Origin of the sequence: Gillisia sp. Hel_I_86 (genome assembly GCF_007827275.1) — a bacterium.
Taxonomy (GTDB): domain Bacteria; phylum Bacteroidota; class Bacteroidia; order Flavobacteriales; family Flavobacteriaceae; genus Gillisia.
Genome location: NZ_VISE01000001.1, coordinates 3,114,259 through 3,171,929, shown reverse-complemented (window position 1 = coordinate 3,171,929; position 57,671 = coordinate 3,114,259). Strand labels below are relative to the sequence as shown.

At 32.8% G+C, this 57,671-nt stretch carries 45 protein-coding genes (1 of these 45 running past the window's edge); 19 read left to right on the top strand and 26 right to left on the bottom strand.

Features of this window, described 5'->3' with window-relative positions; genetic code table 11:
* Window positions 1–874 precede the first annotated feature (874 nt).
* The 4 genes from JM83_RS14240 to JM83_RS14225 are packed head-to-tail and all read right to left on the bottom strand — an operon-like array spanning window position 875 to window position 2,467.
* Window positions 875–1,213, bottom strand: coding sequence for a hypothetical protein (locus JM83_RS14240; RefSeq protein WP_144962834.1), 339 nt, complete (start codon window positions 1,211–1,213; stop codon window positions 875–877).
* A gap of 13 nt (window positions 1,214–1,226) precedes the next feature.
* The gene (locus JM83_RS14235) at window positions 1,227–1,646 is read right to left on the bottom strand and encodes a hypothetical protein (protein ID WP_144962833.1); all 420 of its coding nucleotides are present in this window, start codon (window positions 1,644–1,646) and stop codon (window positions 1,227–1,229) included.
* 6 nt (window positions 1,647–1,652) lie between these two features.
* Window positions 1,653–2,084 (bottom strand): hypothetical protein, encoded by a 432-nt coding sequence (locus tag JM83_RS14230; RefSeq protein ID WP_144962832.1) that lies wholly within the window; start codon window positions 2,082–2,084, stop codon window positions 1,653–1,655.
* Between the two features lie 38 nt (window positions 2,085–2,122).
* On the bottom strand, window positions 2,123–2,467 hold the full coding sequence (locus JM83_RS14225; RefSeq protein WP_144962831.1) for a hypothetical protein: 345 nt from the start codon (window positions 2,465–2,467) through the stop codon (window positions 2,123–2,125).
* A 145-nt stretch (window positions 2,468–2,612) separates the two neighbouring features.
* Here JM83_RS14225 and JM83_RS14220 point away from each other — a divergent pair, with 145 nt between their 5' ends.
* Both JM83_RS14220 and JM83_RS14215 read left to right on the top strand, forming a co-directional pair.
* Complete coding sequence (locus tag JM83_RS14220; protein ID WP_144962830.1) at window positions 2,613–2,993, top strand: helix-turn-helix domain-containing protein; 381 nt, start codon at window positions 2,613–2,615, stop codon at window positions 2,991–2,993.
* Window positions 2,994–3,561: 568 nt separating this feature from the next.
* Window positions 3,562–4,764 carry a site-specific integrase gene (locus JM83_RS14215; RefSeq protein ID WP_144962829.1) on the top strand — a complete coding sequence of 401 codons (1,203 nt, stop codon included), beginning with the start codon at window positions 3,562–3,564 and terminating at the stop codon, window positions 4,762–4,764.
* Here JM83_RS14215 and JM83_RS19790 read toward each other — a convergent pair.
* Complete coding sequence (locus tag JM83_RS19790; RefSeq protein WP_409994707.1) at window positions 4,756–5,037, bottom strand: RteC domain-containing protein; 282 nt, start codon at window positions 5,035–5,037, stop codon at window positions 4,756–4,758. The two genes, JM83_RS14215 and JM83_RS19790, sit on opposite strands and share 9 nt — an antisense overlap.
* Entirely contained in the window at window positions 4,997–5,224 is a 228-nt protein-coding gene (locus JM83_RS19535) for a hypothetical protein (protein WP_261376478.1), read from the bottom strand. Before JM83_RS19535 ends, JM83_RS19790 begins: the two co-directional genes overlap by 41 nt.
* Window positions 5,225–5,411: 187 nt before the next feature.
* On the opposite strand from JM83_RS19535, the gene JM83_RS14205 reads away from it, so the two are divergent.
* The 8 genes from JM83_RS14205 (at window position 5,412) to JM83_RS14175 (ending at window position 14,400) form a co-directional block, all read left to right on the top strand.
* A complete protein-coding gene (locus JM83_RS14205) occupies window positions 5,412–6,137 on the top strand; it encodes a LytR/AlgR family response regulator transcription factor (protein WP_144962827.1) in 726 nt (241 codons plus the stop codon).
* 213 nt (window positions 6,138–6,350) lie between these two features.
* Window positions 6,351–6,512 carry a hypothetical protein gene (locus JM83_RS19190; RefSeq protein WP_186435005.1) on the top strand — a complete coding sequence of 54 codons (162 nt, stop codon included), beginning with the start codon at window positions 6,351–6,353 and terminating at the stop codon, window positions 6,510–6,512.
* A 125-nt stretch (window positions 6,513–6,637) separates the two neighbouring features.
* Entirely contained in the window at window positions 6,638–8,617 is a 1,980-nt protein-coding gene (locus JM83_RS14200) for a tetratricopeptide repeat-containing sensor histidine kinase (protein WP_144962826.1), read from the top strand.
* A gap of 6 nt (window positions 8,618–8,623) precedes the next feature.
* Window positions 8,624–9,307, top strand: coding sequence for a response regulator (locus tag JM83_RS14195; protein ID WP_144962825.1), 684 nt, complete (start codon window positions 8,624–8,626; stop codon window positions 9,305–9,307).
* Window positions 9,308–9,505: 198 nt separating this feature from the next.
* Window positions 9,506–10,273 (top strand): IS5 family transposase, encoded by a 768-nt coding sequence (locus JM83_RS14190; protein ID WP_144959460.1) that lies wholly within the window; start codon window positions 9,506–9,508, stop codon window positions 10,271–10,273.
* Between the two features lie 351 nt (window positions 10,274–10,624).
* Window positions 10,625–10,825, top strand: a complete 201-nt coding sequence (locus tag JM83_RS14185) for a hypothetical protein (protein WP_144962824.1) — start codon at window positions 10,625–10,627, stop codon at window positions 10,823–10,825.
* Window positions 10,826–10,907: 82 nt separating this feature from the next.
* Entirely contained in the window at window positions 10,908–11,699 is a 792-nt protein-coding gene (locus JM83_RS14180; protein ID WP_144962823.1) for a GLPGLI family protein, read from the top strand.
* A gap of 25 nt (window positions 11,700–11,724) precedes the next feature.
* Window positions 11,725–14,400, top strand: a complete 2,676-nt coding sequence (locus JM83_RS14175; protein WP_144962822.1) for a hypothetical protein — start codon at window positions 11,725–11,727, stop codon at window positions 14,398–14,400.
* Window positions 14,401–14,821: 421 nt separating this feature from the next.
* Here JM83_RS14175 and JM83_RS14170 read toward each other — a convergent pair whose 3' ends face one another.
* Window positions 14,822–15,199 (bottom strand): TraM recognition domain-containing protein, encoded by a 378-nt coding sequence (locus JM83_RS14170; protein WP_409994698.1) that lies wholly within the window; start codon window positions 15,197–15,199, stop codon window positions 14,822–14,824.
* Window positions 15,200–15,229: 30 nt separating this feature from the next.
* On the opposite strand from JM83_RS14170, the gene JM83_RS14165 reads away from it, so the two are divergent.
* Both JM83_RS14165 and JM83_RS14160 read left to right on the top strand, forming a co-directional pair.
* A complete protein-coding gene (locus JM83_RS14165) occupies window positions 15,230–15,934 on the top strand; it encodes a hypothetical protein (protein WP_186435004.1) in 705 nt (234 codons plus the stop codon).
* A gap of 67 nt (window positions 15,935–16,001) precedes the next feature.
* Window positions 16,002–16,247, top strand: a complete 246-nt coding sequence (locus JM83_RS14160; protein WP_144962820.1) for a hypothetical protein — start codon at window positions 16,002–16,004, stop codon at window positions 16,245–16,247.
* Between the two features lie 956 nt (window positions 16,248–17,203).
* Here the strand turns inward: JM83_RS14160 and JM83_RS14155 are convergent.
* From JM83_RS14155 to JM83_RS14110, 10 genes are all read right to left on the bottom strand, one after another.
* Complete coding sequence (locus JM83_RS14155; protein ID WP_144962819.1) at window positions 17,204–17,848, bottom strand: class I SAM-dependent methyltransferase; 645 nt, start codon at window positions 17,846–17,848, stop codon at window positions 17,204–17,206.
* A 159-nt stretch (window positions 17,849–18,007) separates the two neighbouring features.
* Window positions 18,008–18,730, bottom strand: a complete 723-nt coding sequence (locus JM83_RS14150) for a hypothetical protein (RefSeq protein WP_144962818.1) — start codon at window positions 18,728–18,730, stop codon at window positions 18,008–18,010.
* Window positions 18,731–20,496: 1,766 nt separating this feature from the next.
* Window positions 20,497–20,763, bottom strand: a complete 267-nt coding sequence (locus JM83_RS14145) for a hypothetical protein (RefSeq protein ID WP_144962817.1) — start codon at window positions 20,761–20,763, stop codon at window positions 20,497–20,499.
* A gap of 2 nt (window positions 20,764–20,765) precedes the next feature.
* On the bottom strand, window positions 20,766–24,446 hold the full coding sequence (locus tag JM83_RS14140) for a DUF6443 domain-containing protein (protein ID WP_186435003.1): 3,681 nt from the start codon (window positions 24,444–24,446) through the stop codon (window positions 20,766–20,768).
* Window positions 24,447–24,545: 99 nt separating this feature from the next.
* Window positions 24,546–26,792, bottom strand: a complete 2,247-nt coding sequence (locus tag JM83_RS14135) for an RHS repeat domain-containing protein (protein WP_144962815.1) — start codon at window positions 26,790–26,792, stop codon at window positions 24,546–24,548.
* 50 nt (window positions 26,793–26,842) lie between these two features.
* Entirely contained in the window at window positions 26,843–27,538 is a 696-nt protein-coding gene (locus JM83_RS14130; protein ID WP_144962814.1) for a hypothetical protein, read from the bottom strand.
* A 195-nt stretch (window positions 27,539–27,733) separates the two neighbouring features.
* Window positions 27,734–28,165, bottom strand: coding sequence for a hypothetical protein (locus JM83_RS14125; RefSeq protein WP_144962813.1), 432 nt, complete (start codon window positions 28,163–28,165; stop codon window positions 27,734–27,736).
* Between the two features lie 231 nt (window positions 28,166–28,396).
* Complete coding sequence (locus tag JM83_RS14120; RefSeq protein WP_144962812.1) at window positions 28,397–28,777, bottom strand: hypothetical protein; 381 nt, start codon at window positions 28,775–28,777, stop codon at window positions 28,397–28,399.
* Entirely contained in the window at window positions 28,777–32,304 is a 3,528-nt protein-coding gene (locus JM83_RS14115) for a DUF6443 domain-containing protein (protein WP_144962811.1), read from the bottom strand. The genes JM83_RS14120 and JM83_RS14115 overlap by 1 nt, the downstream gene beginning before the upstream one ends.
* Before the next feature lie 3 nt (window positions 32,305–32,307).
* Window positions 32,308–35,757 carry a hypothetical protein gene (locus JM83_RS14110; protein ID WP_144962810.1) on the bottom strand — a complete coding sequence of 1,150 codons (3,450 nt, stop codon included), beginning with the start codon at window positions 35,755–35,757 and terminating at the stop codon, window positions 32,308–32,310.
* 704 nt (window positions 35,758–36,461) lie between these two features.
* Between JM83_RS14110 and JM83_RS19530 the strand changes: the two genes are divergently transcribed.
* From JM83_RS19530 to JM83_RS14085, 6 genes are all read left to right on the top strand, one after another.
* A complete protein-coding gene (locus JM83_RS19530; RefSeq protein WP_261376901.1) occupies window positions 36,462–36,713 on the top strand; it encodes a phage integrase SAM-like domain-containing protein in 252 nt (83 codons plus the stop codon).
* A 21-nt stretch (window positions 36,714–36,734) separates the two neighbouring features.
* The gene (locus JM83_RS19525) at window positions 36,735–37,157 is read left to right on the top strand and encodes a site-specific integrase (RefSeq protein ID WP_261376477.1); all 423 of its coding nucleotides are present in this window, start codon (window positions 36,735–36,737) and stop codon (window positions 37,155–37,157) included.
* Window positions 37,158–38,405: 1,248 nt separating this feature from the next.
* On the top strand, window positions 38,406–38,714 hold the full coding sequence (locus tag JM83_RS14100; protein WP_144962809.1) for a helix-turn-helix domain-containing protein: 309 nt from the start codon (window positions 38,406–38,408) through the stop codon (window positions 38,712–38,714).
* 95 nt (window positions 38,715–38,809) lie between these two features.
* Window positions 38,810–40,660, top strand: a complete 1,851-nt coding sequence (locus JM83_RS14095; RefSeq protein ID WP_144962808.1) for a KTSC domain-containing protein — start codon at window positions 38,810–38,812, stop codon at window positions 40,658–40,660.
* Between the two features lie 61 nt (window positions 40,661–40,721).
* The gene (locus tag JM83_RS14090; RefSeq protein WP_144962807.1) at window positions 40,722–41,039 is read left to right on the top strand and encodes a hypothetical protein; all 318 of its coding nucleotides are present in this window, start codon (window positions 40,722–40,724) and stop codon (window positions 41,037–41,039) included.
* A gap of 14 nt (window positions 41,040–41,053) precedes the next feature.
* Window positions 41,054–44,035, top strand: a complete 2,982-nt coding sequence (locus tag JM83_RS14085; RefSeq protein ID WP_144962806.1) for a DEAD/DEAH box helicase — start codon at window positions 41,054–41,056, stop codon at window positions 44,033–44,035.
* A gap of 1,331 nt (window positions 44,036–45,366) precedes the next feature.
* Here the strand turns inward: JM83_RS14085 and JM83_RS14080 are convergent.
* Together JM83_RS14080 and JM83_RS14075 are read right to left on the bottom strand one after the other, a co-directional pair.
* Window positions 45,367–46,434, bottom strand: coding sequence for a PepSY-associated TM helix domain-containing protein (locus tag JM83_RS14080; RefSeq protein ID WP_144962805.1), 1,068 nt, complete (start codon window positions 46,432–46,434; stop codon window positions 45,367–45,369).
* Window positions 46,435–46,508: 74 nt separating this feature from the next.
* Complete coding sequence (locus JM83_RS14075; protein WP_144962804.1) at window positions 46,509–48,899, bottom strand: TonB-dependent receptor; 2,391 nt, start codon at window positions 48,897–48,899, stop codon at window positions 46,509–46,511.
* Window positions 48,900–49,418: 519 nt separating this feature from the next.
* On the opposite strand from JM83_RS14075, the gene JM83_RS14070 reads away from it, so the two are divergent.
* Entirely contained in the window at window positions 49,419–49,811 is a 393-nt protein-coding gene (locus tag JM83_RS14070) for a response regulator (RefSeq protein WP_144962803.1), read from the top strand.
* 340 nt (window positions 49,812–50,151) lie between these two features.
* Here JM83_RS14070 and JM83_RS14065 read toward each other — a convergent pair whose 3' ends face one another.
* The 7 genes from JM83_RS14065 to JM83_RS14035 all read right to left on the bottom strand — a co-directional run.
* Complete coding sequence (locus JM83_RS14065; protein ID WP_144962802.1) at window positions 50,152–50,733, bottom strand: hypothetical protein; 582 nt, start codon at window positions 50,731–50,733, stop codon at window positions 50,152–50,154.
* A gap of 11 nt (window positions 50,734–50,744) precedes the next feature.
* Window positions 50,745–51,323, bottom strand: coding sequence for a hypothetical protein (locus tag JM83_RS14060; protein ID WP_144962801.1), 579 nt, complete (start codon window positions 51,321–51,323; stop codon window positions 50,745–50,747).
* A 2-nt stretch (window positions 51,324–51,325) separates the two neighbouring features.
* Window positions 51,326–54,397, bottom strand: coding sequence for a hypothetical protein (locus tag JM83_RS14055; protein ID WP_144962800.1), 3,072 nt, complete (start codon window positions 54,395–54,397; stop codon window positions 51,326–51,328).
* A 32-nt stretch (window positions 54,398–54,429) separates the two neighbouring features.
* Window positions 54,430–55,221: a DUF3324 domain-containing protein gene (locus JM83_RS14050; protein WP_144962799.1), complete on the bottom strand. Its 792-nt coding sequence runs from the start codon at window positions 55,219–55,221 to the stop codon at window positions 54,430–54,432.
* 224 nt (window positions 55,222–55,445) lie between these two features.
* On the bottom strand, window positions 55,446–56,090 hold the full coding sequence (locus JM83_RS14045; protein ID WP_144962798.1) for a hypothetical protein: 645 nt from the start codon (window positions 56,088–56,090) through the stop codon (window positions 55,446–55,448).
* Between the two features lie 261 nt (window positions 56,091–56,351).
* The gene (locus tag JM83_RS14040; protein ID WP_144962797.1) at window positions 56,352–56,648 is read right to left on the bottom strand and encodes an STAS domain-containing protein; all 297 of its coding nucleotides are present in this window, start codon (window positions 56,646–56,648) and stop codon (window positions 56,352–56,354) included.
* 418 nt (window positions 56,649–57,066) lie between these two features.
* Window positions 57,067–57,671, bottom strand: the 3' portion of a protein-coding gene (locus JM83_RS14035) for a LytR/AlgR family response regulator transcription factor (protein WP_144962796.1). It continues 103 nt past the right edge of the window; the window shows 605 of its 708 coding nt (coding positions 104–708); its start codon lies beyond the right edge, outside the window — the gene reads right to left on this strand; its stop codon occupies window positions 57,067–57,069.

Below are 57,671 nucleotides of genomic sequence, written 5' to 3'. Positions count from 1 at the left end.
GAAGCTTCTACTGCTTATCTATCCTCATTTCACACTTACTCTTCTGAAAGAAGTAAAAGAGAAAGCACAGAAAGTATTTTAAATAATCTAACCTAGGAAAGCACTAAAAGAAAATGTTCCAGATAAAAAAGTAAATCCTTATGATAGAATTGAGGTTGTTTTTTATTTATGTATTCCACTTTTAGTTTTGTGAAAAAGTAAAATTAGGAATAGCAAGAGGGTAACGGGCAGAGCCGCGTTACATATTCCTTATTATTTGATTATCAGTGTTTTACATTGTATTAATCTTTGCTTTTTTACTAAATTTGCGTCAAATGCTCTGGAAAACCCTATAAACAGGCTTATTTTTGCGTCAAACATTACTAAAAAGGGAATTTTGGATTCAATTTCATGTGAGTCCTCATCATATTCCCTTGCATTTCATTTCAGGGAAAAAGATTCGTCCAAAGGTCTTGGACACGAACCAAAAATATTTGATATTTTATTACTTGATGGTATAAATCTTTTTGACTCAAGTCCGCTATTTTAGAACTTTAAACTATACTCTGATAAAAGAACCCGATCTTCAATTCTTACAATTTATAATGCTTTCAAAGAATTACCTTTTGATACCAAAAAAAAAGGATTTGAAATTAGCGGCCTGCATAAAGCCGCTTTGCTTTTTATAAGGCCTTTCCTAATTTCAGATCCTGAAAAGATACAGTATCAAAAGGTAATGCATACAGCTCTGAAAGAAGTAAATGAGAAAGCACAGAAAGCATATTATTTGATCTATACTGGGAAAACACAAAAGGAAAATGCGCCAGGTAAAAAAAGTAGATGGGTTATACTATGGAATAAGCGCAGGGGTTTCTAATAGCAAAGAATATTCTAATTAACCATCATTGTCTCCGTTTAGGTTATCTAGTAAGTCTACGACCTGATCAATAAATTGGTGCTCCTCAAAGGGAATAAGTTGCAATGTGTGGCGCAATACTTCATTAACATTATATTTCGGTTGGGGTATTTGTTTATCGTTTAAACATTCATTTTCCTCTAACGCGAGGATACACACTTTGATAAGATTAGTAATCAAATACATTAGTTCTAAATGATTCTGAACCTGAAAAGTTCCCGAATAATACTTGCCTTTCTTGTTCTTTCGTGGAGTCAAATGGATAAGATGTTCTTGTTTGATCTTATTTAGTTTTTTGAGTATTCTTTTCCTTTTCATTTTAAAGTTGTTTTTATTGAACTTTGAATTCTCTGTGGAGGGATTCTAATTCTTGAAGTTTCTTTTCTCCTTCATTAGCCACTTTTTCAAGAAACCTACGGCATAATCGCTGTGCATAATTACTGTCCTCTATAGAAACGTCGTCAACTGATTTAAAATTAACATTGTACTGGGCATGGCATAGCGCATGAAATACTCGCTTTGATCGAAAAGACTTTTTAGGGAATAGTATCTTAGGGCTATTGCAGAAATTACCGCAAAGATTTATTAGAACCCGTAGATCATAGTAACTAGGTTTATACTCCCAAAAGACATATAATAATGCGGCACAAGATTGCGCTAGTGATTGAGAGATTAAAAGCACCCTTGCTGTTTCATCATAGATATCGTCGCACACATCTACTTTATCTTTAAAGTAATAAGCCCGGTTCATACGAAATTACCATTCTTTTTTAATCATGGAATACATTTTTGGATGATAGCAATATCCACAAGGCAACAAGCGTTCAGAACAATATATTTCATTTTCAGAAGAAAGAATACGACTGATAAAATTGTCGCCATGCCTCAATCGGTACTTTATATCATTTAACGTATAATGAATAGTAAACACTTCACTTTTCTCCCCTGTTTTATTGAAAACATCATTCATGAAAGTTTTTGGGTCAGAAACAAACTCGTGGGTGATAACCAAAAGTGAATAGGAGAATTCACCTTTTTTAATATTTCCCAATTCTGGATCAAGGATATATTTCTTAGAAATAGTCTTTTTACTCGATCCTATTAGATAAATAGAGTGCAACTGAACTTTGCACTTAATAATGGCTACTACCTGAGCTAGGTTTTTATCTAAAGTGGCATAACTTTTCATGACTTCAAATTTTTAAAATATTTCTTTTTGCGTTTGTTTTAAAAATTGTTTGAAGATTTGATTAATTCTTCAATGTGATCTAAACATTGCATCTGACCATATGGCAATAATTCAAGGGCGAATTCAAGAACAATCGTGGCACTTACTTTAGCGTCAACATTAATCTTGTGGAGAGGTGTAAAAGAATTTTCACCCTCTAAGGCAACTACGCAAACTTCAATCATTGCTGAAACTTTCATCAGTAATTCTTGATTATCTTTAACTTGAATTACTTGCTGTTTTAGCTTGTCTTTCTTTGGATCAATTTTTAATAACTCTTTATGATTATCCAGTAATTTCTTAATTCCTAAAAGCTTTTCGGTTTCAATATTTTGCTTTTCCATAATTTGCTCCTTTTATTATTATCAAGTTAAGATTAGGGAATGCCGTACCGAACCAAAAGACTTGGTAATTTACCCGTGAGGGTTTGTTTTATACCCGAGAGGGTCATCCATTTATTTTTTGAAAAAGAATACTTATATTTGAGTTATGACAACAACAAAACCAAATCATATAGGCCGTAAGATTGCCCGCATCAGGGAGCTTCGTGGCATGAAACAAGAAACCCTTGCAGAACAATTAGGTATTAGCCAACAAAGTGTTTCTCATATAGAACAGAGTGAAACTTTAGATGATGCTAAGCTTAAGGAAGTAGCCAAAGTTCTTGGTGTTACAAAAGAGGCTATTGAAGCATTTTCGGAGGAAGCAGCAATAAATTTCTTTAATAATTTTCAAGATAGTAGTGAAGGAACTTTTAATAACCACTGCACTTTCAATCCATTAGATAAAGTAGTTGAACTATATGAAAGACTTGTCCAAGCTGAAAAGGATAAGGTGGTTTATTTGGAAGAGCTTTTGAAGAAAAAATAATTTTAGTTTTCATAATAGTTGACCCTGTATAGAATGTTTTTTATGCAGGGTTTTTTTATTGTGGAAACTACCCCCTTAAAAAAGTTGACAGAATCAGGTTTATATATTGTACCTGATCCAACTTCACAATATTACTTCGATAAATGGTGTTATGCTAAAAAGATTGATCATTCTAAACTGATAAATTAACCCAGTTAGTTAATTCTATTTTTGTTTTGTGTTCTATTTTTATTTAATTTACACATAAATAAACCTATTTCATATCATTTTAAAAGTTACCTAATCGGTCACCTGAAGAAATAGAAATTAAGAGAAGTATTGAATTTAAAGGGATACGGGGAATCACGATCAAGTCTGCCACCCCGACCAAGACCATTACCAAATGGTATCAAAACCTTGTTAATCTTATGATTATCAAGGTTTTGTGATTTTTGGTCATTCATAGTATTTGATGCTAAATCATATAAAATGAGTCCGATTCGGTGACCTCTTATTATTTTGGGATATTGCCCAGATTGTTGATTTGACTTTCGTTTTCACGCATTTGTTTAACCTGAAAACGATTATTATGAGAAATTCGGTGACCTTTGGGATCGTCTTTATCCCAAAATCCAGTAAAGCCAAAAATGGCAAAGCTCCCCTTTATGCTAGAATTACCTTAAACGGTGAGCGAATTGAACTGAGCTTGCAACGTAGAATTACCCTAAACCTATGGGATGAGCGCAAAAGCCGCCTCAGGGGGAGCAGCTCAGAAAGTATCCAAGTGAATGGTTCTTTGGATAGAATCTACAATAAGATCTACGAGTCCTTCCGGCAGCTTCAAAACGAGAACAAGCTTTTAAATGTTAGCGCTATAAAGGAACGTTATTTAGGAGCAGATGATTCTTTTAAGAAACTCTCAGAGCTTTTAAACTATCATACTGAAAATATGAAGTCCATATTAAAGTATGGTACAATGAAGAATTACTATACTACCGAACAGTATTTATATAAATTCTTGATCAAACAGTTTAAGTCCGAAGATATTTACCTCAAACAGATAAATTACCAGTTCATCACAGACTTCGAACATTTCTTACGAACCTATAAGCCAAAAAGGACTAGAAAAGCTCCAACGAACAATGGAGTGATGAAACATTTGGAGCGTTTAAAAAAACTTATAAACCTTGCTCAGAAATTGGAATGGGTAGAAAAAGACCCCTTTGCAAAATTCACACTGAAATTCAAAACATCTGAGAGAGCATTTCTAAACGAGGCTGAATTAAAAAGCATAGAAAACCAACCTTTTAATAAACTAAACCATCAGCAAACCCGGGATGTCTTTATATTCTCCTGCTACACAGGTTTATCTTGGATAGATGCAAAGAATTTAAAACCGGAGCATATTGTAATTGGAATTGATGGCAGAGAATGGATATTTACGGCAAGGGAGAAAACTGCAAAACCAGTAAAAATTCCAATTCTTCCCAAGGCTATGGAAATAATAAAAAAATATGTAATACATGCCGAATGTTCAGGATGTTTGCTGCCAGTTTATTCCAACCAGAAAACAAATGAATATTTAAAGGAGATTGCTAAAAGTGTGAAATTAAAAAAGAAATTGACTTTTCATGTAGCTCGACATACATTTGCCACTACTGTAACTCTTTCAAAAGGTATCCCTATAGAATCTGTTTCGAAATTATTAGGGCATTCTAAGCTTTCAACTACACAGATTTATGCCAGGGTATTAGAAAGTAAATTAAGTGAGGATATGTCAAAATTATTTTAAAGATCGGTTACGATTATTGTAAATTAAATAGATGCATCCTTTAATTAATATTTTATTCAATTCAAGTACCAGAAACGTGTCTGGATATAAACGTAAGTCTGTCTTACCCCTTAAAAAATAATGTTCATCAAATGTGTTCGTACCACGGCGGTTATAATGGTAAAAGTTCAGGTCATCGTTAAGATAGGTCCGTAATTTATAAATATGGTTTTTCAGATATTTTATTTGTGATTTACTGCTCCTCCTGGGACGTTTTCCTTCTATATTGAACAATTTGACATAATAAATGAGCTTGCCTATATATCTTAGGTTTGATGTTCTTGAAGAAATAGATTTCTTCCTGTTTCTTTTCAAACTCATATTCAGCAATAATAATCCTAATTTCCTTTAAAGCTTGCTTTGTGAGTTTGATTCCTTTTTCTGCTTTTGGCAAGGTGTCTTCTATTTTTAATATGTCCAATTCATCATCTAGTTTTTTACTAAAGCTTTATAAATTTTCATTTTGTATTGTGTTTAATATGAAATAGAAAATTCCTTAAAATTTAATGACAACTGGTATCTGCAACCCATACTATTTTTACTGCTCACCCATACCACAGTTACATTATCTTTAAATATATTTTGAGGCATATTTATGTATCCCGATTTTGAAAAATTATATCATCATAGAAAAAGATGTTAAGGCAACAAAATGTCTAAGAACTATAGTGGATAGTTTTGATGAGATTAAATTTTTGGGAAGTTTTAAAAATCTAGAAGAAGCACTTATCTTGATACTCAAAAACACTCCAGACATTGTCTTTTTAGATATTGATGATACCATTGATAACTTACCTGAATTTCTTTTGGATATAAATCAGCATAGCAAAAATCTGCCAGTTTTTATTGGGTTATCATCTTCAGAGGAATATGCTTATAAAGCTTATAGATATGATTTTTTCGATTACTTGTTAAAACCTTTAACGGAACTCGCAGTAAGTAGAAGCGTTTTAAAATATATAAAAAGAAAGCCATCAGAAACGTGTGAAACGATATGCCTTAAATCGAATAAAGACTATCAATATTTAAATATTGATGATATACTGTTTTTAAAGGCAGATAATAATACGACTGATTTCCATATGCGGGATGGTTCTGTAATTGGAGCTTACAAAACATTAAAGACTTTTGAGGATACTCTGCCACAAAATTTTTTAAGAATCCATAAAAGTTATATTATAAACAGTAAATTCATTTCAAGAATTCATTACGGCAAGGCAGTTTGCATCATTAAAAACCATTCTTTTAAAATCCCGTTTACAAAAACCTTTATACATAACATCGATTTTATTAATGCTTCACTGTCAAATAAGGCATTTATTACCTTGAATTGATTTCCCTATATAAAATGGCGGTTTCCCTCATAGGTGTGAGGGTTTTGCTAAACATCTCTTTTTAGGGAGGTTGCCTTCTCTTTTAGATATTATTTTAGTTTTGAAGCTTCACTAGCGTTACAAAAACAACAACGCTTTTCATTGTGCGCAATTTTATAAAACTGCTGTGTGTACGGCATGGCAGACTATTGTTCAATCTTAAAATTATGTATTATGAAAATCTTAAAAAGTTTCTTTATTTTAATCTTATTCTTCAATCTTATTGTTTCTTGTACGGCCGATGATATTACAGAGAAAACTGAAACAAACGCAACAAAAAACGTACAAGCAACAGGGGAAACTGACGATCATGTTGACCAAACGGAAAAAGGATAACAGAATTTTAAAAAACAACAGCCTTTAGCACAATTGTTAAGGGCTTTTTTTAGTTTTGTTCTTTTAAATATTATATAATTAAAACACGAAACAAAATAAATCTCATATTGTTATGTCTCATTTTAATGAATTGTGGTCATGATAACGAAAACAAGTTTGAACTGCCTACCAGTTTTAAAAATGATAGCATCTCCTTGTGGATTACATTTTCAAAAAATACAACACTTCCTTTAGAAAAACGACGACTTTATTTAGAAAAGGCACATACAGCCTTAAAATCCGGGGAATTAGATACTTTTTATATGCGAACCTTGAGCGCAGTTGCCTATCAATATTTAAAATTGAAGGACACCCTACGTTTTAAGGAATTAAATAAAGAAACTTTTCAATCAGCACTAAAATTAAAAGACACTTTCGCTTTAGCTGATATCCATTGGAATGAAGCAAATTACTATAAAAAAATCGAGGTATATGATACTGCCTACTATCATTATGATCAGGCATATAAATATTTTGAAAGTATAGACGAACAAAATTATTCGGCGAAAATGCTGTATGGCATGTCATTTATCAAAGGGAGATTCAGAGACTATTCTGGGAGTGAAATTTTAATTGTTAAAGCGATTTCAAAATATAAATTATTAAAAGAGAATGAAGCACTATATGCCTCATACAATCATTTGGCATTGTTACAAAATGACATTAAGGAATATAACAGAGCATTATTCTATCATAACAGAGCGTTAGAATATTTAGATAAGTTAGAAAACAAAATTGATTTGTATAAAATAAGCTTGAACAACATTGGCAATGTATATGTTGAAAAAGGAGAGTACGGAAAAGCATTGTCGTACTATGATAAAGTTTTAGAAGATGATAGCTTGAAAATAAAAGATATAGAACGTTATGCCAGAGTTTTGGACAATATAACGTATTGCAAACTTCTAAAAGGGGACACGACCAATTTAAAACAAGATTTTTATAGAGCCCTAAAAATTAGGGATAGTACTAATAACAAAGCAGGAATTGTCACCAGTAAGATTCATTTGTCAGAATATTTCGCTATAATCAAAGATTCTTTAAAAGCTATTAATTACGCCAAAGAAGCAAATGTGTTATCATGGGAAATAAAAAACAGTAAAGATTATTTAAAGTCACTTAATTTATTATCTAAACTAGATTCTAAAAATGCTGAAGACTATTTGGGTAAGTATATCACATATAGTGATAGCTTGCAAAATATCGATCGTAAGACCCAAAATAAATTCACCCGAATAGCCTATGAAACAGATGAGTATATTGAGGAGACCAAGCGTCTGTCGCTACAAAAGACATTAATATTGATAAGTGCTTTAGTACTCATAATAATTATCTCACTTGTCTATTACATAATGGTTCAAAAGTCAAGGACCGAAAAGTTATTGTTAGAAACCGAACAGCAAAAAGCCAACGAGCAAGTTTATATTTTAACCCTGAAACAGCAGGTTAAATTAGAAGAAGAGAAAACAAAGGAGCGCAATAGGATTTCCCAGGACTTGCACGACGGCATTCTTGGAAAACTGTTCGGGGTACGGATCGATCTGGGATTTTTGGAGATTAAGGGAGATAGCGATACCTTAAAAAAGCATGAGTCGTTCTTGGAAGAGCTACAGGGTATAGAGGCAGAGATTAGGGAAGTTTCCCATAGGTTAAATACTGACTTCAATAGCTCTGAAATTGATTTTAGCTCTATATTAGGGCAGCTTCTTGAAAATAAAAGCCGGTTGGGTAACTTTACATATCAATTAGATATTGACGAAAATATTGGATGGAGTGGAATAAATGAAATTATTAAAGTAAATCTATATAGAATATTACAGGAGGCATTACAGAATGTCGTTAAATATTCAAGAGCACAAAATGTCAGTTTAAGTTTTTCATTTCAAAAAAACAATTTAACCGTAAAATTAAACGATAATGGGGCGGGCTTCAATATAAAAAAACAAAGAAAAGGAATCGGGATTAAAAACATGAAATCCCGAATAGAAAAATTGAATGGTAGATTTAACGTTCAATCTGAAATAGATAAAGGGACTACAGTACATTTCACAATTCCGATACATTAGAAAATTATGGAAAAGAAATTATACACTGTACTATTGATTGATGACCACCCCTTGATAACCAATTCCTATAAAAGTGCGTTCCATTATATCAAGAAAAATAACGATACTCTTTCATTCAATATCGATGAGGCCAATAATTGCGAAGATGCTTATAAAAAAATAATGAATTTCTCGTCAAGCAATAAAAACCTTGATATTGTTTTTTTGGACATAAGTTTACCACCATCAAAAGATAGGAGTATACTTTCGGGTGAGGATTTAGGTTTGAAAATCAATAAATTGATGCCCACTACAAAAATTATAGTATCAACAACTTTCAATGATAATTATAGAGTTCATAGCCTTTTTAAAAATCTTAACCCTGATGGGTTTTTAGTTAAAAATGATATCAATCCCAAAGAATTGGTTAGGGCGATTAAAACAGTAATTATGGACCCACCGTATTATAGTAAAACGATTATCAAATTGCTGAGAAACGAAGTTTCTTCTGATTTGATTTTGGATGCTATTGATAGAAAGCTATTACATGAGCTTTCTATTGGTACCATGATGAAAGACCTTCCGGAAATTTTATTACTTTCTCTTCCTGCAATAGAAAAACGCAAAAGCCGTATGAAACAAGTTTTTGATGTTGTAAGCCCTTATGATAAAGAATTACTACAAAAAGCTAAAGAAAAAGGGTTTATATAACATAGCATTCAGACATATATTTAATGTTAAAAAAGTAGGGGCGATCCATACTTTTTTTATGGATTGCCCATACCTGTATTTTACAAGTAAGCTATAGCTTTACAAGTATAAGAGCATGTTTAAAAACAAATTTGGGTGAAAGTTTGTAAAAAAAGTTGGGCAGTATAAACTTTGTAGTTCACAAATAAAACAGAGTTTATGAAATCGAGATACACCCGATCGACTGCCCAACAGTGGGAAATTATGAAAAAATTCCTTCCCGTTAAAATCAAGGGCCACTATAAGTTGCGCGACATTGCCGACGCCATCCTTTGGATATTGCGCACCGGCTGCCAATGGCGGAACCTACCGGAATGCTTTCCCAAATGGGAGAGCGTCTACTACCATTTCAGGAAGTGGGGCCGGGACGGCACCCTTTCAAGGCTGAACGCAGGGCTGAACATGATGGAGAGGAAGCGGCAGGGAAAGGGGGCAACGCCCAGTATGCTGTCGATCGACAGCCAGTCCGTCAAGGCGGGGCCGATGACCTCCGAGTCGAAGGGCATCGACGGGAACAAGAAGATAAACGGACGGAAACGGCACGCGATCACCGATACCCTCGGCCTGGTATGGGGCGTTGTGGTAGGCGCGGCGAACCAGGCCGACGGGGCGGTGGCCGAGAGGGTGGTGGAGCCCCTGTTGGGCTATCTGGACCGGATGGAAAAGATACTGGCCGACCATGCCTACAAGAAGGTGTTCATGGAGTGGGTCGAGAGGACGGTAATAGGGCTGGAAGTGGAGATCTCGTCATGCCCGCCATCCTCGAAAGGCTTTGTCCCGGTAAAGTGGAGATGGGTCACCGAAAGGACCTTCGGGATCTTCAATTTCTTCAGGCGACTGGACAAGGATTATGAAAAAACACCGGAAAGTCAGGAATATTGGGTATTGTGGCAGAATTGTCAGATTATCCTCAATAGAATCGAATGATTCTTGTGAATCGTTTTTAAACATGCTCTAAATCACTTATTCAGTGAGATTTATATGAATATACGGTTTATAAGATAGGTAGAATAACGAATCTTTGATAATGAGTTGTCTGAAAAGTAAACAGTAGAGTCCGCTCATATTATGCAAATAAATATACCCTGATGTTGGTAGTCATTAGAACCGAATAAACAGAGTAAATTTAAGAACATTCGATTTACGGAATTAGTACAAAAAAAAATTAACTCTCTGGAAAAATGAAAATCTTAAAAAGTCGAAAATGTGGAGAATCTACAACGAAGAATAACGGCTAATTAAATTATTCTCAAACTAATTTTTAATATTTTTAATATTATGAAAAATTTATTTTTTGCTTTAGCATTTATGCTAACTGGAACCTTTTCTTTTGCTTCAAATGAAGTAAAAGAGAGTAACGCTGTGGTAGAACAGGATACAGAAATTACAACAATTTCTACACAAGTAAAATGCTACGCTAGAGTAGTAGGCGTTTCAGGAACAATCTATATAATAGAGATTGCGTGTCCTAATGATTGATAGTAATTAAACTATTTTTAAACTAAAAATCAAACCCTAACTTTTATTAGACTAGGGTTTGATTTATTTTAATAATCCAATTATGAAAAAAATATTTTTAGTATTATTGATACCTTGTTATTGCTTATCACAAAATAATATTTCTACCTTAAACTATGACCTTATTAGAACTAAAGGACAATTTACTTTTAATGCCGATGGGATATTAGAGATAGATTCTAAAAATAATATCTCAAAATTTAAATTATCACAATATGTAAATTTGTTGAAACCAGATGACTTTGTTAAAGATATTACTACCGAAAACGATTCTATTAAAGTTGTAGGAGCAAAGAAAATATGTCAAGATGATAAGATTTATTATAATGATTTTAAAAAAGATAGTACATACAGCATATTATATGACACTCGCTGTAAAAGTAAAGTGTTAATTAAAGACATCATCAATTATCCAAAATGGGAAATTAAAAATGAATTTAAGAAAATAGGAGACTATAATGTTCAAAAAGCAACTGCTTTTATTAATGACAGAACTTGGACAGCATTTTTTACAAATGAGTTAGGAATAAACGGAGGTCCTTGGAAGTTAATTGGCTTGCCAGGTCTTGTTCTTGAAGCAACAGCAACTGAAAACACTTCTACTTATGAATTTAGGTTAACTAAAATTAATAAAAACATTGAATGTTTTGAAATAACAAAACCATATTATAAAAATCAAACAACTTTTAATGAATTTGAAAAAAAATCTATAGAACGATATAAAGAACAGATGTTCTTTATATTTTCACAAGTACCGGGAGCATTAGTTGATGAGATTGATAAAAATAGTTTTAAACTCTATGAAACTTTAGATTTTATTGAAAAAAGAGATTAGAGATTTTAAATGAGGTTGCAGATGTATGTATATAAAAAATATTTTTCTTATTCCACTTATTTTGAGCTCAACTATTATTGGTTATTCTCAAACTATTTTAGGCACAATAACAGATGTTGAACAAAATAGTTTGGATTACTCGTATGTTTTAATTAAAGACTATGATAGTATTAACGTTAAAGAATATACGATAGCGAGAAATGGAAAGTATGAAATAAACTTAAAAAAAGAGTATTTAAAAATAATAGTTGAAATACAGTCAAGTGGTTATATAACAGCAACTAAAACTATAAAAAATCCTAATAAAAATAAAACCTATAATTTTAATTTTTTGTTAGATAAAGATACGATAGGAAATCAACTTGATGAAGTTATAATAACTGCAAAGAGAAAACCGTTTAAAATAAAAAAAGATACTGTGAGTTACAACGTTAACTCCTATCGTGACGGCTCAGAAAGAAAGATTGAAGATATAATAAAGAAACTGCCAGGAATTGAGGTTGATAAAAATACAGGAGCAATAAAATACAATGGTAAGTTAGTAGAAAATGTAACTTTGGATGGCGACAATTTATTTGGTCATAATTATACGCTCGGCACAAAAAACATTAATGTAGATATGGTTGAGCAAATAGAAGCAATAGAAAACTATTCGGAAAATGCGTTACTAAAAGGAATTGAAAAAGGAGATAAAGTTTCAATAAATTTAAAATTGAAAAAAGGGAAAATCAACTTTTCAGGAAATATCGATTTTGGTAGTGGTGTTTCAGAAAATCTCAAAGAATTTTTTGATATAAATACAAATTTACTTGGTATTACAAAAACCTATAAATCTTTTGCCACATTATCATATAATAATATTGGTATTAACCGTTCTCCTTTCAATTATTTTGGATTTAATCAAAACAGAGAACAGATTATAGAAAAAAAGTTTTTAACAAAAAAAATAATCCCAGAAACTCGTTTTTTAAACACCTTAGATGAAGAAAGAGTAAATATAAATAATCAATATTTTGGGAATTATAATGCTCTTTTTAAAATAAATAGACGCCTAAAGGTTAAAACAAACTTATATTATGTGAACGATGGAATTACAAGTGAGCAATTATTTGAAAATCAATTTACTATTAACGGTCAGTCATTTACGACAATTGATAATGTTTCAACTGAAAAAAAACCAAAACAATATCGTGGCGATTTAGACGTAAAATACAACACTTCAAAAATTTCGTTGCTTGAGTTTAATTTAACAATACGACAAGAAAATATACAAACGCCATCATCTGTTGTTTCAAATAACAATAATAGTTTTACAACTATCCTCAATTCAGAAAGTTTTTATTTAAGACAAAAATTGCTTTACACAAAAAAGATTTCAGATAAAAAAGCGTTTCAATTTTTTGTTTTTCAATCTACTAATAATATTCCACAGAATTTTCAGATAAATCCTTCAATTATTGACCCAATTAATTATGAAAACGACATTCAAAAAAGTGAATATTCAAAAAATTATTTGGAAGTACAATCAATTCTTTTAGGCTCCACTATAAAGAAGAATAAATATACATTTTCTTTTGGAGGAATTATAGACAACAATAAACTTCAATCCGAATTATTTAGTCAAAATTTAACAGGGAATAGTACAGTAGAAAATGGTATAAATAATTTAAGATATTCAAAAAAAACTATTTATCAGTTGGGTTCTTACCAATTTAAAACTGGCAAATGGAAATTATCTTCTGCTTATAGATTTACATATTTAGACCAAGAAATTGACGACAAAGAAAGTGATATAAAAAACACCCAAGCAAATTTTTTATTTGAACCTTCAATAAATATAGAGTATAAATTAAACGGGATTTCTTCCTTTCTTGGAACTGTAAATTATAAAAAATCATCAATAGTTGATGATTTTTTATTTCAGAACCAAATTTTAATAAACAATAGAACATCTGTTAGTAACATTCCAAATTTAGAATTACAAGAGGCTTTAAGTTATGGTTTTTCCTATCTTCATAATGATTTATATAATTTAGTAGAAGTTACTATAGGAATGAATTACCAAAATAGGAATGGTAATTTTTTTACAAATTCTACCATTAATCCAAATACAACACAGGTTAATTATTTCTTTTTACCACAAGATAATAACAATTTAAAATTTAACTTTTCGGCAACAAAATATATTCGTTTTTTAGAATCTACTGTAAAATTAAATTCAGATTACTCCATTTCACAATATAAGAATATTGTAAATAATTCGGAATTAAGAAATAATGAAAGTCGGTTTTTTAATACCGAATTATACTTTAGAACAGCGTTTAGACTTTTTGTTAATTTTGAGAATACAATCAATTTCTCGCAATCAATTTCTCAAAGTGATAATAGTAATGAGTTTTTAAATGAATCTTTAAATAACACTTTTAAAATTATATTAAAACCTGTAAAAAATTGGTTAGTATTACTTTCATCAGATTATTTTTTACCAAATAGAAATCAGAAGTCAGAAAATTATATGTTTCTTGATGCTACAATAAGATACAGACCAAAAAATAAAAAATTAGAGTTTAATTTTACTGCAAAAAACTTAATGAATGAAGATAATTTTGAACAAATACAAACTTCTGACTTTTCCACAAATATATACAGAACTAATATTTTGCCAAGATATTATCTATTGAATATGACATACGATTTTTAGATTATGAATAATAATCAACAACGACTACCAACACTGTATAAAAATATATTGGTTTTAGTGCTAAATTCAAAGGTCGTGTTTTTGTACAAAGTTTAGCGATGAATTGAAAGGTCAGTGCCTTGAAAATCTGCTATTATTCTTATACTAAACGTTATGCCAGATAAAACCAAAATAATGGTCGAAAAAGGACTGACCATCCAAAATCGGAAATGTGAAAATTGAAACCGAAATAAAACAAAAAGTAAAACGAAGATGTTGAAATTATAACATCTCATCTATCAGAGAATCGAATGTCTTTGCTATAAAATGTACATAATCAAAGAAAGACCTAAAACAAAAAACAGCTTTTTGAAAGCAAAAGTCGTTTAGGTGGTTTTTCTCCCAAACACCAGACTAACGTCCTTATAAATCTTTTCAAAATTCAGTCGTAAATCTTCATTAGAATACGGGGTATTTTTTTGGGCAATTCCTTTTGAATATGCTGTAGTTTAAACTGCTCCCTTTCACCCCTGCCGTCTGTAAAAGTTATAAACTTGCCTTGTTTTAGACGAAAGAAAACATCTGCTCTATGTTTCGAAACTTCTTTTTCGCCCTTGGTAATTCGGGTGTCAAAATTAAGGTTATGACCACGGTTGATACTTGTGGTTTCTTTTCGGACAATCTCAAAAAAACGTTCATAGTATTTTGCAGTATCAGGGTCATTGACCTTCCCGAAGAACTGATAGGGAAAATTGCTTAAAATGACTTTACTCGCTTTGTCTCCATATAGCATATCATTTTGGATTTTGTCTTGCATCATAACCCCAATCCTAAAAAGGAAAGTTCAACAGTGAATTCTTATAAACTAATTTTATTGATTATTGACGAGGAACACATTGGACAGCCAAAGGAATTTATGAGTGAGGTGTTTTCTAAAATGAACGAAAGTGTAAGAATTGATCCCATTCATTATACTTTAAATGATGTAAAGTATCGGTTAAAGCATGGTGACAATTTTCTGAGCCGAATTCTTACCCCTGAGAAAGCAATATACGCTACTGAATGCTTATTTTCTAGTGGTTATTGTTATCATCCAAAAATGTATGCCACAATTAAAAAAGAATGGGAATTCCGTATGAACCGGGCCTATTACTTTAAAGATAAAGTAGATGTTTGCGACGATATCTATGATGAATCTGCAAGGGTACTTTTAATCTCTCAATCACTGCAGCAAGCTTGTGCCGGGTTGTTGAATGTTTTTTGGGAGTATAAACCTAGTTACTATGATCTTAGTCATCTTTTAAATCTTTGTGGTAATTTCTGCAATAGCCCTAAGTTATTATTACCTAAAAAGTCTTTTCGCTCCAAGCGGGTATTTCATGCGCTATGCCATGCTCAGTACAATGTCAATTTTAAATCAGTTGACGACGTTTCTATAGAGGACAGTAATTATGCACAGCGCTTATGCCGTAGGTTTCTTGAAAAAGTGGCTAATGAAGGAGAAAAGAAACTTCAAGAATTAGAATCCCTCCACAGAGAATTTAGAGTCCAATAAAGACAACTTTAAAAGGAAAAGAATACTCAAAAAATTAACTGAGATTAAAGAAGAAAATCTTAATCATTTGACTCCACGAAAGAATAAGAAAGGCAAGTATTATACGGGAACTTTTCAGGTTCAGAGTCATTTAGAACTAATGTATTTTATTACAAATCTTATTAAAGTGTGCATCCTCGCATTAGAGGAAAATGAATGTTTAAACGATAAACAAATACCCCAACCGAAATATAATGTTAATGAGGTATTGCGACATACCTTACAACTTATTCCCTTTGAAGAGTACCAATTTATTGATCAGGTAGTAGACTAACTAGATAACCTAAATGGTGACAATGATGGTTAATTAGGACATCCTCTGCTATTAGAAACCCCTGCGCTCATTCTATAGTATAACCCATTTACTTTTTTTATCTGGAGCATTTTCCTTTTGTGTTTTCCCAGTATAGATCAAATAATATGTTTTCTGTGCTTTTCTCATTTACTTCTTTCAGAGCTGTATGCATTACCTTTTGATACTGCTTCTTCTTAGGATCTGAAATTAGGAAAGGCCTTATAAAAAGCAAAGCGGCTTTATGCAGGCCGCTAATTTCAAATCCTTTTTTTTGGTATCAAAAGGTAATTCTTTGAAAGCATTATAAATTGTAAGAAGTGAAGATCGGGTTCTTTACACAAAGTATAGTTTTAAGTCCTAAAATAGCGGACTTGAGCCAAAAAAATTTATTCCATAAATCTATAAGATATCAAATCTTTTTGGCTCGTGTCCAAGACTATTGTTAGTGAACCTCTTTTTCTGAAATGAAGCTTTTGCGAAATGAAAGGAAATGGGGTGAGTTGCAAATGACATTTAATAAAATAAATAAACTATTTATTCGTAGAAACAAGTATTTCACAAAATTTTAAACCCTGAAATGGAGGTTATAAAAGTGTTTGAGATAATTTTTTTAAAAAAAAACAAGATATTCAATCAGATATAGAAAATTCCCTTATCAATTATGTTGATTGACTTTAAATATTAAAATAAAATTAGTTTTATAATAAGTCTATTTTTTTATCCTTCTTATTTTATAGAATATACTGTAATACATAGAATTTATTGTTTTAAGATCTAATACTTTTAAAAAAAAAGAATATTTTTAATGTAATGTGATTGGAAAAAATTAATTAAGCGGGTGTTTAAAAATTGATCTAATCAAAAAAGTTCGGCAAATGTTTCCGTAGAAAAGTTATTATTAAATATTATTGCCTTAAATCTATCTCACATATATCTTAACTAACTTTTACTACTGTGGCAAACTGTAAATAAAAAATATCCATTGCAGAGAATAATAGTGGAATATTATAAAGATACGGTTTTATGGACTTTGTTTTTTGAATTCCCTTATGAGTAACTATCTCAAAACCAAGATTTAAATACATTTCTTGAATACTTTTAGTGGTAAAAAATCTTAAATGAGTAAAATCCATAGTTCCACTATCTGTGTATGTCCATTTTTTATCTATTACTAAATTCTTAAAAGTTTTATAATGTCGCATGTTTGGGATAGAACTAATGATAACCCCATTTGGAGATAATTTTGATTTAATAAATTTTAAAACTTCATAAGGATTTACCATATGTTCCAATACATCATTGAAATAAATAGCGTCGAAATAATCATTAGGTAGTTCATGCATCAATGTTTCGCAATTACCTGCTAACACTTTATCAAGTTTTTTTGATGCTTTCATGGCTTCCTCTTGCATTAATTCAATTCCCCACACTTCAACATTCGCATTCTTTTTCAAAGTGCTCCCAAAAGCTCCATCTCCACAGCCTATATCAATAATTTTATTAGCAAATGATGGTAAATATGCAGACATTTCTGTCCGTTGATTATTATAATATTTCTTTGATTTATTTTTATAATCCATATAGGAATTTTAATGCTTTAATGAATCTATTATTCACATAGATTATCGGTAAAATTAGTCAAATTTTGAAAATAATAATTCATTTAAATCAACTATTCTAAAATTAGAATAGTTGATTTTTAATCACTTTGGACTACATTAATTCATCCAAACCATAAATTAGTAAAAATAAAATCTAACCTTAAAACCTTCTAATCTTAAATCTTGATTTGTAGTGCCTGATATTGCACCATTAGTACTCCAAGAGCTTTCCCATCCTCGATTTTCAATATAAGATTTATAATAAGCAATTCCACTTCCATCATTGAAATATACTCTAATTGCTTCAATTTGTCGTTGTTGTCCAGTCGTACCTGCTGTACTTCCCTTACATTTAGTTCCTTGCCATCCAACAAGGGTTAAATGAGCTTCGTAGCATATATCCAAACCATTCAAATTTAAATAAAACGCTTCTAATCTTTTACTTTCAGCAATTGTCCCTAAAAAATATTCATTCGGTGAAGAATCTGCTACAGGGTCACTAAATGAAGACCAACCATATTCCTCTACATGATAACCATAATAAAAATCTGTGATTTTTTGAGGCCCTTGCTCTGGTTTACTTTTAGGTTTTTTCGGTATTAAAAATCCCTGTTTGTCATACGTATTTAAAAATGCTTTCGCATCTTCAATTCTGTTATGAGATTTTAGATCTTCAAAAGTTAAATTTCTCATTTCTGGTTCAATATTTATAACTACTGAACCGTCAGCATTTTTCAAGTAAAAATACTCTTTGGTTTGCTGCTTTTCTAATTCCAAATTCTCTTCTTGCTCTGTACTGCATGAAATAAAAATGATTGAATAAAAAAAAGTGGATAAAAGAATTGTAAATAATTTTCTCATAATTTTAATTTTAAACAAACTTATAAATATTTAATAAGGATGTTACCTTATTAACCGTACAAATAGTAAGGTTGTTTTCTGGCTTTTATATTTAATTTTTTTGAAATTTTAAATAATGGAATTATTTCTATATTTAGTTGGATTTAAATCGAAAGTAAATAGGTAAGTTTTTTTTGAGTTCCCATTACAGATGAAAAAATCTGAGAAATCCAAATTATTCAGTTCTTACATTTATTTTCCAGGTGTTTCCATGTTTGTAAGAATATATACGATAAAGCCTCCATTTTTGCCATAAACGAATATGATGTTAGCAGAAGGATAGATTTAGCAATTCTATCGACCATTGCCACTGACTACGTCCTCTTAAAATTTTCACTTCCCTCTTTTAGTTACTCCTAATATTATATCCCTTTTCAGAAATGCGATTTATTTATATTCTAGAATTAAATAAGGAAACTAAATCTTAAAAATTTAAGACTTCATTTACTTTTTTTACCTGGAGCATTTTCCTTTTGTGTTTTCCAAGTACAGATCTAATAATATGCTTTCTGTGCTTTTTCATTTACTTCTTTCAGAGTTGTATGCATTACCTTTTGATGCTGCATCTTCTTAGGATCTGAAATTAGGAAAGGCCTTATAAAAAAGCAAAGCGGCTTTATGCAGGCCGCTAATTTTAGATCCTTTTTTTTTGGTATCAAAAGGTAATTCTTTGAAAGCATTATAAAGTTTAAGAAGTGAAGATCGGGTTCTTTACACAAAGTATAGTTTACAGTTCGAAACAAGCGGACTTGAGCTAAAAGTTTATTCCATCAATCCATACAATATTAAATTATTTTGGCTCGTGTCCAAGACCTTTGGACGAATTTTTTTCCCGAAATTAAATGCAAGGGAATATGATGAGGACTGTTTTGAAATTTAGCCCAAAATTCTTTTTTAGGAATGTTTGACGCAAAAATAAGCCTGTTTATAGGGTTTTCCAGAGCATTTGACGCAAATTCAGTGAAAAAAGAAAATTTAAAACAATGTAAAATACTGATAATCAATGATTTATGAATATGTAACAGCGCTCTGCGTGTTACCCTCTTGCTTCTCAAATCCGTCCCGCCCTGCGGGGCAAATTTTCTTACCATTTCCATTACTCTTGTTCTATTAAAAATTCTAGTATGTGCAGTGTTTGGTGACACTGTATCTACGAAAATTAATTTTATCGCTATATTCTAAAAAATCACCTTTTTAGGTTTTTAAATTTATATAATCTGTCAGAAATTCAAGAATTTCCAAGAAACAAATTTCGGAAAACAATTAAATGAATCAGTTAAAAATAAAATATAATACCATTTCAACGTATTTATATCTTGGCAAGCTAAACTACTTATATCATTTGAAGTAAATAAATACTTGATTATTTGGGTACAAATAATTATTATGGTTTCCTACGGACAGAAGAAATCTGAACTATCCCATGAAACATTCTTGAAGTTTTGACCTTTTATGAAATCTTTTTCTTTTAGTCTTAATATATTATTTGATTTCCAGTTACTTGGAACCCTAAATGCTCTTTAAAAGAATCCTTAATTTTATAGACATTTCTGCCTTAAATATTCTCATTTTATAAAATATTGTATAATCTCCTTTATAACTCAAAATTAAAGACATCTTGAAACCTAATTATACAAAAATATCATTTGCCTTCGCCACGTTTCACTTTGAATGGTTCTTACTATGAATTGAGTCAAATTGATAAGGCTGACTTATACTTTTTAAAATCAAGTATAAAATTTATCAATGATTTCTTGAAGCATTTCTCCCTCATTGGTTAGTTCATAATCTTCATCAAAACCAACAATTTGTTGTTTGTCCATTGCCCAATCCCGAATCACATCAGCCAAATCTTCTTCAATTTTAAAGTTGTATCCAGCAGAATCCAAAATACTTTTTTCATTCAACTTAAGTTGTAAGAAAATATCTTCATTCTCCCTATTTAATGCATTGAGAAGATAATCTATTGTGTTTTTCTTTAATCTAACTTCCATTCTCATTTTCTTTTAAGTAAGCGAGCTGCTTTTTTTGATGCTGTTGGATTACCTGAAATAATTTTACCTGTCTTGGGATTAACTACAATTTCACCAAATTGACCAATAAATCTTTGACTCTGTCTGCCTAATTTATCTATAACAACTTCACCAACTTTCAATGGGTTTTTTAAAGCATCTAAAATACTTCCTGGACTTACTCCTCGTTGTATAATACGATTTAAACCATGTTTTACAAAACCATTTATTTCAAGACCATTTGCAGCCTTTATTATTTTACCAGTACCTTTAGCTACATTTTTTCCACCTCCTGAAAGTAAGCCATAATCTTCAATTATCGCAACATCTTGATAAGGATTTTTTAAACCTGAATCTAATAATTGTTCAACTAACCCATCTTTAAGATAATCTAAAATATTAGAAATTCTATCTTTCGAAGTTTCTCCGTAAAGCTGATTATTATAGAAACTTTCATATTCAGAAAATTCTTCAGGAGTATAGTTTTCTTTATTTACTTCTCCTTTTTTAGAGTATTTCTTTGCTTTTTCAAAACCTTTTTCATCTACAACAATTGTTTTATCAACTCCATCATCGACTTCTACAGTTGCACCAGTAATGCTATTTTCATAAATAGTTTCTGGTGCTAAACCAGTTGGATCAGTAAAAAATATAGGGTTGTCATTCGTAAAAGTGTAAGGAGACCAGTTCGGAAATTCATCTGAAAGCGGGTCAGGATTCATCCATCTACCCAAAGCAGGGTCATAGTTTCTGGCTGAGAAGTCATACCAGTCCAGGCTGTTACCAGAAATATTATCGTCCTGTAATTCTTTCCCACCAAATTTATATTTTTTAGCTGCCGCATTCCCTAGGCCATTGGTTCCACCGTTATAGCCTGAGTGGGTCAATCCAAAGGGATAATAGTTATTCTCTTTACTAATTTGAACATTCGGAGAACTGGAAGTCCCAGTATTTATATAGCTTAACCTAATGTTGCCTAAGTGGTCTGTATAGTTATAAATATAATTAAAACTACCTCCATCATATTCCACATAGCCTTCTGGATGGTTAAAGAACTGTAAGCTACCATTTTGGTAAATGTAATTCCCTGCATAGTCTGTAGTTGTTCCTGCTGCCACTTTTCGTTGTTTTACTCCCGTTGCATCGTAAATATACGAAATTGTTCCACCCGGTAGCGTGACACTTGTGGGAAGGTTGAGATGGTTGTAAATGATCCCGTTGGTTGGTATCCCTTTATTGGCATCGGATGTTAAGTTGCCATTGGTATCGTAGGTGTAGTCGTTTCCAGATTTATTGCCGTCCTTAAAACCACCATCGCCAGGTATCGAAAGAATTGCATCGGTTACATTTATTAACTTATTACTATTAGTTTCGTAGTTATAGGACAATACGTCCATAGTGCCAAAATCTGTGCTATTAGTTGAAACCGGATTGGCTACAATATGTCCTTTTCTGGTTAAGTTAGTGATATTACCATTTTTATCATATGCCATACCACTTAAATTGTAACGGCTGATATTATCTGTTGCAGTGGTAATTCTATTCAAAGCATCATAGGTATAGTCATAGGTTTTTAAACTACTGTCTGTATTAGCTGTTTTCCATTGAGTTAATGCAATGTTTCCATTATATAATGGATTAATTCCTTCATTATATCCTATCTTAAAGCCAAACAAGTTCGTTCCCAAACTGGCCGGGTTGTTTATTTGTTTTAACCAACCTCTTATATTATAGCTATAGGCAATGTCCTGAAGCCTGTTAACACTGGTCTCGACATTCCCAACTCCTTTTTCTACCAATTGTCCCAACTCATCATAGGTATTGGAAGCGATCACTTCTATAGCTCCTTCATTAATTTGTTGGGTATGTTTAGTTAAACGTTTGGCATGATCGTACTCAAAATAATCGGTGGTTGCAATGGATGGATCTGAACTGCGCCTATGATAGGTTTGTGTTCCTATTACATCTCCCGGAAAATCCAACTCATTTTTCACAGTTTCTTTTACTAGCAACAAATCGTTGTAGCTGCCAGTATAAATTGCACGACCTTTATCATCATAATGTATAACAGTGGTAACCCACTCACTTGTGCTTTGATCTAAAATTTTTATACGACTACCGGTAGGAAGCCCCTTAACATCATAGCTTACCGCCTTTCCAAAGATCAGGGTTCCAGATGGTAATTTCAAACCATTCCCTGTAGCATCGAAGGTGTAGTTGTCGTAATAATTTAAAGTGAGTACTTCTGCTCCAGTAGTTGGGTAACTATTGTTAGTATAATAATTATAGGTAGCGCTGGTAGTTTTTTCCTCCCAAGCTTTGGTATAATTGTTTGCGTAAAAATTATCCACAACGAGTTGAAGGGAAGGTCGAGAAGATGAATTTGTAAAAATTCCAGTAATAATAGGTCTGCCAAAGCCATCATATTTTGTAAACAACCATTTATTCTGTGCATCTAAATTTGCATCCTGAATTAAAATAGGTTGATCTAAAGTATTATACACTATGAACTCCCAATATTTGCCGGGTATTTTTTTTTCAATCAATCTATTTCGACTATCGTATTTATACTGATAAACCAATTCCTTTAATTCCGTTAAATTGGGAATTCCATTTTGAGAATCTGTTTTGGGAGGCAATACAAAACTTAAATTTCCAAAACGATCATAAATAAAATAGGTGTCATGAATGGAATTTGTTTCTCCTGCATCTAAAGTATCTCCATCCATATTAACATCAGAACTACCGTAAGTACGTTTGAGTACAACCTGTCCCATTTTATTTTTAAATTCTTCCATAGTATGTAATGTTCCTGAAGAGTGGTTTTCATCCTTTATAATAGTTTTATATAAGGTGCCCGCCGGATGGTAAGTGGAAGTCCCTACCGCAAGTATTGGCAACTCTGTATTACCGTTAGAAAAATTTACCCGGTACATTCGAACCTCATTTGCTTCATTTACCTGATACTTATATTCAATCTCTTGACCGCTTCCCATTTTCCAAGTTTCACCTGGTGCCGATTGTTTAATTGGTTTATTAAGTGGAGAGGCTTCAAAGTCGGTTTCACTAAAAATGTTAATTCCAGCAGAAGATGTTGCCGATGGAAAATCTTGAGAATAGTTATTATAATAATAATTTTCAATTTCGTTTGAGGCATTTTCCCTATAATTACCTACTAAAGAGTCAGCTGGATAGGACAGGTAACTATATTTTTTATAACCTCTACCATCATATTCAACAGGTCGCACAATATCTGCTCCTCCAGGAGATTGCTCAATATCAATATACTGTTCCGGTCTTCCCAAACCATCATAATATACAACTTGAGAAATCATATCTTCTTTTGATTCACTGGACGATTGCAATGCCCTTTGATAGTTTTTAACTAATGTATAATTTCGATTACTAAATATCGGCCCCTGATGACTGGCACAAACATCTAAATTTGTTACTGAGCCTTTGTATAAATTTAAACTTGTATTATCACTGGCTGAAGAATAACTTATTTGATAATATGAGATACTTCCTGAAAATGTGGTTGTTTCTATAATGGTCCCTACGGGTATGGCATTAGGAACATCCAGTCTGGATTCTACTTCCAGACCGCTTATGGTTTGATTGCAATATTGCAATGCATCTGTTTGATTCGAACCTATGTAAATCATCCTGTGATATTTTAAGCTATACGACTGTGCATAATCTTTAAAGCATATAAGAAGGAATGTTAAGAATAAAGCAGTTTTTACACACTTTGAAAACATAATCTAATCTTTTAAATTATAAATAAATTCAGAAATTATATAACTCATTTCGTCTACAATCTTACTCAGACGGTTATGATTATCATACTGATAAGATGTGGTTTGACCTCTGGGATTCGTCAATGAAAGTAATCCTACCCTCGATTTTTGTTCATAGGTATTTATATATGATTTAGAAAGATTAGTTCTTAATCCATTAATTGAATTTAAATCATTCTCGTCGAGGTTTTCCAACTGATTGACAGTAATTCCTAATTGAGCAGCTACCTCAGAAGAGGTTGCATTTTTTATTGATGCTATAGGATAGATATAATCATCATCCCAGAAAAAAAGGGAAGAAGGGCCATTGTTCTGATAGCTTTCCCTTAACCTGCCGTTATTATAATACTCCAGAAAAATTCTTTCTTCAAAATTTCCTGATTTAGACAGAGATATCTTATAAGGTAGGATTGGACCACCTGCAAATAATTCCTTAAAATCATATTGTTTTTTGAACACCAATTCATTTGATGAATAAGTAACAGGGTTATAAAATTTTTCAGTCTTTACTATTTTTGACAAACAGTTGTTATTAACAAGCTCTTGGGAAGCACCTACCATGTTATCTTTTGGGTAATAATAAAATTCCTCTTCGATATTTTGATTGTCATAAGTGTTTTTAATTTTCCTTAATAGGTAGTCTACCGAACTGTCATATGAAAATTCTTTGGTGGACTGGGACTGAAGCCCGTTTGTGAAAAATTCAGTTTTGGTTATTGCACCAATATTCCCGATACTACCTGTTGCCTTAACTGATCTGGAGAATAAAGGACCATATTTTCTATCCATATGGCCAGCATAATAATTTTGCCAATTGGTTACATAATTGGGTAACGCACAACGCACTGTGGGGTTATCGCAATAAATAGGATGCCTTTCTATAGAGAAATACGTTCCATTATCTTTTATAAAGATTTCGTTATTGTTATAATTTTCATTTAAATAAAGAACTAATCCTTCGGTATAAACACCTTGATAATTCTTAAAATAACTGTAAGTATCCTCCGAAACCATAGAATTATCCTCAGAATACCTATCATTTGATAGTGGTTTGCCACTTTCTACGTCGGAATTGATATAGTTCTCATAAGGACTAACAATCCAGGATTGCATACCAGAACTTGCAGGATAAAATTTATAAAAAGTATATCCGTTGCTTTCCCCGTTCTCATTGTAAATTATTTCTTTTACTGATTTGTAATAAATATTAGGAAGTTCACCTTTGGGAATTCCAGAATTTCTAATTAGTCTTTGATAGGAGTTATTGTCTCGACCGTTAAAAGTTACAGTAGAAACCAAGCTTGGTAAAGAATTGGTTCGACCGCTTTTGAGACCCTGTTCGTTAACGTAACTATAAGTTCTTTTGCTAAATAAATCACCTGTTTCTTTGTAGTCTTCAATTTTATAAATTCTAAGACCTGGCTCTAAATTGTTGTTATCGTCTCGATTGCCTTCATAATAATATTGAGTGAAGCCTCTAGTAGGATAAGTGATTTTTGTCAATATTCCATTATCTGCACTAGATGAAACAGGATCTCTGTTTGCACCTTGAAAAACACAACTACCTAATATTGCTTTTGGATATAAAACATTATTAGATTTTCCATTATATAACCCAATTAAATCTTGACTTTTAGATAACCTTGATGGTACAAAGTCCGGAGTATTATATACAAATGAATAACTCTGAAAATCTACATCTGAACTACTATAAATATCTATACTATTTAACTTTAATCTAATATCAAATGGAGACTTTGTAGTTTTATCCCCCCCATCTAAATTGAAATAATCATCATTGTTAAATACTATTTTGTTTAATCTTTCTCCTTTAGTATTATAAACTAATAGTTGATCTAATCTCCCATTTACTGCTGCTGTATGAACATCATGGCGAATGCCTTTTGTAAGGCTAAAGATTAAATTCCCATTGTATAATACTTGTGTTGGGAACTGATGTTCAATATAGTACCCGCCTGAAGGATATTGGGGATTTATTTCAGGATAAGTTGTATTCGTGCAATTATCAATTAAATCTATAATTACCCGCGAGGCATTTGATTGAACAACATCGGTATCCCAATATCCCGGTGTCGAATAATTAAAATCGTATTGATCCATTCCATTAGGAGAAATAATTTTTGTTAGAACCCAGGATGAATTATAAATTACATTAGTTGCTCCATTCGTTACAGCATCATCCCCATCCATTTTTGTTTTTTCTCCCTTATTGAAATAATACTTGGTCCCATCTTCATAAGTTACCAACCATTCGTAGAACTTTCCAAAGAATTAGAATATCTTTCAATTTTTATTCTTGGATTTCCAATAACATGAGCCTCTTTGTTCGGACTACTGATATCAATTACAAATTTTTCAGAAATTCCTGGCAGACTTATTTGATAGTAATCAGGCTGGGAATCTATAAAGTTCATACTTATGTCATACAGGAAATTTAAATATTGTTGTGCCTGGAGTACACTTTCAAATTTTTGATTTAAACTCTTGTATTCTATTATATCTTCGGAAACATTAGGATTATATATACTATTATAGGAACCTCCGGAAATATAATCATCTGGTAATCCATTAACGATTCTAACGATTCGTCCACCTAAGTTTAGATTCCATTTTAGCCCTACCCAACTTGAAAGTTCTTCTACTTTTACTCCTGATGCATCGTAATTTAAATTTACCGGTAGACTAGCTTCTAATCCTTTAAATTCATATAATGGAATAGTTACATTTGGTGTTCCAGTTATATAATTAACGGGGGTATTGCCATAGGTTTGGAATGCCGCAGCCTCAGGAGAAATTGGGTCTTTACCTATTTTTTGTAATTCCTGAATATAGTAATCCTCTCCTTGCTGCTCCTGAGCTATAATTAATTTAGTAGATATAAAACTTAACGCTAAGACTGTTAGGAAAATTTTTTTTAAATGCATTCTTCCAGACATATCGGTAGATTTAAATTAAGTAAACTATTTCTTTCAAAAGAAACTAAAATTCAAATCATTATGGATTAAATAACCGTACAATAATTACGGTTTAAACTTTAATTTAATTAGTCCAAAAAAAGAGAATGAGGCCAGTAATTTATTTTTAAACTAAAATGGGAGGAGGATGTAATTTGGGAACGAAAAATTAGTTAGTTAAAGTATCCGGAAATTTTTAATGATCTCTTTTTTATACGCGAGGGTTAAGCCACTAGAGCTATCTTTAAAACCATAGGTGGTATTTCCGGTATCATTTACATTCAGCAACTTATTACTATAATTGGAATAGCCATAGGTAAGGACATCCATATTGGTATAGGTAGATGGGGTTTGCCAAGCATTACGAGTAAGGGTTTTAATATTCCTATTCTTGTCATAGGTGACGCCACTTACATTGTAGTTGCTGCTGTACGCCGTGGCGGCTGTTATCCTATTTAAATTGTTGTAGCCATACCTGTACCAACGCAGGACATTGTCGTTCTGTGTCTTCCATTCTGTCTCTGCAATGTCCCCATTATACAATGGTGTTGCTCCATGACCTGCCGTTTTGTAATTTATTTTAAAGCCAAACAAATCTACAGTACCCAAACTTGCCGGGTTGTTGATTTGTTTTAACCAACCCCTTACTTTAAAAGCACAATTCGTAATCCTATAATTTCTGAAATTGATAAAGATGATAGATCCATTATCTTTAAGATGATTGATAAAATGCTCACTTCTAAAAAGTTCAAGGATTTCTTTTCCAAAAATGTTGGTTTACTTTAGGGCATACAAAAAAACCACTCCTAAGAGTGGCTGTTACTTCTTTTTTTTTAAACTTTAAAATTTCAATGTTTTTAAATTCTTATTATTAATATCATTATAATAAGAGATAATTCTTTCTCTACTTACTGATTTTAGTAATATCAAATCTTCCTTTTTATTAAGCACTACACATTCTTTAGTACTTAAATCTATGATTGCAATTTTAAATTTAGTAAAAAAAAAACTTCTATATAATACAGGGACAATTACTTTATTCAAATTTTCTTGAAAAATTAAGGGTCCACTAAAATATTCATCTTTTAATATCATTTCATTATTTAAAAATAATTTACCAATTTCTGGACCTCCTTGAGACATTTCCTTGAGGTCTCTATATTCTAATAGATTGTCTTTAAAATTATATTTGGATGGATAATTTACTGCGGTTAACATCATTATTGATTTATAAGTTTAGATTCCTGATTTAATACATTTTTTGGATTAGCTAATATTTGAATATTTCCTCCAGGATATTTTAAACTTTGCGGCCCAACAATTCCAAATTTAATAGGCGTTCCTTTAGGTATTATTCCTTTCGTAAATAAATCTAATGAATTAAATTCAGGTTTTATGGCATTAAAAGTTCTATTAAGAAGTTTGCTAGAGCCTATTTGAGGACTAAAATGATTTACTCCATCCACTTTCATTAATCCAAATCTCTGTACAGGAATATTAAATGGTGCTTTTATATTTACACCTCCTAACAAAAACCCTTCAGCTGTAGTGAGTTTATTTAAAGTAGAAAGTCCTTTAAGTGCCGTTGTGGTTCCTTTAGTGACAGCAACAGCTCCTAATACTTCTCCAATTACTGTACCTCTTTCAAAACCGTTACCATTTACTACATCATTTACTGCTCCATCTAGAGCTTGGCTCATTGCTGCACTTGTTCCGAAACTATCAGAACCAAGAGCATTATCTAATGCTAACATACTTGAAGGATTACCTTGTGATGCTCCTACAATCATCATATTAGCCATTCCTTTTAAAGTTTGCCCAGGGTTTGTAACAGCATTCCAAGTTCCAGTAACTGTATTTGCTAATCCATTACTAATTCCAAAAGCGTGAGCACTTACGCCATTTGGGTTTGCTGCTGCATCTGCAACCATCCAAGGATGCGGTAATAATTCCGCTCCTTCAAGCTCTGTACCCATTCCCATTTTGTTCTCTTGAAATGCATACGTTGAATTATAGGTGTAATCCTCCGCCAATGGGTCTATTTGCCAAAACCTACCTATGGACGGATCACTCATGCGGTATTTCCATTCGTGGGTATTCAGTCCTAAATCTTCCGTAAATTCCTGTCCTTGGTATGTTTTCAGGTTATTCTTAACCCCGTAAGAAGAACCATTATAGCCTTTATGCTCCAATCCATAGGGATAGTAGTTTTGCTCCCTCCTTATCTCTGAACTGTTCACGCTCCCATTGTTGTTGTCGTCCGCATAGGTTATCCTCGTGTTCCCCCAAATATCTTGATATTGGTACACATATTGGTAAGAGCCGTTCCCGTCAGGTTCGACATAGCCCTCTGGTTGGTAGAACTGCTTCAGGACGTTGTTTTCGTAAATGAAATTGCCCGCATAGTCCATTGTGGTTACATTTGCTCCAACTGTCTTTTTCTTCTGCAATTTTATTCCATCGGCAGAATAGGTGTAATCCAACACACCTGCATCAGCACCCGTAACAGTAATCTTGGTCGGCATGTTCAGGTGGTTGTACAACACACTGGTAATCCCCTTATTGGCATCGGATGTTAAGTTGCCATTGATGTCATAGGTGTATTGTGTCGTTGCTCCAGAACTATCTTTAAAACCATAGGTTGTATTTCCTGTATCATTTACATTTAGCAACTTATTACTATAACTAGAATAGCCATAGGTAAGTACATCCATGTTCCCAAAAGTCGAAGCAGAAGCATTGGTTTGACCTCTTCTGGTTAAAGTTAGAATATTCCCATTCTTGTCATAAGTGATCCCGCTTACATTATAGTTAGTACTATTGGCAGTTCCGGCGGTAAGTCTGTTCAAATTATCATAACTATAATTATACCATCGCAGCACATTGTCATTCTGTGTTTTCCATTCTGTCTCTGCAATGTTCCCGTTATACAATGGCGTTGCTCCGTGACCTGCTGTATTGTAGTTTAGTTTAAAGCCAAAGAGATCGCTTCCCAAACTCGCTGGATTATTAATTTGCTTTAACCAACCTCGAACGTTATAGGTGTAATCCACCGTTTGCAGTCGGCTGCTGCTGGTAGCGATATTTCCTACCTTTTTACTTTTTAATTCTCCCGTTTCACTATAAGCATTTTCTGCAATCAGCTCTGTTCTCCCGTTTAGGGTTTGGGTATGCTTTAGCAGTCTATTTACATGATCATAGGTGTAGTTATCCAATGTAACAACATTCATACTTCCCTTGGTATGGGTGGCTTCTGTAGCAAGTACATTCCCAATAAAATCCAGGTCTTGTTTTACTTTATCTGTGCTTCCTAAAAAAGCATTGTTACTAGCACTGTAGATTACTCGCCCTTTGTCGTCATAATGCATCACACTGGTGATCCAGCTTGTTTGTCCCAAAACTTTTACCCGGCTTCCCGTTGGAAGTCCTTTGGTGGTATATTCCACATTGTCATCAAAAACAAGGGTACCTGCATTTAGTTTTAACCCTGCGGTATTAAAAGTGTAGTTATCATAATAATTTAAAGTGAGCACTTCAATACTAGAAGTTGGGTAACTTTGGTTGGTATAATAATTATTAGTGCTGGTGGTAGTCTTTTCCTCCCAGGCTTTATTAGCCGTTCCATTGTAATGATTATCTAAGGCGGCTTGCATAATGGCTTGTGAGCCACTGCTATTAGTAAATAATCCCGTGGAGACCACCCTTCCAAAAGCATCGTATTTGGTATACAACCATTTGTTTTGAGCCTTTAAATTAGCATCTTGGGTCAATACGGGTTGATCCAGTTTATTATAAACAATAAATTCCACATTCTTTCCCGGGATCTTTTTCTCCACCAATCTATTACGCTTGTCATACTTGTATTGGTAGCATAGTTCTGATAATTCCGTAGCATCTGGTTTGGCAGATTGAGGCTCCGATTTTGGGGGCAGCACATAGGTCAGGTTTCCATAAGCGTCATATACGTAATAAGTGTCATGTGGAACACTTGCATTATAAGTTCGTTTTAGAACTACTCGTCCTTGCTTGTCCTTGAATTCTTCAGTCGTATTGTTCACTCCACTGGTCCAATTCTCATTCTTTACGATTGATTTATACAATTCACCAGCCGTGTAATACCCTTGAAGATTTAACGTAGGAGTGTAAACAGTGTTCAGACTCACATTATATAAACGAACGTTATCATTTGCTGAACTAGTTGGAGAGGCTGGGTTATGGGTATTGGCCTTGTATTCAAATTTAACACTATGATCTGTATCGCTTGTGGGATTTATTTCCCAAGCGTCTCCCGGGGCTCCTTGCTCTATCGCACGGTTCAAGGGCGAGTCCTCAAATCGGGTTTCGGAATAGGGATTGGAGGTTGCCGCAGTACCTAAAAAATCTGATCCATAGTTTGATTTATAATAGGTTTTTGCCTTTAATGCAATATCCCCTGTTTTAAAGCTTCCTGCAGTCCCTGTAGCATCTGGAACTGGCAAATATTGCTTGTCCTGCCTGCCATAGGCATCATAGCCAATAAAAGTGACAATATCTTGAAGGCTCGGAGATTGATCTACTCCGATGGTTTGCTTTGTTCTTCCCAATCCATCGAGATAAGTGATCTCCTCGATTACATTGGTGTTGCCAGATAGGGCGGTAGAAGACTCCTTCTTATAGGTTTTTTTCTGTACATAGTTCTCTGTACCGGTTTGAGCAGATACAAGGCTACCAAAAAAAATGAAGGATCCAAATAGTAGTAATGATTTCATAATTTAATTGGATTTATAGTTGTATTTGTACTCATTTAAGATTTTTCCATTGGCGTCCTTAATGAATTGTAAGCGATTGAAAGTGTCATAACTATAATAACTGATATAACCCTTGGTATCGGTAACACTAGTAACTCCAACCAAAGGATCATAGGTATAAGTAGTGATCATGGCATCGCTTAACGCTGTTGTATTTCTAAGGGTTGTTAAAGCTGAGCGTAGTGCTCCTTCGGTACCCGAAGTTCCTATGGTTCGATCTGTATCCAAATTAGATTTGGTTTGTAGATTTCCTACTTGAGAGGACACCTCTGAATAAGTGGCATTTTCAATTTTAGCGATCGGAAATTGCTGATTGTAACCCCAGATATAAACAGTCGTTGGGCCATTTACCATCGATACCTCTAGAGGATTACCCTTGTTATCATATTGTTTGTATACCATTCGAGATTCAAGAGGATCTGATAACTTTGAGGATTCCATAGAACCCGGTAAAACCAATGTTCCATCATCCTTAAAAATTGTTCTTTGAGCAGTTTTAGAAAGGACAGTTCCTGAGGAGTTTTTTAATTCAGTTAAGGTTTGAATAGGAATTGCTATACGATGTTCGTTAGCAACTTTTAACTTTGAGATTGCAGCATATTCCGCAGTTGTCAAATTATCATATCCCAGACTATTTACTGAGTTCACATCATCTGCATAAAACATCGTAGTAATTGATGTATTGCCATCGCTAGTAGTTAGTAGTTGTCTGGTTAATTGCAGGTTCTTAGGATTCTCATAGAAATTCTCTATTACCTTGGAGTTTATTTCCGTTCCATTTTCATCATAATTACGCTCAACTGTTTTATCCAACGTATATCGTTCAACGATATAATTGTATTTAATCGCTTCTACATGATTGATGTTAAATGCATCAATAGCCACAGTTTGCCCAGCAGATTTGTTTTGTCTATTACATGGATGTTCTTTTATTATATTTTGATTATTGGCACCACTAGCGATGCATGAGATATTTGGGAGCTGTTTCCAAAAATGCACATGATTGGTTGCACAATAGCTATAAGTATAAGTTTTATTAATATCAGAAGAGGTACACGTATAAGGCTGTGGGGTAGTGAAAATGTTTTCCTCGTATGCTTTCTTTACTATATAGCTCGGAATCTCTTTACTGAATAATGGATCACTAGAAAAAGTGAACTCCTTTTGATATGCCTTTTTTAAGACCCCATTAATTTTCCTATAATATGCCACAGTTTTTTCAAAACCATTATTCAATGCATTTTGATTGAACAAAGGCAATTCTAAATATATTCCTCCTCCATGAATGATCTCTGCAGTACTAAGCCTATTTATTATAAACTCATGTTCCTCTGCGCCGTTTTCAAAATTATTACCCCCAATACTCACGGTTACATTTGAATAATTGACAATGCTACCGCGTTGATTAAGTAATGATTGTGAACTGCTTGAGGACAGTATTTCTTGAAAACAATCGATAGATGCTCCTAAAGGGAATGGACCACTTCCTTCACAAATTTTCCTTTGAATAGCTTCCGATAAATAGTCCGGCTTAACCCCTTCGATACCGGTTGACTGTTGCAGGTTATTTAATTTTGCATAATAATAGCGCTTGATCATATTCTGTCCATCATTAAGATAATCCTCTGTTTTTTTTATGCGCATCCCAGAGCCAATTTGGTTTTGCTGCACATTCTGTTCATCATAGAATTCCAGTTTTCCCATCCAATGAAGCGATCCTGATAAAGCACTAACTCTCAATTCATAATCCCTGCTAGGAGAAAGACTAAATTCTACATCAAGTAAATTTCCTTTTGAAAAATCATATCTATTTTTGAGCTGTGGGGATCCTGTGACATCCCAAAGTTCAAGTCTCCCACTACCACTACAGCCAAAACACCCGAAATTATCAATATCTTCATAGCCTAGAAGGCGTGTGGGGTAGTTACTAGTATTGCTGTAATTTGAACTTGTCGAAAATGATGCAATTGCATTATAAGGAGAATATGGATTGCTGTTCACAAAAATCGTGTTATTCACATATTCTCGTTTATAGCCAAAATACATATTAGGCTCATAATAAAATTTAGTTTTACCACCAGTTGGAAAAGTAACCTCACTTAACAATCCATAGATAGCATAGGTAGCATTGGGTTCTCGGTCTGCCCCAATATTTTGAGGATTCTGCCATAAAGTGGTATTAGGTCTGGGCAATAAAGAGGGGTTGTTTGTTTGTCCATTATAAAATCCCCAATGATCGAGGCCTTTACTATCTCTCTTAGGAAAATTTGAGGAATTGTTATATGAAAATGTATGCTTTTTGGTTAAATCCTTATAAGTGATATTATCTAGAAATACTCTTTTATTGGAGTTGAAAAAGTAATTCAATCCTACCTTTTCTAAAATTGAGCCGGTTGAATTTAGAATTTTTATCTCCTCAACTAATTCATAGGACAAAATATCTGGATGTACAAGATCAGATTTAATAACCACCTGGCCATCTAAAGGGTTGTTAGTACTTATAGTTGCCAATTTCACTCCAACTACTCTATAATGAAGTTCACAGTAAGAGTACCCCCAATCATCGCACGAAATATCTCCACAAGATTTATAAGTTTTTGATCTCCCATAAGTTTCAGACTTACCTTGATAATAGGTATATGTATTGGATACATAACCGAGATTGATCTGATCTCCAAGAGGATGTGTGATTTGAGAAAGATACCATGCAGTAATCGGTCTAGGCGCATTTGCTGCATCATTGCAAATAGAGATGGTTTCTGATTCCTCTACAACTGAAAAAGTGTATTTTATTCCAGATTCATCTGTGATCTGAAATGTTGTAGAATCGAGACTGCCTGAACTTGTAATCTTAAGAGCCTTATCATTATTCAATAATACAATACGGTCATACCCATCGATCACAAATTGACCTTGAAAACCCATAAAATTAAAATTATAAAGATCATGCTCTGCATCCTTACCATTAATAGAGTTTTGATATAGAAATTTATGAACATCTGGATTTAACTTAGAATTATTAACCCCCTCAGTAATCTCTAGGTCTGGAAAATCCCTATTAGATGAATTACTACCTACAGTATTATCCGCATGTCCTTTAACCGTTCGCGTTATTACTCCACCAATATTCAAGTTCCAACCTAAACCTACCCAGCTTGATACTTGATTCACCCTAATTCCACTGTTATTATAGCTAAGAGAAATTGGGAAAGAAAGGTTTTTGCTCTTAAAATTATAAAGAGGAATATTAACATTGGCAGTTCCAGTAAACATCCCTACAGGGATATCACCATATTTACCTAATTCAAATGCAGTTGGTGAAGGGGGTGTTACTTCTGGTAAGGTTTGTTGAGAGAATAAACTCAAACAAGAGAATAAAACAAGTAAGAAACAAACATTAGTTTTTAAATCCATATCAATTTTATTGAAAATTTTTCAGATAAAACAATGATAATGGATTAACAACTGGAAACTATCAATTGAAACCGTAGGATTTTTACGGTTTTAGTGATAATCCAATAAAAGAGTTATTAAACAGTCGTGTGATTTTTATTTTAAAAAATCAAATCATATCTTTAAGATGAAGTCAAAATAATTAACTTTATTTAAGTTTAGTTTTAGTCTGTAAATAACAATTTGTAACTTAAGATAAGGTATTTACAGATTTCAAAATATATGCAGATCAAAATCTTAGATCAGTGAAATGAATGAATTTATGGATGCGAAAAGATGATAACTAAATCCAATGATTATGAAATAAATGGAACCGATTCGGTGACCTTTTAAATCAGAAATATTGAAAAGTCTCTATTAACAAGGGATAACAAATAAGAGGTGCGTTCTGCCACCCCGACTTTTAATGTTTTAAATGACATTAAATAATACCTAAACAAATGATTTTCAATACTTTAATAGAATTTAGGATCATTTGTTTTTATTTAAAACCATCTTTAAAGTGACCTAATCGGTCACCTCTTCGGTCACCTTTTTTTCTTAACTTCAACCTACCGGACCTTATAAAGTGATTTGATTTTCGTTTATCTCAATTTATTAACTTTTAAAAGAGAAGGTAATGGAAACAAAAATCACATTCAGTATCCTGTTTTGGAAAGCTACAACTGACCAATAATGGGATCATGAAACATATGGAACGGTTCAAGAAATTACTGAACCTCGCCATAAAATTAGAATGGATGTTCAAGAACCCATTCCGGGACTATAAGATGAAATTCAAAAAGTTTGACCGGGCTTTTTTAAGCAGGTTGGAGCTTCAAAAACTGGAAGAAACTATATTTCCAGTACCACATTGGAAAAAACCAAGAACATCTTTCTATTTGCTTACTATACCGGTTTATCTTGCACAGATGTAAAGAAACTTTCAAAAAAACCATTTGGTAAAAGGTATTGATGGACGGGACTGGATACACTGTTTCCGGGAAAAGAGCCAGACTCCTATGAAAATACCTCTATTGGAAAAAGCTAAGACTATATTGAATAAATATTCTGCCTCTAATAATTCAGAGTTTTTGCTGCCTATATTTTCCAACCAGAAAACCAATAAGTACCTTAAGGATATCGCCAGCCAGTGTGGTATCCATAAAAAGCTGAGTTTCCATGTGGCTAGGCATACCTTTGCAATGACGGTAACGCTCTCCAATGGCGTACCTATTGAAACTGTATCGAAATTATTGGGGCATACCAAACTTACCACTACACAAATCTATGCTAGGGTAATTGATACCAAGATTTCATCTGATATAGATATACTTCGGAAAAAGTTGAAGCCTTCTCTTCGTAAAAGGGAATCCCAATGATAAAAAATAGTTGTTTTAAGCTTTAGAAGACGGCAAAGTCCTCACCCCATTTCCCTACATTGCGTAAAAACTCCATTTCAGGAGAAGCGGTTCGTCTAAAAAATCTTGGACACAAGCCAAAAAATAGAAGGTGCTTTTATATTACATTTCTTAAAGTACATTCCGGATAAGAGTAATGTAAAGCTGCTTTAAAATATTTTTTGGCTCAAGTCCGCTGGCATTCGTAGTTATATGAAAATATAGGAGATAACTTTCGTGCTGTATTTCAAGGTTGGCCCTCCAACTTCCCACCTACCATTACCTTTTGATGGAAAAATTACAGGATTTAAAATTGGACGGCAGCATAACCGGTCGCTGCGCTTTCCCTTTTATAAGCCTTTGCCAATTACAAATCCCGTGTAAAAAATCACCAAAAGGTAACGGATGGCGCTATGGGAAGTAAATGGAATTGAAAAGAACATCCATTTTCAATTTGCACTTTTTTTTAACTTTTTTACTAAAACAAAAGGAAAACGTTCAAGATATAATAAGTATATGGTTTTTATTAGGAAGCGTTTTAATGCCCATTACAGAAGCTACCATTTTTAGTAGCGAAGCGGATAAAAATGAGTAGCAAGAGGGTAACACGCAGAGCGATGTTACATATTTTTAAATTATTGATTTTCAAATACTTGTATCTGTTTTTAATTTTGTATTTCCAGAAATTTGCGACAAATGCGCTCGGAATTGCTATAAACAGGCTCATTTTTGCGACAAATTCAAAAGTTGAAGTGAAATTTATGCGTGTACTAATCATATTTCCCTACATCCTGTTCTAGGAAAAAAGGTTCGTCCAAAAAGTCTTGAACCCAAAGCCAAAAATTCAATTTTATATCCATTTGAAATGGGAATTTATTTTGGCATACGTTCACTAAAAAATAAAGACAGTATCCAAAATTTTGTGTAAATAGAATTTCTATGGATATAGCTTTTAAAGTTTAATCCAATTTTAAAATATAGTCCAAGAAAAGGATTTAAAATTATCTAGTTCATAAGGTGATAAGCTTCACTTTCCTTTTTAAAATATGATTATTTTACAAATTCTTGCAATTCATCTAGTATTTCCATTTCTTCATAAGGCACATACCCCAAGCTTTGCTAAAAAGACAATTTGTTAAGGCTCGACAGGAATGTTGAAATTAATTTCAAATCAGTAAAGATAAATCAAAAATCTCTCCCTATTTTAGACACATTATGTCAATATAGATTATGTCAACAGAAACAATAGGCGAAAAGTTAAGGCACATACGAGAAGTAAAGGAACTCCCCTTGCGGAAAGTGGCTGCGTTGCTCGACATTGATGTAGCTATTTTGAGCAAAATGGAGCGTGGAGAGCGGAAAATTACAAAAGAAGTTGTTTTGAAACTTGCCGACATATACAATTACAACACAGAGGAACTTTTGATTTTGTTCCTAAGCGACAAGATTTTGAATGAAATTAAAGACGAAGATTTAGGAATAGAAGCATTGAAAGTAGCCGAGGAAAGGTTGAAATATATAAAAGCTAATAAAAAGTAAAAGAGTCAAAGAAAAAATTGGTTAGCGTTTTTGGATATCCCCATCAATATATGATGAAATTATAGTGAAAAATTTTAATATGATTTAAATAAATAATGGCATTACCCATAAATATAGATGAATTACTACACGGCAATACGGTTGAATGGGATCGGATTGAGTTAAAAAAAGGATGGAATCCAGAGGATGTCATTCACTCTTTATGTGCCTATGCTAATGATATTAACAACTGGGATGGAGGTTATGTCATTATTGGAGTAGAAGAAGAAAATGGCAAAGCTAAATTACCGCCAATTGGTTTAGAGGTTCAAGAATTGGATGCTATCCAGAAAAAACTGATTGAACTGTCTCATAAATTAAGCCCTGTATATATTCCTGTTTTTCAGCCTTATTTAATGGATGAGAGGCATATCCTGGTTGTTTTTGCCCCCGCGGGAGATAACAGACCCTACAAAGCCCCCATTGGTTTAAGCAAAAAAAGAACTGAAAGAGCAATGTACATCAAGCGAGGTTCAAAAACGTTAAAAATAAAAGATGGTTCTGATGACGAGAGAAGGTTGATTGAACTCACGGCACGCATCCCATTTGATGACCGAATAAACCAAACCGCTTTGTTAGATGATTTGAATTTGCGTTTGATTCAAAACTATTTGAAAGAAGTGATGAGCTCCTTGTATGAGGAGAGTACAAAAATGCCATTCCCTGAATTGTGCAGACATCTAATGATTGCCAAAGGTTCAGACGAACTATTACGACCTACAAATGCTGGTTTGCTCTTGTTTAATGAACATCCCGAAAAATATTTTTCCGGAGCGACTATTGAATTGGTGATTCATAAAAATGAAGTTGGGAAAGATTATACCGAAAAAATATTTACAGGTTCTATTATTCAGCAGATTAGAGATGTTTTGCAGTATTTTAAATCAACTATTGTCGAAGAATTGGTGGTTAAATCAGCTAAGCAAGCAGAATCCATACGCTTCTTTAACTATCCCTTTCAAGCTATAGAAGAAGCGGTGGTCAATGCCGTTTATCATAAAAGCTATGAGCATGAAAACCCTGTTGAGATTCAAATACATAAAGATAAAATTGAAATATTGAGTTTCCCTGGTCCTATGCCACCTATTAACCAAGCGATGTTAAAAAAACAAAGAGTAGTGGCACGTGATTACAGAAACCGTAAAATAGGTGGATATTTAAAAGAGCTGAAACTCATGAAAGGCAGAGGAACCGGATTGCCTATTATTCACAAAAGTTTAGCCGAAAATGGTTCACCTCCACCCATTTTTGAGACGGACGAAAACAATGCTTATTTTTTGTGTATTCTATCCGTACACCCACTCACAAATTCCATCCTAGGTCAGGAAGACGACCTAAGAAAGGACAAAGATAAAACATTGATTTTAAGATCATTAGTCGAAATAGACAAACATCTTAGGTCGCAAAAAACACCAAAAAGAGATCAAGTAGAGCCTAAGTTACTTGAACTTTTAGAATCTATTTATCTAAAGGTATTAAACTATTGTGAAAAGCCACAAAACCGTTTATCTATTTTGGAAAACTTGGATTTGTATAATAACAGCAGAAATTTCGATAACTACATAAAACCTCTCTTGGAGGTTGACTGGTTAAAACAAACGTTGCCTGATAAGCCAACAAGTAAAAATCAAAAATATTATACTACTGATTTAGGTAAAAAAGTGCTCGCTATCATTTCAGAAGACAGTATTACAGGAATAAAAAGAATTCCAGTAGACTCTTCCAACATTGCGGCTGTTGGTTATGACAAAGAAGCACGCATTTTAGAAATAGAATTTCACCACGGAGCTGTTTACCAGTATTTTGATGTTCCAGAAAATGTGTATAAAGAATTAATGAGTTCCGCAGCAAAGGGAAGTTACTTTATGAATGAACTAAAAGATGAATTTAATTATCAAAAGAAATAAAACTTGCGGATAGTATTTGGCAGAAGTTGTCAGCGAGAAGATTAAATAGAAATAAGAAATAATGGATACAGACGATTTATCAATACCGGCTTATAAGGGAATCATCGCAGGGGCAGAAAAATTCAATCACGACTTGACTTTGCAATTCGGGGTATTGGCGTCTAGTTGTTTAGATGATGACCACTATTTGAATCAAGCAGAAGCCAAAATAAAAGATTGGCTTCAGTTGGATGATTTCGAAAAAATAATAGATGATATTTTCTATGGTGAATCTGTAATCGAAAAAGAGTTTAGAAAGACATTAGACAAAATATTATCCAATATTGATGAAATAAGAAAAACTCCTATGGAACAACGTGATTATGACGATTGGGGTTGAGTAATTTTAATGATATGGTTTCAATTTCTGAAAATATCAATCTTTTTCGCTACCTTTTCAAAGGGCGTGAAGATGTGTTTGCAGTCCGTTGGGAAAAACCTGCCCGTCCGGCAGGCGGGGGGAGTAAATCGGGCTATATGCCAGCCGTTTTTTACGACCCATATCGTTTTCGTACACATAAAATGAACGGTGGTACTTTTCATAATTTTAAAGAGAAATCCTATCTAAAATTTACTGATGAACAAATTCAAAAGCACTTAGATGGATTTCATCAGATTGGAATTTATCCACTATTACAAGACAATACCACTTGGTTTTTAGTAGCAGATTTTGATAAAGCCAATTGGCAAAAGGAAGCTATTACTTTTCTAAACGCCTGTAATGATAAAGACATTCCAGCTTATTTGGAGCGTTCCCGTTCTGGTAATGGCGGACACGTTTGGATATTTTTTGACAAACCATATCCTGCCATAAGAAGTCGCAAAATATTCATTTCTATTTTAGAACAATCTGGGGCATTTTCAATGTTCGACAAAAGTTCAAGTTTTGATAGATTATTTCCCAATCAGGATTTTCTCTCAGGTAAAGGCTTCGGAAACCTCATTGCTTTACCGCTTTATAAGCCAACCTTTGAAAAGGGAAACAGCTGCTTTGTTGATCCCGAATCATTTGAACAATTTACTGATCAATGGAATTTTTTGAAAAATGTTCAAAAGGTTTCCATAGACTATTTGGACGAACTTTATAATAGATTAGCGCCTGATGCTGGGAAAATAAAACCGCAAACAACAAATGGAAAACTTAGTATTTATTTAAGCAATACTATAAGAATTAGCAGAATTGGATTAACGCCAACGCTTACGCATTTTCTGAAAGAAGAATTGAATTTTGCCAATTCCGAGTTTTTCATCAAAAAGAAATCAGGAAGGAACACCTTTGAAACAGCTCGTTATTTTAAAATGATTGAGGAATCGGAAAGTGAAATCTTTGTTCCTCGGGGATTTATAGGCAAGCTTTTGAGGTTTTGTAAAGAATCACAAATCGAATTTGAATTTGTTGATGGAAGAAAACTTAAGCCATCAATTCCTTTTGCGTTTAATGCTGCGTTGCGAAATCATCAACTAGGTGTAATAAATACGAGTTCTAAAAAGGATTACGGGGTAATTGTAGCCCCACCAAATTCTGGAAAAACAGTGATTGGACTAAAAATAATTGCCGATAAAAGACAACCGGCACTTATTATTCTTCACCGAAAACATTTATTGAAACAATGGATAGAACGGATTGAAGTATTTCTGGGTATTCCGAAAAGAGATATTGGCGTTATCGGTCAAGGGAAGTCAAAAATTGGTAAACAAATTACTGTTGCAACAATTCAAAGTTTACCAAAACAAATAGAATCTGTTCAAAATCAATTTGGAACCATCATTGTGGATGAATGCCATCACGTTCCTGCCAAAACTTTCAGAAATACGATTGAGAAATTAGAAGCCTATTATTTATATGGATTAACCGCTACTCCTTTCAGAAAATATAACGATGGTAAAATGATTTTTACACATTTGGGAGAGATTATTGCGAATATTCAACCCACCGAAATTGAAAATTATAAAGAGGCAAAAATCATTATTCGAAATACAGAATTAGATGTTCCCTACAACTCTAAAACTGACATTTTTGAAGTGTTCTCAAAAATATTGGTTCACGATACCACCCGAAATAAACTGATATTGGAAGATGTAAAAACGGAACTGAACCAAGGTAAAAAAACAGTAATCATTACCGAACGAAAAGAGCATATTGATACGTTGTATTTGTTTTTAAAACAATCGTATGAAGCCATTACGCTGAGCGGAGAAGATTCAGAAACTTACAAAAAAACTAAATGGAAAACATTACAAGAAGGGAACTTTCAGGTTTTAATTACAACAGGACAATATTTTGGGGAAGGAACAGATTTACAAAATATTAGCTGTTTGTTTTTGGTCTATCCCTTTTCTTTTGAAGGCAAACTAATCCAATATATAGGCAGGGTACAACGCTCTGAAATAAACCCAATCATTTATGATTATCGAGATTATAAAATTGATTATGTCAACAGACTTTTCTTAAAGCGAAATACTTATTATCGAAAAATTGACCAGCAGGCAACTTTGTTTGATGAACTAAAGGATGAAATCCCAACTTCAAATCACGTTATAACTATAGAAAAGAAAATTAAAGTTGCAATTGAGGAATTAGAGTTTCATTATGGAAGTGTGGCGTTCAAATATGCAGTTGTCGAGATGAATACGGAACTTCAATTTCAGGTTGAAAACAACGAAATTAGACCAGAATTTGAGGTGCTTAAACCCTATTTTATCAAAACTCTAAAGTCAAAAAGTGTTGCTGTAGAATTGTTTGCTGAATTTGAAAACGGGAAATTGGTTTCTCAATTGGCACTATCAACTGATATGGACCGAATCAATAAAGAAGTGGTTGAGGGCGTGAAATTTCAGTTTCTAAATAAAGGATTGCTCAAGAAGTTCAGTCCAAAAAATCAAAACATCCTGACTTCTGATGAATTACAAGAACAGGAGAAAATTTATGCTCACGCAGAAGATTTGTTGAATGAAATTCTGAAAAACAAGCAATACAAACATTCACAGAACATTCGATACTTGGCTAACAAACACGAAAGTCCGATAATGAAAATTCGTTTTGTATTAAATCCATTTTCATTTGTTTTTCTGCTTGCCGGAGAGAATAATTATTTTATTATTTTGGAAACTTTGGACACTGAAGAAGCCACTTATATTTGGTATGTCCCTAAAAACAAAGCATCTTTAATTGAGGAAGTAAGACAAATTGATAACCAATTAAGTATTATTAGAGAAAAAGGAAGACAGACATTTTTAGAAAAAAGCCCTGAAAACTTTACGAGAATTATACACGATTATTCAGATGACAAAAAGGGATTTATAATATGGAAATCTGCATTAGAAGAAGTAGTTTAGTACAACCCACAGATGTAAGCAAATTTGCAATTACTCATAAATTTTCTATTGAGTTTGTAAATCATCACAATGACACATCTTGCTTTGCTACTCAAAAATGAATTCCTCCCGGAGAGAATTTACCGGTGTAATTTATATTCCTCATTTGAAATTAATTTTTCTTCGAATGGAAACCAGCTTTTTTTAGATCTTTCTTTTCTTTTAAAACAGCTGAAAATTTGACTTGACCTATCATAAAAATTCACTTTTTTTACCTGGCGCATTTTCCTTTTGTGCTTAATTACGCAGCGTATTGAGATCAAAATGAAAATAGTTTTTTTCCATATTCATTTACTTATTTCAGAGCCGTATGCATTACCTTTTGATGCAATCTCACTTCAAGTAAAGGCCTTATAAAAAGCAAAGCAGTTTTATGCAGGCCGTTAATTTCAAATCCTGTTTCTTATGCAATAAAAGTTAAAGCTATGAAAGCTGAATAAAAATATTGAAGGAATGATCATTCTTTTGAAGCCAGAAGTTAGTTATGAAAATGGAACAAGCGCACTTAAGTCAAAAAAGTTTTCCTCCTAGGACTTATAGAATGATGCAAATACTTTTTTGACTTGTGTCCAAGAGCTTGTGAATGAACCTCTTTTTCTGGAACGGAGCTTTTGCGAAGTGATGAAAGGAGATGTGGTAAACGTTCTTTGTTGTTAACTAAAATCTACTAACATTTTCAATAAGTTCTTAGATATTATATCCCATACAATTTGTAAGAATTCCCTTCTAAAAATGGTGTTTTTTAGTAAAAAGTTCACCAATTTTACTGGGCTGTGAGCATTTTTTAGTAAAAAAGTTTGAAGGGATTTTTTTATTTCATACGATTCATCACTATTCACTATTAAATGAAAGCAAAACTAAGGGGAAATGGATTGTAACGCGGCTCTGCCCGTTACCCTCTTGCTATTCCCCATTTGTTTTTATGTTCATTAAATTTAGACATTGATCATAATTTTTATATACCTTAATAATTTAAATCGTTTGTCCGTAAAGTATCCTAAACTGAAAAATGACGTCATTCTGAACTTGTTTCAGAATCTCATTTCAATGTACATCAATGCAATATGGAGACCCTGAAATAAATTCAGGGTGACGAAAGAACTATTAGGACAAAAAACGGATATACAAATAATTTAATTTTGGGAATACATTTATTTTGATTTAATAAAATTTATGTCCCTAAAGATTTTTCGAGAGCCTAATTTGGGGCTAAAATAATTATTTACATATGTTTATAAATTTATAGATGAATATAAAAGAAGGAATAAATTAATCAATTTAACATGGCAAATTCATCTTTGCATTCTAAAATAGTAAGATCGAAGACCTGTAATAAATAGAATTATTGGAACAAACCCTGAGATAAAAACCAAAATCCTACCTAGTAAGCCTGCGATTTCTCCAATATGAATTGGGTACATTTGTGCTGCTATTTGTTCACTAATCGGATGGCTGTCAAAGGAGGTCGCATTAATAACTTTACCATTTTGATTTAATTTTAATTCCTTGGTTTTTCTAAGGCCGGGAACAATAAATCGGTCTTTTATATACCTAAATTGATATACTTCATTTGGATCTTTAGGAAAGTAAATTGCACGAAGTGAATATTTTTTGTCTGGATTCTCTAATAAGTCTAGTATGTCTAACGTAGTGCCCACCTTCTTCTTTTTTTTAGGTTTGGTATTTATGGTAGAACCATCTGCAAACTTAAAACCTTCTTTATAGTAGGTGTTATAAGTGAAATATCCACCAGAAAAGGCCATGACGAGCAACGGCAAGAAAAAGAGGATACCAAGTGTTTTATGAACGTCGTAGTTAAACCTTTTTTTATTTCGTTTCCATTTAATTTTAATCCCTTTTTTAAAATTCGATTTATACTTTTTCAACCATAAAAATAATCCAGATGTTAGAAGAAAAAAGAAAAATAATATGGCACTCCCACCCACAATGTACTTACCAACTTTAGGAATGCCTAAAGTTCGATGGATATTTAACAAATCCTCGAAAAATGATATAGAAGCTGATTTTTTTCCTAGAACCATTCCATTTTTTGGATGATAATAAAGAGTTTGGCCATTATTATAGACAATAGAAATCGTCTGCTGTTCTCGATAAGGGAGGAATATCTTTGCTACAGTATCTTTTTGGGATTCATAAAGCGTCAGGGAAGTTTTTAAAAGTGCTTCTTCTGAAATATTATTGACAGTATTTACCTTGAGTAATTTTGGATTTAAAGCGGTCGTTATCTCTGGCTGCCATACATACATAGAACCAGTAAGCCCTGATATGGAAGCTAAAATTCCACAGGACAATCCTAAATAAAGATGTATTTTCTTAACTATTTTTGAGAAAGGTTTCAAGAAATAAATTTGATTATGAAGAAGTGCCGTTATTTATGAATTGCCTTGCATAAATAACGGCGACCACTATATATTTAAAAATTATAAGTTACACCAAGACGTGCATTAGTTCCTTCTCCTACCACAGTAAAAGATCTTAACGGAGCAGCCCACTGTGATCTTGCAGGTAAATAATACTCATTCAAAAGGTTATTTATTCCTAAGGAAACATCAATATTGCTCTTTATTTGGTAAGTCGCCGATAGATTGACTAACGTATACCCATTTACAGGAAATTCAGTATGCCTGAAGGCATAATTTCCTTCCGTGTCCTGAAATGGATCAAATCTTTTTCGATCTCCCAAATTTATCACGTTCAATGTAGTACTTATCTTCTCAGTTGGCTTCCAAGTAATATATGCTGTTAATTTGGGAGCAGAAATAACATCTCCACCTACGTAACTTAAGTTATTTTCATCTCCTTTAGGATTTTTAAGTCCTTCTACATAGGAATAAGAAGCTCCCAGAATTAATTTATTATTTGGAAAAGCATAGTCTATAGCAAGTTCCCCGCCGAATATTTTTTGCGGTTGTTCAGAAGGTATAAACGAATTCAGCTCATCACTAAATACAACTCCGGTGCCTAAATTTGAGGTACTATAATATCCTACTGCCTCTAAACGGAGATTATTAAATTTTGAAATAAATCCGAATTCATAATTATTAGTAACAGCTGGTTCCAATTGGATATTATCTATACTTTCAGCACTCGCCGATCTCAAAATGGAACCTAAATCGGCTATGGAAAAGCCTTGGGAATAACTGATGTAAGGAATGAATTCCTGATGCTCAATATATCGGATTCCCATATTAAAAGCAAGATTATCGAAAGCTAGCTCTCCCCCTTGCACTGATACCGAAGGGTTAAAGTTGCCATCTCCCTTAGGCGAATAGGGAAGGGTATTATAATCGGCAATATCCATTTTCAAATCATCATAGCGCAATCCAACTTTAAACGCCCACTTTTTGTCTAGTTTCAAAGTAGTTTGTAAATAAGGAGCGACACCCATAAGTTCAATATTTGGCACCCAGAGCCTTCCATCTAACAAGCCTTGATTAGTTTTATCCCTTAATAAATCCAAACCATAGATAAATGAGAGATCTATGCCGTTATACGAATTGATTCGAGTATTGAAATTAGGCCTTACACCATATTTTTCCGAATTGATTACGGATTGGCCTCCATTTTCAAATTTATCGGAATAAAAGAAAATACTTTTGGCTTTCGAATAATAGATGTCGGTTTCAAAATCGGTAGTACTTGAAAAAATAGCGTTCAAATTATATTTTAACCTTCCATTTATCAATTCGGAACCCGTAGGTTGCTCTCCCGGAATGGAACCCTCGATACCATAGCCTGGCTCCAAGGTGTAATCTCCTTCCTCATTAAATACCTGTACATCTGCAAAAACTGGAATAAAAGGGGAGTCTTGGAGCGATTTGTAAAAGTTTCCATTAAGTGTTAATTTTTGATTTTCAGAAAGCAAATATTCCAGTTTACCGTATGTACTATAAATATCTGTATTATCAAACCCATATGTAGGAAGAAGCGGAACCCCATCTGCATCATATTTATTTCCGGTTCGTTCTACACTACCACTAACGTAATAATTGAATTTATCTAACTGGCCTGTAAAAGATTGATAAGCCCCATACCCTAGTGCATCTTCCGTATTCGAAAGTTGGGAGGTTCCCCAAATATTGGTAGTTCCGCTTATTGTTTTTGTGGAATTCGGATTTTTAGTAATATAGTTGATAAAGCCTCCATTTCCTCCGTTACCGAATATAGAAGTGGCTCCTTTTATTACTTCAACACTGCTTATATCATTGGGATTAATACTTTTAATTCCCAATTGCCCATTTCGCAGCGGGGTGGATTGAGGAATTCCATCGACCATTACCAACAAGGATCGGCCTCTTAAAGTCTGTCCCCAATTGGAAAATGTTCCTGTACTCACAGCAAGACCAGGAACGGTATAAGCTAAAATTTCATTAATATTGGATGTGAATTTGGTAAATTCTTTAAGTTTTGCTGAATTCACCACCGTAATGGAAGCAGGAATTTCAGAAAGGTATTCCGGGTTTCGGCTTGCAGAGATTACAACTTCGTCCAGACTCCCGTAATCTTCCTTCATTGTTGTACTATAAGTTTGGAAGTTATCGGTAGTAAATTCTACCTTTTCTTTTTTGGTTTGATACCCTAGCATTCTCACTGTTACTGTCCAAGTTCCTTTGGGAATATTCTTTAAAGTATAAAATCCGTCGAAATCTGTTGTGGTTCCTTTTTGTAATTCCTGTAGATAAATTGTGGCTCCTGCAAGAGGTTCATTTAATTCATTTTTAATTTCCCCCTTTAATCCAGATCCAGATTGGGAAAATGCACTCAGGCTAAGAAGCAGCAAAGCTGATAAAGTAAGGTATTTCATTATTCTTATTTGGATTTATTAAAAATAGTGACAAATATAGTAGGTAACTTTTGACTATCCCAAGAAAATTTATAATTATTTTTAAAAATATATATTGGGATAATTAGAGTCCATTTGAAGATAATCTGACTATTATTTTTTTGAATTTAATAATGAGGTTACAGCTCCAATTTAATTTCAGGTAGCTTGTCTAAATATCTTATATGTTTCGTCGAAAAATAGGTCCATTAAGGGGATAATTATCTCAATTTTAAAGAGAAATTAGAGGTAGTTAACTAATGATAAAACAATTGATTGTATATCCGTTTTTTGTCCTATAGTTGTTTTGTCACCCTGTCCCGAAAGCTTTCGGGATTATTTCAGGACCTCTATTTACTGTATTGACTCTTAGTGTTATAAGATTCTGAAACTCCCGACGCGGACAGAATGACGTTATTTTTCATTTTATGATACTTTACGGCTATACAAAAAATTTTCTATTTCTATTGCCTACCAAAATTATTAATAAAAATAATTCAGATGGATAGTATTACTATATTTAATGACATGTATACGGGAATGCTTATAAAGGAGTTTTCCGATGGTATTGATTGCCTAACCTCCATGGAATATTTTTTTAATGCTATGGATGCAATAAAATATGTGAATGAGAATCCAGTTGACCTTATTTTATTAGACCTTCAACTCCCTGGATTTACCGAATTGATTCAATCTTTAAAGAAAACTCCAGAGGCAATTATTATTACCTCATATTTGCCATCCGTTTATAAAGCACCTGGATTTCCTTGTCAAGTAGAGTATTTGATAAAGCCTTTTTCCAAGGAAAAATTCGATGTAGTACTAAATAAGGTTCAACGTTATAAGTCAAGAAATAATGATTTTTTTCCAATGGGACTTGCAGGGAAAAGTTAAGAATCTAAAATGCCAATTGTTAATAGCCTCTATTTTTTCAATTATTAATGTTTCTTTGTTCCGTGATGAAACGAAATGCCGGTAAAATTACCGGCATTTCTGTATTAAAAAGGTTAAATATAGGAATTGAATAATCTCCTTTTGCTACATGTTTTAATTGAGTTTTCATGAAGGGAAAATAAGGAAATTAATTTTGAAGTAGTTTAGACAGTGCCCTAAAAGAAGGCATATGAGTTAGTAAAATTAGAAATGAAAGACATCTCTTAAAACTTTTTTATATGCCAAATGTGAAGAACATTAAAACATACAAAAAGTAACTACTAATAAGCTTTAAAAGCTTTTACATTAAACTTCCAACAACGGTATAATAAATATCAAAGTTACTGGGCGTGCCGGGAACCAATGCACTTGCTTTAATTTTGAATTGAATAGGAATATCAGTTCGGCAACCTATAAACTCAAATATTTTTATAGCTTGAGATCCCATATTTGGAACCGTTATATAAGATCCACCGTTAGAGGGCGTAAGGTCTCTAGGTCCAAGTGGTTGTAAGGGAAGTAAATCATAAGTGCTAAGCGTTGGAAAACGCATTCCGCTATTAAAAGTTGTTTTCGCTTCAAGTGTTAATCCTACTGGAGCATTGGTAGTATGAATATAGACACTATATCTAAAAACATTTGTTTCACACATTATTTCTGAACTCAGTAGGAGCTGCGGGTTTAAAACAAAACCAATTAGAGTTGCATCAAAATTACTTTCAAAGCCGATTGCAGTATCATCCAGACCGGCTTCCATTACCACATCATCTATAGATTGAATAAAATTTGGCATTCCTGAAACATCTAATGTTCCTGGTAATAATTGCGAATATGTAGTTTGTGTTAAACTTAAACAGATTATAAAGAGGATTAGCTTTTTCATAATATAGAGATTTATCTAATTTCAAAAATTATTTCAAATCCTGTTGGTAAGGATTGAAAACTTGGATTTTCTATTGTGTATCTTATTAAGTACCCAGTGTTTTCTCCATCACCTGTATAGCCACTGGCAAAATCATTAACAATAACTTGATTAGAAATGTTTAAGGTTATAGGATTGGTATTTGGGTTGGCATTATATACCCCACCAATATTTGCGGTAGAAATTATTTGAATAATTACATTTATGCCTTCAGGGATGGGTTGATTTGATCTAGTGAATATCTTGGCATTTTCATTATTTCTGGATCTATAGGTGAAATTAAGCCAGAACTCATCAGTTGTCGGGCTTCCTACATTAATATAAGGCTTTCCGGCTTCTATAGGCGTGGCACTGGAGGATGATCCTGTATGTGGATCCGGTTCAATATCTGTTATAGCAATTCTCTGCAAATCCATAAATGCAATATTGGTTTCTTGGCCTCCTCCTAAAATAAATGTATCTGGATTAGAAGCGTCAATGATTTCTTGAGAGAAGCTATTCACTATAAATAGTGAGAAAATAGCAATTGATATGAGTTGTGATTTTTTCATGGTTACTGTCCTATTTTAAAATTCTTATTGGTAAATTTCACTTTTCGCTCCTTAGTGATTATAACAAAGGGAACATCCATTGTTTCTCCCGCCCCCACAGATATTTGTATATCCTTTTTTATTTCGAAGTCATCATTTTCTTTGAATCTTATTAAATTAAGGGTGTAGGTGCCAGGTACAATATCTTTGAACTGGAAGATTCCTTCTTTGTTCGACTCTACATGATAGGTGAAATTTTTATTTTCTATTTTGAAATATTTTTCGAGCATATTGGAAGCAGTTTTATTACCAGCAATGCTAATTGCTCCATTGATGTTGGCAGATTTAATAAGTTTGAACGTAATATCGCTTTCTCTTTCTTGACGGATTTCTAATTCAATAGATGTTTTTTGTGAAGAAACTATGCCCATGGGAAGGGATGATTCATCAATTAGAACGTAATTTTTTCCTAGCGGAAGGTTATTCAATTGAAATCTTCCATTTTTATCGGTTACTATGGTTTGCCCCGCAGCGATTATTTTAATTCCAGATACTTTGATGGATTCGTCTTCTGCATAAATAACTCCTCTTAAGCCGCCTTGTTGTAAAAGTCTTTTTAAGGGAACTCCAAAAGAATAGGTGTATTTACCTAATGCTAATAATTCTTTTTTATTCACACTTCCGGCATTTTCATAATAATTTGCCTTTACTTCAAATTGATGGTTTTTGGTGAGATGTACTAAAAGATTGGCATTAATAAAATCTCGTTTTAAATAATTTTCTTCCGGACTAAATCCGCTGTTGTATGAGGCATTTACTCGTAAAGTTTTGTTCATGTTATAATTAAAACCAAAGCTATATCTTAGATAGTTCATATTAATATTAGAATTACCATACCTGTTACTGTAATTATGATTGATGCTTCCTCTTAAAGTTAGTTCATCCAAAATTCTGTAAGAAGAATTTAAGTTATGGGAATAGGTATTCCTATATTCTAAGCTTTCATTTAATAGGTTTTTAGTTCTGGACAACCTTCCACTAAAGTTTAATACAAATGCTGGAGAGGAATAAAGGTACCTATAGTTAATACCATGTTCTTTATAATAATAGGATTTGGGTTCCATTTGATCTTCTCTCGTTCTTTGTTCTAAACGAATGTTTACTAAATGACGATTTTTAAATCGGTAACCCAGCATCCCGTAATAATTTTCATAATAAGGTTCTGCAGCATAAAATAAAGGATCCAAGCGTCTATTAACTTTGGAAATGGTTTGCCCTAATGCAAAATTCCAACGATTATTTTTATAATATAAGTTGTTGGAGTATTGTAGGCTATTGCGTATGCTTCCAAAATAATCTTTTCCTGCAATGGTAAGAGTTCCTGAATATGTTAAATTTTTATACTGCTGTACCAAATTGATATAATTGGCCAAGGCAGTAGCTTCATTTGTCAAACTAACCGAAGTTTCTGCATCTATATAAGTACCCTTATTTCTATAATGTAAATTAATAGTACCTATTTGGCCAGATTCGGTTGGATTGGCTTCAATATTATTGCTTGCGCCTTGAATGGTTCCTTGAGATCTTTCTATAGCAAGACCAATTTTTAAGGAATCGCTAACATGATATACCGATTTTACACCATAAAGAGCTGAAGAGTTAAAGCTGTATAATCTAGGTTTAGAATAAAAAGTTGAAAATGTCCATTTTTTTATATCCTGATCTATTCTAAAACCCATACCATATCTACTATCAAAACCCAAGCGGTTAATAAAGTAAGCATGATCCCCAACATAAATGTTCGTTTTGTTATTGTACCTATATATAAAACTATACTGATCTGTTACTCCAAATCGTTTTAAATTTTGTTGTTGAGGGGCTCTTATTATAAAATTTAAATGATGCTTTTTATTTAAGTCCAAGTAACCATCTCCCATAAGTTCTGAAGAGATTGTAGAAAAATGATTGTTTTTATAGGTATGACTGTTGTAATTTAAACTAGCTCTAATTGGAAATCTAAAAAAAGGATCTTTTTTCTCAATTTTACTAGGAAATATTTGAGTACTGGTATACGCTCTATAGGTTTGTTTAGAAGTTTTACTATAAACATCTAACTGAGAACCTACATTTCTCAAAAAGTAAACTTTAGAATCTGTTTTCTTTGAAACTTCAATTACAAGCGTGGAATCTGGAGCAATAGAATATTTTTTATCACCAGTTATAGTTCCTGTAGAATTTAACTCTATTTCTTGTTTGATATTTCCATTATTTTGGATGCCAAATCTGGCATTTATCGTTTCTCCGGCTTTTAAAGTTTGGGGAGCTGAAATAGTATATACCTGAAGTTTATAATTTTTATCTACCTCAAAATTGATGTCTAGAGTTTTTACAATAGTGCCTTCGGCGTCAACTAAATTAAATACCGCATTAGATTTTCCCGGCTTAGCTTTGGCAGGAATATTAAAGCTTACAAGAACAAGTTTTTTCTCGTTGGGTTTTAGGTTTTCAATATCCCCAGCAGATACTAACTTCCATGATTCAGGTAAAGTTTCATTCAGAAATAAATTTTGTATAGTGTCAGTTTCATTGGTAATTTGTAAAGTAATAGTATGGTTAGACGCGGTTTTGTAAACTTCTTGTTGATTAAGAAAATCCATTTTTATAAGGATGTTCTCTTTCTGGTTTAAAGGTCTAGTTATTTGCGATCCGTTATTAGATGAGGTAGGGGAATTTCTCTTTTTATTTATTCTAAGTGCAGTTGTATTTTCTTCATATGAGGTTTCATCAACATTTACTATGCTGTCAACCTTATTTTTTAAAGTTTTTGCAGAAGGGCTTTTCTTTGAATCTTGTACTTGCTGAAAATTATCTTTAGAATTTTTATAGGATATGGTTTTTACAGTCTTATTAGGGGCATCTGAAAATACCTTTAAACCTATCACACTGTCATTCCTTGATTTTTGATCTAAAAAGATGGTCGATGGAATATTATATATATCACTAGGATTTGCATCAAAACGTTCATTTTGCACATCTCCCTTGCATCCTACTATTAGGACAACAAAAAAATAGCTGAATTTTAATGCATTTTTCATGTTTATTGATTTTATAGGGTAGGTAATTCTTTTTAATTTATCGTTAAGCTAACGTTGGTGCCTACAAATTCCTTTCTAGCATTGGCTATTAGAATACATTCATAGTCACCTTTTTCTAACTGTGAAATATCAATATCATATTTCTTACAAAACCCCGGGAAGACCATATTTCTCTTCGTACTAGTTTCCAGAACTTTTTCTCCATTTTGATTGTATACTTCTAAAGAGAGTTTTACACCTTCTATAAATAAACTTTCATTTATTAGTTTGATAAAAAGGCTTTTTCCACCCGTATTGGTGTTTTGTTCCAGATCCAATTTTTGAAAATCTAAATTAACCTCACTGTAATTGTTTACATTGGTAAGTAATCCTACAGCATATCTTATTTTAGTGTCTAGATCTATGTTTTGGGTAAGTCTCTCTTCTTTAATGGGTTTTTCTATATCGAGCATTAATGCTGTCCAGAAAGAACCTCTTAATGTTGGATCTTTAGGAATATTAATAGAGAATCTGTATACATATTTTTCTTTTGGTGCCAATACTTTATCCGTAAGGCTTCCATCAAACCATGTATTTGAAGATTGACTGTGGGATATTTTTTCAGAGAAAAAGCGATCGCTATCACAAGAAAAAATAGCATCATTAAGTTTAAAACTTACTCTTTGTTCAAATTCTGTAGTATTAAGTAAAATAATCTCCCCCTGCAGTTGATCTCCAGAAGACCCTGAATAAACATGGGTCAATCCATTGATAATAACCACACTTGAATAACTTTGGTTGACAATTAGTAATAATAAAACACTTGTGAAAAATACATGTCTCATGGCAGTAAAATTTAAGATTTGCTTTAGATAGACCTTCTATACAAGTAAATTTACCTGTCCATGGGTGTTTTCAATTGTGGGATTCGCTAGCGAGCACGTTTCTGTAGATAAGTGGGAATAAGCTAATTTTATAGGAAAATGGATATAAATAAATTTCTATCCATTTTCCTATAAAATAAAAAGGCTCCTAATAAGGAGCCTTTTTTAATGGAGCAAAAAAAGAATTAAAAATCTGTAAGCGTGTACTTTACAGTAGATTGGTAAGTTCCAGCATAATATCCTGCAAAATTCCCATTTTGCTCTAGTGTATAAGTTAATCTTACACCATGTTTCTCATCTCCAGTATATACACTTTCAATGCTATCTACTAATAGAGCGTCTGTTCCAATAGGAGTTGTTGCTCCTAATGCTACACCGCCGGGCATTACAGTCCCTGCAGAATCAGCAGTACCACCATCTACGATAATTACCGGTGCTTCTGGCATTATTCTTAGATCTAGGTTTCCTGGAAATGTACTTCCAGCTTCAAATTGAACATTGATTTTTCTATCCAAATCAAAACCATTTACGTTGGCAGCTCCTGCTACGACACTGGTGTAATTCAAATATAAATCTGAATAACTAACATCTTGAAAGGCATATAATCCGGCCTCCGCATTAGTGCCTGAAAGCGTGACATTTGTCATATCGAACATAATGGCAGCGGCTTCTGTTCCAGTGTTGTCATCATAAATATCCAATAAGGCTACTTCTGGAACATTTACATCCAATATATGCGTCGCAATATTGGTGTCATCATTGTCTTGGGCACTCAGGCTTTGTGAAAGTACAATTGTAAATGCACCAACTAAAAATTTAACATTTTTCATAATAAAAGGGTTTAAAGATTAATTTTGATAAATTTACTTTGAAGGGTAGCAAGAGTATTAGATTTTTCGTTAGATGAACATTAAGTAAAGATTATAGTGCGAGAAGTTTAGGTAATTACATTTGAGATGGTGGCTAAAAAACTAACTAACCAACTATGCTGGGCTAAAATTGATAAAAGGTTCAGAGAATTAACTTCTTGAACCTTTTTTAGCTTTAAAACACCTATAATCAATGAAGGTTTTTTTGATACTATTAATTATTTATGCCACTCCAACAAATATTCTTCTAACTCCAGCAACGGACATTGCTGTTTTAACAACTTGGTTGTCTAGACCATGAAATACAATTTTTTTCTTTTTTTCTTTAGCTTTTATAATAAGAAGGTACAGCATAAATATGCCGGACATATCCATGGAGCTTATAGAATTTAGGTTTATTATTACGTTATTGAATATCTCTAGAGCATATTCAATTTGTTGTTGAGTTTCCGTTACATTTCCACAATAAAGTTTTCCCTTTATTTCTAATATTCGCACAGTAGAGTTTAGTACAGACATAGTAAATAGTTTTAAAATTATAGGTGCAAAATTGGAATTCAATTCAAGAAAATGAACTTTTATTCGATAGTAGGAATTTTGATGTAGATGAACAAGCGGAGATATATCGTTAAATTTGATATGAAAAATTTTATCAACCTACTACCACATCAACAAATAAATTTTGTTATTTATAATGACGAAGCCAAGGCGGAAACCTTGGCTTGTTAAACTAAAATCAGCAACTACTTAAATAATTAAATTCGGCTGAAATTTAATTTTGATACATTAAATGCATAAATATCGATGTAGGGTCGAGCGTATTAATATACCATATGTTAAATATAAAATATATAAACTCTTAGAACTTTATATTTCGATGAATACTGTTGTTACATAGATAAATATCACTAAAGTAGCGCTGAATAAAAAACTTGTTTTATAGCAAATTGAGCCTTTTCATTAACTCAGCTCTGTTGGACCGGCTTATTGGAATAACATTTTTTTCAATGAGTACGCTGTTATCTTCAATGTCAATAATTTTTAGAAAATTAATTACGTAAGATCTATGAACTTTTAGAAATATACTCTCGGGCAGCTTGTCCTCAATTTTCTTTAAAGTAGAATGTACGGTATAATTCTTTTTTTCCGTTTTAATCAATATATAATCACCTTTAGCCTCAATTATATTTATAGAAGGAATGTCAATTTTGATAAGCCTCCTGTCTATGTTAACGTAAAGGATCTTATTGGTTTCATCTTCGAAAGGTTCTATTTTATTTGATAGTACCATATTATTAAAAGAGAGCGTTCTTTGTACCGCTTTATTGAATCGCTCTACGGATAATGGTTTTACCAAATAATCCATTATAAAGTCATACTCAAATGCTGTTAGTGCAAAATCTTTATCGGATGTGATAAGAATTATTTTTGGTGGATTTTTTATGGTTTGGATAAAATCAAATCCTGTAAATGCTGGCATATGGATATCTAAGAAAACAAGATCGACCTCATTTTGGTTCAAAAACTTCATAGCTTCTATCG

Coding starts and splice junctions, on each gene's coding strand:
- JM83_RS14240 (WP_144962834.1), bottom strand. CDS start 1,213: ATGAAAAGGAAAAGAATACTCAAAAAACTAAATAAGATCAAACAAGAA.
- JM83_RS14235 (WP_144962833.1), bottom strand. CDS start 1,646: ATGAACCGGGCTTATTACTTTAAAGATAAAGTAGATGTGTGCGACGAT.
- JM83_RS14230 (WP_144962832.1), bottom strand. CDS start 2,084: ATGAAAAGTTATGCCACTTTAGATAAAAACCTAGCTCAGGTAGTAGCC.
- JM83_RS14225 (WP_144962831.1), bottom strand. CDS start 2,467: ATGGAAAAGCAAAATATTGAAACCGAAAAGCTTTTAGGAATTAAGAAA.
- JM83_RS14220 (WP_144962830.1), top strand. CDS start 2,613: ATGACAACAACAAAACCAAATCATATAGGCCGTAAGATTGCCCGCATC.
- JM83_RS14215 (WP_144962829.1), top strand. CDS start 3,562: ATGAGAAATTCGGTGACCTTTGGGATCGTCTTTATCCCAAAATCCAGT.
- JM83_RS19190 (WP_186435005.1), top strand. CDS start 6,351: ATGAAAATCTTAAAAAGTTTCTTTATTTTAATCTTATTCTTCAATCTT.
- JM83_RS14200 (WP_144962826.1), top strand. CDS start 6,638: ATGAATTGTGGTCATGATAACGAAAACAAGTTTGAACTGCCTACCAGT.
- JM83_RS14195 (WP_144962825.1), top strand. CDS start 8,624: ATGGAAAAGAAATTATACACTGTACTATTGATTGATGACCACCCCTTG.
- JM83_RS14190 (WP_144959460.1), top strand. CDS start 9,506: ATGAAATCGAGATACACCCGATCGACTGCCCAACAGTGGGAAATTATG.
- JM83_RS14185 (WP_144962824.1), top strand. CDS start 10,625: ATGAAAAATTTATTTTTTGCTTTAGCATTTATGCTAACTGGAACCTTT.
- JM83_RS14180 (WP_144962823.1), top strand. CDS start 10,908: ATGAAAAAAATATTTTTAGTATTATTGATACCTTGTTATTGCTTATCA.
- JM83_RS14175 (WP_144962822.1), top strand. CDS start 11,725: ATGTATATAAAAAATATTTTTCTTATTCCACTTATTTTGAGCTCAACT.
- JM83_RS14170 (WP_409994698.1), bottom strand. CDS start 15,199: ATGATGCAAGACAAAATCCAAAATGATATGCTATATGGAGACAAAGCG.
- JM83_RS14155 (WP_144962819.1), bottom strand. CDS start 17,848: ATGGATTATAAAAATAAATCAAAGAAATATTATAATAATCAACGGACA.
- JM83_RS14150 (WP_144962818.1), bottom strand. CDS start 18,730: ATGAGAAAATTATTTACAATTCTTTTATCCACTTTTTTTTATTCAATC.
- JM83_RS14145 (WP_144962817.1), bottom strand. CDS start 20,763: ATGGAAGTTAGATTAAAGAAAAACACAATAGATTATCTTCTCAATGCA.
- JM83_RS14140 (WP_186435003.1), bottom strand. CDS start 24,446: ATGATTTACATAGGTTCGAATCAAACAGATGCATTGCAATATTGCAAT.
- JM83_RS14135 (WP_144962815.1), bottom strand. CDS start 26,792: ATGGATGGGGATGATGCTGTAACGAATGGAGCAACTAATGTAATTTAT.
- JM83_RS14130 (WP_144962814.1), bottom strand. CDS start 27,538: ATGTCTGGAAGAATGCATTTAAAAAAAATTTTCCTAACAGTCTTAGCG.
- JM83_RS14120 (WP_144962812.1), bottom strand. CDS start 28,777: ATGATGTTAACCGCAGTAAATTATCCATCCAAATATAATTTTAAAGAC.
- JM83_RS14115 (WP_144962811.1), bottom strand. CDS start 32,304: ATGAAATCATTACTACTATTTGGATCCTTCATTTTTTTTGGTAGCCTT.
- JM83_RS14110 (WP_144962810.1), bottom strand. CDS start 35,757: ATGGATTTAAAAACTAATGTTTGTTTCTTACTTGTTTTATTCTCTTGT.
- JM83_RS14100 (WP_144962809.1), top strand. CDS start 38,406: ATGTCAACAGAAACAATAGGCGAAAAGTTAAGGCACATACGAGAAGTA.
- JM83_RS14095 (WP_144962808.1), top strand. CDS start 38,810: ATGGCATTACCCATAAATATAGATGAATTACTACACGGCAATACGGTT.
- JM83_RS14090 (WP_144962807.1), top strand. CDS start 40,722: ATGGATACAGACGATTTATCAATACCGGCTTATAAGGGAATCATCGCA.
- JM83_RS14085 (WP_144962806.1), top strand. CDS start 41,054: ATGGTTTCAATTTCTGAAAATATCAATCTTTTTCGCTACCTTTTCAAA.
- JM83_RS14075 (WP_144962804.1), bottom strand. CDS start 48,899: ATGAAATACCTTACTTTATCAGCTTTGCTGCTTCTTAGCCTGAGTGCA.
- JM83_RS14070 (WP_144962803.1), top strand. CDS start 49,419: ATGGATAGTATTACTATATTTAATGACATGTATACGGGAATGCTTATA.
- JM83_RS14065 (WP_144962802.1), bottom strand. CDS start 50,733: ATGAAAAAGCTAATCCTCTTTATAATCTGTTTAAGTTTAACACAAACT.
- JM83_RS14060 (WP_144962801.1), bottom strand. CDS start 51,323: ATGAAAAAATCACAACTCATATCAATTGCTATTTTCTCACTATTTATA.
- JM83_RS14055 (WP_144962800.1), bottom strand. CDS start 54,397: ATGAAAAATGCATTAAAATTCAGCTATTTTTTTGTTGTCCTAATAGTA.
- JM83_RS14050 (WP_144962799.1), bottom strand. CDS start 55,221: ATGAGACATGTATTTTTCACAAGTGTTTTATTATTACTAATTGTCAAC.
- JM83_RS14045 (WP_144962798.1), bottom strand. CDS start 56,090: ATGAAAAATGTTAAATTTTTAGTTGGTGCATTTACAATTGTACTTTCA.
- JM83_RS14040 (WP_144962797.1), bottom strand. CDS start 56,648: ATGTCTGTACTAAACTCTACTGTGCGAATATTAGAAATAAAGGGAAAA.